General features: G+C 69.2%; 41 protein-coding genes and 3 pseudogenes. 18 read left to right on the top strand and 26 right to left on the bottom strand.

Features of this window, described 5'->3' with window-relative positions:
• Positions 1 to 326 precede the first annotated feature (326 nt).
• Positions 327 to 758, bottom strand: a complete 432-nt coding sequence (locus ACFY7E_RS30750; protein ID WP_389490601.1) for a MarR family winged helix-turn-helix transcriptional regulator — start codon at positions 756 to 758, stop codon at positions 327 to 329.
• Positions 759 to 899: 141 nt separating this feature from the next.
• Between ACFY7E_RS30750 and ACFY7E_RS30745 the strand changes: the two genes are divergently transcribed.
• Positions 900 to 1,310, top strand: a complete 411-nt coding sequence (locus ACFY7E_RS30745; RefSeq protein WP_389490599.1) for an HGxxPAAW family protein — start codon at positions 900 to 902, stop codon at positions 1,308 to 1,310.
• 102 nt (positions 1,311 to 1,412) lie between these two features.
• On the opposite strand, the gene ACFY7E_RS30740 is transcribed toward ACFY7E_RS30745, so the two are convergent.
• Positions 1,413 to 2,228, bottom strand: coding sequence for a S1 family peptidase (locus tag ACFY7E_RS30740; RefSeq protein ID WP_389490597.1), 816 nt, complete (start codon positions 2,226 to 2,228; stop codon positions 1,413 to 1,415).
• Positions 2,229 to 2,716: 488 nt separating this feature from the next.
• On the opposite strand from ACFY7E_RS30740, the gene ACFY7E_RS30735 reads away from it, so the two are divergent.
• From ACFY7E_RS30735 to ACFY7E_RS30725, 3 genes and pseudogenes are all read left to right on the top strand, one after another.
• Entirely contained in the window at positions 2,717 to 3,874 is a 1,158-nt protein-coding gene (locus tag ACFY7E_RS30735; protein WP_389490604.1) for an erythromycin esterase family protein, read from the top strand.
• Between the two features lie 493 nt (positions 3,875 to 4,367).
• On the top strand, positions 4,368 to 7,832 hold the full coding sequence (locus ACFY7E_RS30730) for a M28 family peptidase (protein ID WP_389490595.1): 3,465 nt from the start codon (positions 4,368 to 4,370) through the stop codon (positions 7,830 to 7,832).
• 436 nt (positions 7,833 to 8,268) lie between these two features.
• Positions 8,269 to 8,448: pseudogene (locus tag ACFY7E_RS30725) on the top strand (transposase); the annotation flags it as partial.
• On the opposite strand, the pseudogene ACFY7E_RS30720 reads toward ACFY7E_RS30725, so the two are convergent.
• Positions 8,449 to 8,550: pseudogene (locus ACFY7E_RS30720) on the bottom strand (IS5/IS1182 family transposase); the annotation flags it as partial.
• Positions 8,551 to 8,832: 282 nt separating this feature from the next.
• Positions 8,833 to 9,885 (bottom strand): pentapeptide repeat-containing protein, encoded by a 1,053-nt coding sequence (locus ACFY7E_RS30715; protein ID WP_389490592.1) that lies wholly within the window; start codon positions 9,883 to 9,885, stop codon positions 8,833 to 8,835.
• A gap of 356 nt (positions 9,886 to 10,241) precedes the next feature.
• Here ACFY7E_RS30715 and ACFY7E_RS30710 point away from each other — a divergent pair, with 356 nt between their 5' ends.
• Genes ACFY7E_RS30710 through ACFY7E_RS30700 form a run of 3 tightly spaced genes read left to right on the top strand, consistent with a single transcriptional unit; the run spans position 10,242 to position 12,156 of the window.
• Entirely contained in the window at positions 10,242 to 10,742 is a 501-nt protein-coding gene (locus ACFY7E_RS30710; protein WP_389490590.1) for an IS630 family transposase, read from the top strand.
• Positions 10,715 to 11,314 carry a transposase gene (locus ACFY7E_RS30705; protein WP_389490588.1) on the top strand — a complete coding sequence of 200 codons (600 nt, stop codon included), beginning with the start codon at positions 10,715 to 10,717 and terminating at the stop codon, positions 11,312 to 11,314. Before ACFY7E_RS30710 ends, ACFY7E_RS30705 begins: the two co-directional genes overlap by 28 nt.
• A 26-nt stretch (positions 11,315 to 11,340) precedes the next feature.
• Positions 11,341 to 12,156 carry a LuxR C-terminal-related transcriptional regulator gene (locus ACFY7E_RS30700; RefSeq protein WP_389490586.1) on the top strand — a complete coding sequence of 272 codons (816 nt, stop codon included), beginning with the start codon at positions 11,341 to 11,343 and terminating at the stop codon, positions 12,154 to 12,156.
• On the opposite strand, the gene ACFY7E_RS30695 is transcribed toward ACFY7E_RS30700, so the two are convergent.
• Both ACFY7E_RS30695 and ACFY7E_RS30690 read right to left on the bottom strand, forming a co-directional pair.
• Positions 12,110 to 12,625: a carboxymuconolactone decarboxylase family protein gene (locus tag ACFY7E_RS30695; protein WP_389490583.1), complete on the bottom strand. Its 516-nt coding sequence runs from the start codon at positions 12,623 to 12,625 to the stop codon at positions 12,110 to 12,112. The two genes, ACFY7E_RS30700 and ACFY7E_RS30695, sit on opposite strands and share 47 nt — an antisense overlap.
• A gap of 67 nt (positions 12,626 to 12,692) precedes the next feature.
• Positions 12,693 to 14,015 carry a pyridoxal phosphate-dependent aminotransferase gene (locus ACFY7E_RS30690; protein ID WP_389490581.1) on the bottom strand — a complete coding sequence of 441 codons (1,323 nt, stop codon included), beginning with the start codon at positions 14,013 to 14,015 and terminating at the stop codon, positions 12,693 to 12,695.
• A 489-nt stretch (positions 14,016 to 14,504) separates the two neighbouring features.
• Here ACFY7E_RS30690 and trpD point away from each other — a divergent pair, with 489 nt between their 5' ends.
• The 5 genes from trpD (at position 14,505) to ACFY7E_RS30665 (ending at position 20,868) form a co-directional block, all read left to right on the top strand.
• Complete coding sequence (gene trpD, locus ACFY7E_RS30685; RefSeq protein ID WP_389490578.1) at positions 14,505 to 15,512, top strand: anthranilate phosphoribosyltransferase; 1,008 nt, start codon at positions 14,505 to 14,507, stop codon at positions 15,510 to 15,512.
• Positions 15,513 to 15,804: 292 nt separating this feature from the next.
• Positions 15,805 to 17,217: a tryptophan 2,3-dioxygenase family protein gene (locus ACFY7E_RS30680; RefSeq protein WP_389490576.1), complete on the top strand. Its 1,413-nt coding sequence runs from the start codon at positions 15,805 to 15,807 to the stop codon at positions 17,215 to 17,217.
• A gap of 113 nt (positions 17,218 to 17,330) precedes the next feature.
• Positions 17,331 to 18,629 (top strand): aspartate aminotransferase family protein, encoded by a 1,299-nt coding sequence (locus tag ACFY7E_RS30675; protein ID WP_389490574.1) that lies wholly within the window; start codon positions 17,331 to 17,333, stop codon positions 18,627 to 18,629.
• Entirely contained in the window at positions 18,626 to 20,002 is a 1,377-nt protein-coding gene (locus ACFY7E_RS30670; protein WP_389490572.1) for an amidase family protein, read from the top strand. The genes ACFY7E_RS30675 and ACFY7E_RS30670 overlap by 4 nt, the downstream gene beginning before the upstream one ends.
• A complete protein-coding gene (locus ACFY7E_RS30665; protein WP_389490569.1) occupies positions 19,999 to 20,868 on the top strand; it encodes an arylamine N-acetyltransferase in 870 nt (289 codons plus the stop codon). Before ACFY7E_RS30670 ends, ACFY7E_RS30665 begins: the two co-directional genes overlap by 4 nt.
• Positions 20,869 to 20,898: 30 nt before the next feature.
• On the opposite strand, the gene ACFY7E_RS30660 is transcribed toward ACFY7E_RS30665, so the two are convergent.
• From ACFY7E_RS30660 to ACFY7E_RS30645, 4 genes are read right to left on the bottom strand one after another with little or no spacing between them, the layout of a single operon-like run.
• Positions 20,899 to 21,903 carry a zinc-dependent alcohol dehydrogenase family protein gene (locus ACFY7E_RS30660; RefSeq protein WP_389490567.1) on the bottom strand — a complete coding sequence of 335 codons (1,005 nt, stop codon included), beginning with the start codon at positions 21,901 to 21,903 and terminating at the stop codon, positions 20,899 to 20,901.
• Between the two features lie 10 nt (positions 21,904 to 21,913).
• Entirely contained in the window at positions 21,914 to 22,714 is an 801-nt protein-coding gene (locus ACFY7E_RS30655) for a HisA/HisF-related TIM barrel protein (protein WP_389490564.1), read from the bottom strand.
• 10 nt (positions 22,715 to 22,724) lie between these two features.
• Positions 22,725 to 23,966 carry an FAD-dependent oxidoreductase gene (locus ACFY7E_RS30650; protein WP_389490561.1) on the bottom strand — a complete coding sequence of 414 codons (1,242 nt, stop codon included), beginning with the start codon at positions 23,964 to 23,966 and terminating at the stop codon, positions 22,725 to 22,727.
• Between the two features lie 35 nt (positions 23,967 to 24,001).
• Complete coding sequence (locus tag ACFY7E_RS30645) at positions 24,002 to 24,667, bottom strand: hypothetical protein (RefSeq protein WP_389490559.1); 666 nt, start codon at positions 24,665 to 24,667, stop codon at positions 24,002 to 24,004.
• A 563-nt stretch (positions 24,668 to 25,230) separates the two neighbouring features.
• Between ACFY7E_RS30645 and ACFY7E_RS30640 the strand changes: the two genes are divergently transcribed.
• On the top strand, positions 25,231 to 28,383 hold the full coding sequence (locus ACFY7E_RS30640) for an amino acid adenylation domain-containing protein (protein ID WP_389490557.1): 3,153 nt from the start codon (positions 25,231 to 25,233) through the stop codon (positions 28,381 to 28,383).
• A 79-nt stretch (positions 28,384 to 28,462) separates the two neighbouring features.
• Here the strand turns inward: ACFY7E_RS30640 and ACFY7E_RS30635 are convergent, their stop codons facing one another.
• From ACFY7E_RS30635 to ACFY7E_RS30605, 7 genes are all read right to left on the bottom strand, one after another.
• Entirely contained in the window at positions 28,463 to 29,575 is a 1,113-nt protein-coding gene (locus tag ACFY7E_RS30635; protein ID WP_389490555.1) for a threonine aldolase family protein, read from the bottom strand.
• A 39-nt stretch (positions 29,576 to 29,614) separates the two neighbouring features.
• Complete coding sequence (locus ACFY7E_RS30630; RefSeq protein ID WP_389490553.1) at positions 29,615 to 30,292, bottom strand: hypothetical protein; 678 nt, start codon at positions 30,290 to 30,292, stop codon at positions 29,615 to 29,617.
• 38 nt (positions 30,293 to 30,330) lie between these two features.
• Positions 30,331 to 31,548, bottom strand: coding sequence for an amidohydrolase family protein (locus ACFY7E_RS30625; RefSeq protein WP_389490551.1), 1,218 nt, complete (start codon positions 31,546 to 31,548; stop codon positions 30,331 to 30,333).
• A gap of 59 nt (positions 31,549 to 31,607) precedes the next feature.
• Positions 31,608 to 33,347, bottom strand: coding sequence for a flavin monoamine oxidase family protein (locus tag ACFY7E_RS30620; protein WP_389490549.1), 1,740 nt, complete (start codon positions 33,345 to 33,347; stop codon positions 31,608 to 31,610).
• Complete coding sequence (locus ACFY7E_RS30615) at positions 33,344 to 34,834, bottom strand: glutamate--cysteine ligase (RefSeq protein ID WP_389490547.1); 1,491 nt, start codon at positions 34,832 to 34,834, stop codon at positions 33,344 to 33,346. Before ACFY7E_RS30615 ends, ACFY7E_RS30620 begins: the two co-directional genes overlap by 4 nt.
• Before the next feature lie 81 nt (positions 34,835 to 34,915).
• On the bottom strand, positions 34,916 to 35,569 hold the full coding sequence (locus ACFY7E_RS30610; RefSeq protein WP_389490545.1) for a hypothetical protein: 654 nt from the start codon (positions 35,567 to 35,569) through the stop codon (positions 34,916 to 34,918).
• 1,423 nt (positions 35,570 to 36,992) lie between these two features.
• The gene (locus tag ACFY7E_RS30605) at positions 36,993 to 38,135 is read right to left on the bottom strand and encodes an FAD-dependent monooxygenase (RefSeq protein ID WP_389490542.1); all 1,143 of its coding nucleotides are present in this window, start codon (positions 38,133 to 38,135) and stop codon (positions 36,993 to 36,995) included.
• A 172-nt stretch (positions 38,136 to 38,307) separates the two neighbouring features.
• Between ACFY7E_RS30605 and ACFY7E_RS30600 the strand changes: the two genes are divergently transcribed.
• Entirely contained in the window at positions 38,308 to 38,643 is a 336-nt protein-coding gene (locus ACFY7E_RS30600) for an ArsR/SmtB family transcription factor (protein ID WP_389490540.1), read from the top strand.
• A 298-nt stretch (positions 38,644 to 38,941) separates the two neighbouring features.
• Positions 38,942 to 39,706 carry a transposase family protein gene (locus ACFY7E_RS30595; RefSeq protein WP_389490538.1) on the top strand — a complete coding sequence of 255 codons (765 nt, stop codon included), beginning with the start codon at positions 38,942 to 38,944 and terminating at the stop codon, positions 39,704 to 39,706.
• A gap of 11 nt (positions 39,707 to 39,717) precedes the next feature.
• Here ACFY7E_RS30595 and ACFY7E_RS30590 read toward each other — a convergent pair.
• Positions 39,718 to 40,230: pseudogene (locus tag ACFY7E_RS30590) on the bottom strand (IS5 family transposase); the annotation flags it as partial.
• 128 nt (positions 40,231 to 40,358) lie between these two features.
• Positions 40,359 to 40,871, bottom strand: a complete 513-nt coding sequence (locus ACFY7E_RS30585; RefSeq protein ID WP_389490536.1) for a MarR family winged helix-turn-helix transcriptional regulator — start codon at positions 40,869 to 40,871, stop codon at positions 40,359 to 40,361.
• A 123-nt stretch (positions 40,872 to 40,994) separates the two neighbouring features.
• Here ACFY7E_RS30585 and ACFY7E_RS30580 point away from each other — a divergent pair, with 123 nt between their 5' ends.
• From ACFY7E_RS30580 to ACFY7E_RS30570, 3 genes are all read left to right on the top strand, one after another.
• Positions 40,995 to 42,497 carry an MFS transporter gene (locus ACFY7E_RS30580; RefSeq protein ID WP_389490533.1) on the top strand — a complete coding sequence of 501 codons (1,503 nt, stop codon included), beginning with the start codon at positions 40,995 to 40,997 and terminating at the stop codon, positions 42,495 to 42,497.
• Positions 42,498 to 42,604: 107 nt separating this feature from the next.
• Positions 42,605 to 43,795 carry an FAD-dependent monooxygenase gene (locus ACFY7E_RS30575; protein WP_389490531.1) on the top strand — a complete coding sequence of 397 codons (1,191 nt, stop codon included), beginning with the start codon at positions 42,605 to 42,607 and terminating at the stop codon, positions 43,793 to 43,795.
• Positions 43,796 to 44,051: 256 nt separating this feature from the next.
• Positions 44,052 to 46,043 (top strand): hypothetical protein, encoded by a 1,992-nt coding sequence (locus tag ACFY7E_RS30570; protein WP_389490528.1) that lies wholly within the window; start codon positions 44,052 to 44,054, stop codon positions 46,041 to 46,043.
• 416 nt (positions 46,044 to 46,459) lie between these two features.
• Here ACFY7E_RS30570 and ACFY7E_RS30565 read toward each other — a convergent pair whose 3' ends face one another.
• The 7 genes from ACFY7E_RS30565 to ACFY7E_RS30535 all read right to left on the bottom strand — a co-directional run bounded on the left by ACFY7E_RS30565 (position 46,460) and on the right by ACFY7E_RS30535 (position 52,741).
• On the bottom strand, positions 46,460 to 47,302 hold the full coding sequence (locus ACFY7E_RS30565; protein ID WP_389490526.1) for an urease accessory protein UreD: 843 nt from the start codon (positions 47,300 to 47,302) through the stop codon (positions 46,460 to 46,462).
• A gap of 59 nt (positions 47,303 to 47,361) precedes the next feature.
• Positions 47,362 to 48,057 carry an urease accessory protein UreG gene (ureG, locus tag ACFY7E_RS30560; RefSeq protein WP_389490524.1) on the bottom strand — a complete coding sequence of 232 codons (696 nt, stop codon included), beginning with the start codon at positions 48,055 to 48,057 and terminating at the stop codon, positions 47,362 to 47,364.
• Positions 48,058 to 48,081: 24 nt separating this feature from the next.
• Positions 48,082 to 48,756, bottom strand: coding sequence for an urease accessory protein UreF (locus ACFY7E_RS30555; protein ID WP_389490522.1), 675 nt, complete (start codon positions 48,754 to 48,756; stop codon positions 48,082 to 48,084).
• Positions 48,757 to 48,857: 101 nt separating this feature from the next.
• Positions 48,858 to 50,849 carry an urease subunit alpha gene (gene ureC / locus ACFY7E_RS30550; protein WP_389490520.1) on the bottom strand — a complete coding sequence of 664 codons (1,992 nt, stop codon included), beginning with the start codon at positions 50,847 to 50,849 and terminating at the stop codon, positions 48,858 to 48,860.
• Positions 50,849 to 51,631 carry an urease subunit gamma gene (locus tag ACFY7E_RS30545; protein ID WP_389490518.1) on the bottom strand — a complete coding sequence of 261 codons (783 nt, stop codon included), beginning with the start codon at positions 51,629 to 51,631 and terminating at the stop codon, positions 50,849 to 50,851. Before ACFY7E_RS30545 ends, ureC begins: the two co-directional genes overlap by 1 nt.
• Positions 51,632 to 52,018: 387 nt before the next feature.
• Entirely contained in the window at positions 52,019 to 52,576 is a 558-nt protein-coding gene (tpg, locus tag ACFY7E_RS30540) for a telomere-protecting terminal protein Tpg (protein WP_389490516.1), read from the bottom strand.
• Positions 52,577 to 52,588: 12 nt separating this feature from the next.
• Positions 52,589 to 52,741, bottom strand: a complete 153-nt coding sequence (locus ACFY7E_RS30535; protein ID WP_389490515.1) for a hypothetical protein — start codon at positions 52,739 to 52,741, stop codon at positions 52,589 to 52,591.
• Positions 52,742 to 52,786: the final 45 nt, after the last annotated feature.

Here is a 52,786-nt window from a genome sequence, read left to right as displayed (position 1 = left end):
CGCCACCCGCTACGACAAAACCCGAGAGTCCTACCAGACGGCCGTCCATCGCCTCCCTCCTCCTCTGGCTCCGACCCATTTGAAGACACTGCCTAAGGCCAGACCCGACTGTGAACAGGCATACACATGGCAGACGGTGCCCCACGGCCAGAGCTGCTAGCGGGTCCACACCCCGCAGGAGCGGAGAACAGTTCTAAACGGTGCCGGTAGCCGGATCGAACAGGAGGCCATCCCCGCGAACATATGGAGAGCGGGACGCCGGTTTCTCGCCCAGGGAGATCGCGAAGGGGCCATCCCCGTGATCGCCCGGGGCTTCACCACCGCCTTCAGTCGGCTTCGCGTGCCTCGTTCAGCGAGACCCCCAGGGCCGCGGTGGCGCGGGTGAGCCAGTCGGAGAGCACTGCGATCTCCGAGGGAGAGTAGTCGGCGAAGAGGTCGGCCATGCGACGGTAGTTGCCTCCGTACGCTTCGAAGAGGCGGGCGGAGGCTGAGGCGTCGGAGACGACGTACACCCGTCTGCGGTCGTTCGGATCGTTCTCGCGCCGGGCGTATCCGGCGCGTTCCAGCCGGTTAATGACACCGGTGATCGCCCCGGTGGTCAGGTTCGCCCGCTGCGCCAGGTTGCCCGCGCTGACGGATTCCCCGGCTCCCTCGGCCTCCAGGACGAAGCCGAGGCAGGTGAGGTCGGTGACGTTCAGGCCCAGGCGTTGCGCCATGTGGTGCTGCGCCACGATGCCCAGCGCGATGAACCGGTCCATCTGAGCGTGTGCCTGCTCCCGGGTGGCAGGAGGGCGCGCCTTGTCAGCCAATGCACGTTTCCCTTACAGTCTAAGTAACTTAGCTCGTGAGATAAAGCTTCTCTTGAGTCAGCCTATCCCTGCCGTCAGGAAGGACCTTTCATGAGCGCGCACGGTGATGTGGACCTCGGTCACACACTGGCCGGCTGGACGGGTACGGCGCTCGCGGTCGCCGGCCTGAGCGTCCTCGGCGCCTCGGTCGTCGCCGTCTCCCTGCCGCTGCTCTTGTCGGGCGTCGGTCTCGGCCTCCTGGCCGGTCTCACGACCTGGGTGCTGCACCTCGCCGGATGGGGCAAGCCGAGCGGCCCCCGCCCCCGGGAGCAGTGGCCCTGGCGGGCGCGGGACCTCGGGGCACGCCGGGGCCACCCCGACTGCCTGGGGTGCCGCATGGTCGGCCGACGACCCGCGACCGTCATGGCCGGCCGGGTGGCGGCAGCGGTCCAGACGTCGTCCACGGTTCCGGGCCCCAGCCAGCAGGACCGAGGAAACTCACCCGTTCCGGAGTGGAACTGACCGCGCCCCGAGACAGGAGCAGCGGATATCGAGTGACCATCATCTTCCCAGGGTCGCCGAGACTGCTCAGACGCCGAAAGCGGTCTCCCGGGCCGTTGTGGCTCAGGCTCGGCGCCTGATGGTTTTGCGGATCCAGTCGGCGTAGGCAGGCGCGCTGGTGTAGAGGCCCGGCCCGGCCGAACACGCGACGCCCGGAACTCCGGGACCGGAGGTGACCCCTACGAGCTCCCACCGGCCCGGTCTGCCCTTCCGGAGCTGCGGTCCACCGGAGTCCCCGAAACACGCCATGGCCCCGGGCACACGGCTGATCGTGCACAGCCGGGTCCTCGACGCGTAACCGGGAGCGCACTCGGCCGAGGCACCCCTGCGCGTCTCGAGCTCCTGCAACCGCTCCGCGAACTCCAGCCCGGTGTCGACGGTCGTTCCGAACCCCAGGATCCGGGTGGGAGCACCGGGGTGCCCGGCCCGCTCCGCGATCCGGACGGGCTCCTGCGCGACCGGGCGATCGAGGCGGACCAGCGCGATGTCGTTGCGGTTGGGAGCCGTTCCGTCCCCGTTCGCATAACCGGGGTGGACGACCGTGCGCTCGATGGCCCGGAGCGTCCCCCCGGATTTCCGGTTCTCACTGCCGATCCGGACGACACCCTCCAGTTCGAGGCCGTCCCCGCGTACGCAGTGGGCCGCCGTCAGCACCCACTGGGGATCGATCAGCGTCGCCCCGCAGTTGCCGTCGTGCACCCCCTGCTCCGGAGCCGATTCCGGGATCACCGCCATGAACGGGTAACGCTCCGTGGAGTCACCTCCGTTGACGATCGCTCCGGCGTTGCCGGTCATCATCGTGGCGCACACCGTGACGGCGAGAGCTCCGACGGCTGCGGCTCGTGCCCTGCGGTGGCCGACCGCTTTCGAATGGAACATGAAGAGCCTTCCGGCAGTGGATCCGAACATGTGCGTCCATCCTGCTGGCCGCGAGATCCACCGGACCATCCGGACAGCGGCCCGGCTCCTGTGGGGGTATCCCCCATCCCGTACCGAGGGGTGACTCCCGAGACGGGACGGTGGGTCGCCCCAGCGCGGTCCGCAGGTGCGGCGGGCGAAGATCGCTTCATCGGCCCAGAAAGCCTCGCGCACAAGGAGTGATCAGCATGTACGGGTGCAGGAAGACGACCGGTCGGCGAGCAGCGCTCGCACTTGCGGGAGGGGTCGCCGCAACGGTGCTGTTCACCACAGTCGTTCCTGCAGCGCCGGCCGCAGGAACGGTTCGGGACGCGTCCGCCGTTCCGGCAGCCGATTCTGTCGACAGGGGCGGGGAGGCGACCGTCCTGCGTTCCCTGGAACGGGCCGCACACCCGCTGCGCTCCACGGATCCTGGCGGACAGGCCTCGGACCTCCGGGCTTTGAGCCGTATGGTGGCGGGCGCGAAGGTGGTGGGCCTGGGTGAGGCCACGCACGGCTCGCACGAGTTCTTCGCCATGAAGGAGCGCGTCTTCCGGCACCTCGTCGAAGAGCGGGGCTTCACCACCTTCGCCCTGGAGATGAGCTGGTCGGCAGGGCTCAGGATCGACGAGTACCTCCAGGGCGGTCCCGGAGACCCGCGGCGGATCGTGAGGGAGGCGCTGACTGGATCCCCCTGGGAGCGCGAGGAGTTCGTCAGCCTGATCGGCTGGATGCGCGAGCACAACCGTCGCCATCCTGACCGCCGGGTGCACTTCATGGGAGACGACCTCGGCGCGCCCGGGCTCGGCGACCCCGTCTTCGAGCGCGTGCTGTCGTCCGTCGGGAAGGCCAGGCCGGAGGTGCTGCCCCGGCTCACCGAGCTGTACGCCGGACTGCGCCCCTTCGATGACATGTTCGCCTACCTGCGCAAGCCGGTCGCCGAACGCAAGGAGAACGCCACACGCGCCCTGCGGGCATTCGACCTGGGCGCAGAGGATCGAAACGGCGGCGACGACCACACATGGGCGGTGCAGCATGCCCGGAACATCGCGCAGACCTTCGCCTTCGCCACCGTGGACCTCACCGACCCCGTCTCGGTCACAGCGGCCGAACGCCTGCGTGACCGGGCCATGGCGGACAACGTGCTGTGGTGGCACCGCCAGACCGGCCACAAGATGCTGCTGTCGGCCCATAACGGCCACGTCGGATACCTCTCGACCCACCCGGACATGTACCCGGTGACTCAGGGCACCGTGCTGCGCGAGCGCCTGGGCCGCGACTACGCCGCGATCGGCTTCACCTTCGCCGCCGGCTCCTTCCTCACCAAGGACACCTCCCTCGACGGAGACTGGAAGCCGGTGACCGTGCCGGCAGCGGGTCCCGGGATGAACGAACACACCCTGGACCGGGTCGGGTACCAGGACTTCTACCTCGACCTGCGGACCGTCCCCGCCGCGGCCCGCGCCTGGCTCGACCGGGCCCGTCCCGTCTACGACGCCGGCTCGACCTTCACTCCGCACCCCCTGCCCCCACTGGCCCTGGGCAGGGCCTACGACGTCCTCATCCATCTCCACCGGATCCGGGCAGCCGACGAACTCGCGTCCCGGCCGCGCCGCCCGGCCGCCTGACGGGACCGGCCTCCTCATGCAGGATCCGGGCCGGGAGGCCGACAGGGCCGGAGCGATCCGACATGACCGGCCCCTGGATCGACGACCTGCCAAAGACTTCCGAGTGATCACGACATCACACAGGCCCTGGGGGGCGTCTTGTCGATCAGGCCGGGCTCGCGGCGTCCGGGACCGCTCCCTGATCCGGCCTGACAGGAAAGACCCCCGGTCCGGCGGCCGCCGCTCCCCGACGCGGCGGCCGCGGTGTCCGTGCACGCGGACCGGAGCCGGGCACCTTCCGGCAGCGTGGCATCGAGGCCATCTCGCTCTTCCCGTTCGTCCAGGGCCTCGGCATGCCCGAGGTGCCTCCGGCGGGTCATAACGCGGGTCTTATGCCCGCAGGGATGACTCCCGTTCGTCATGTCCACGCCCATACTCGGCGGCGATGACACCCGAACCCCCACGATCGGAGTGCACGTTGCAGCCCACCAGATGGACGGCGGCCGTGACAGCGATGGCGCTGTCCGCAAGCCTCGTCGGCACCCTCGCGGGAACGGCGTCGGCAGCGCGGCCGGCGCCGGCGCAGAAGGACAGTCCCGTGACCCGCGCGGTCGCGGCCGCGGACCTGGCAGTCGACAGCGGTCTCGACACGCTGATCAACTCGGCCCAGGAACAGTACGAGCGACGTCTCGTCACCCCTTGGGTGAAGGACCTCTACTCGGTGTCGTACGAGCGCAGCTACCGCGGCCTGCCGGTCGTCGGCGGTGACGCCGTGGTCCTCGCCGACGGTTCCGGCAGGATCCGCGCCCTCCAGTCCGCCTCCTCCGCGCGCATCGACGTGGCGACCCGGCCGTCGGTCACCGCGAAGAAGGCCGAGACCGCCTCGCGGAAGAGACTGGCCTCGGTCGACACGGTCGAGAGCAGTCGGCTGGTCGTCCGCCTCAAGAACGACAAGCCGGTGCTGGCCTGGGAGACCGTGCTGCGCGGCCGCACCAAGAGCGCACCCAGCAAGCTGCACGTCTTCGTCGACGCCCGTAGCGGTTCCGTCGTCGACAGCTACGACGACGTGGTGGCGGGCACCGGCAACAGCAAGTGGAACGGGCCCGGTCCGGTCACCATCAACACCACCGCCTCGGGCTCCACCTACTCCCTCCGCGATCCGAGCCGGACCGGCCTGAGCTGCGCCGACTACAGCACCAACGCGGTCCTCTCGAAGTCCTCCGACTCCTGGGGCACCGGCAACCCCACGAGCAAGGAGACCGGCTGCGTCGACCTGATGTTCGCCGCACAGAAGCAGTGGGACATGCTCAGCCAGTGGCTGGGCCGCAATGGCGTCGACGGCAACGGCCGCAGCTTCCCCGGCAAGGTCGGGCTCAGCGACCTCAACGCCTACTGGGACGGCAGCTCGGTGACCATCGGGCGCAACAGCGCCAACGAGTGGATCGCCGGCGTAGACGTGGTGGCCCACGAGTACGGGCACGCCATCGACTCCAACACCCCCGGCGGCACGAGCGGACAGGAGGCCGGGCTCGGCGAGGGCACCGGTGACATCTTCGGCGCGCTGACCGAGGCGTACATCAACCAGCCCGCCCCCTACGACGTCCCCGACTACCTGGTCGGCGAGGTCATCAACCTCCAGGGGCGGGGCCCGATCCGCAACATGTACAACCCGCCCGCCGTCAACAACGACCCGGCCTGCTACAGCTCGGCGATCCCCGGCACCGAGGTGCACGCCGCCGCAGGCCCGCTGAACCACTGGTTCTACCTGCTGGCCGAGGGCACCAGCCCCGGCGGCGGCAAGCCCAGCAGCAGCACCTGTAACCAGAGCACCCTGACGGGCGTGGGGATACAGACCGCCGGCAAGATCTTCTACGGTGGCATGCTGCTCAAGACCAGCAGCATGAGCTACAAGAAGTACCGGACGGCGACGCTCAGTTCCGCGAAGTCGCTCGACGCGACCTGCGGCCTCTTCGACAAGACGAAGGCGGCGTGGGACGCGATCACCGTGCCCGCCCAGTCGGCGGACCCGACGTGCACCCCGAGCGGTCAGAACAACGACTTCTCGATGTCGCTCAACCCCTCGTCCGGCACGGTCCAGCAGGGCGGCTCGGTGGCGACCACCGTCGGCACCGCCACCACGACCGGCACGGCGCAGTCGGTGACGCTGACCGCCACCGGCCTGCCCGCCGGGGTGACCGCCTCCTTCAACCCCGCGACGGTGCAGTCCGGCCAGTCCTCGGTGCTGACCCTGACCGCCACCTCCAACGCGGCACCCGGCACGTCCACGGTCGTCGTCAAGGGCCAGGGCTCCACCCTGTCGCACACCACCGACTACACGCTCAACGTCGGCGGAACCCAGCCCGGTAACGACCCGCCGGACATCGACGTCGCCAACGTGCAGGCGTACCTGAGCCAGTTCAGCGCCATCGCAAGCCAGAACGGCGGCAACCGCCGTGCGGGCAGCGCCGGCTACGCCCAGTCGCTGGCCTACGTGAAGGGCAAGCTGCAGGCCGCCGGATACACGGTGACCGAGCAGAACTGCACCTCCTGCACCTACCCGTCGAACAACCTGATCGCCGACTGGCCGGGCGGCCCCGCCGACCAGGTCGTCATGTTCGGTGCGCACCTGGACGGCGTCTCGGCGGGCCCCGGCATCAACGACAACGGCTCGGGCTCCGCGACCCTGCTGGAGAACGCCCTCGCCCTCGCCCAGAAGAACCCGACGATGACCAAGCACGTGCGCTTCGCCTGGTGGACCGACGAGGAACAGGGCCTCAACGGCTCCGCGTTCTACGTCAACCGCCTCACCGCCGCACAGCGGGCGACCATCAAGGCCTACTACAACTTCGACATGGTCGGCTCCACCAACGGCGGCTACTTCATCAACAACCTCAACTCCACCGCCGCCGCACCCCTCAAGGCGTACTGGACCTCCCTGAACCTGGCGCCCGAGGAGAACACCGAAGGCCAGGGCCGCAGCGACGACTACTCCTTCCAGCAGGGCGGCATCCCGACCTCCGGATACGCGGCCGGCGCGAGCGCCCGCAAGACCTCGGCGCAGGCGCAGAAGTGGGGCGGCTCCGCCAACACCGCCTACGACTCCTGCTACCACAGCGCCTGTGACACCACGAGCAACATCAACGCGACGGTCCTGAACCGCAGCGCCGACGGGGTCGCCTACGCCCTCTGGAAGCAGGCCGTCGGCGGCACCGCACCGGCGCAGGACTTCTCCGTCGGCGTGAGCCCGTCCGCAGGCAGCGCGGCCCCCGGCGGGTCCGTCTCGGCGACGGTGAACACCACCACCGTGAGCGGCGCCGCCCAGACCGTGGGGCTCTCCGTCTCCGGCGCACCGACCGGCGTGACCGCCACGCTCAGCCCGACGTCCGTCCAGTCCGGCAGCTCCTCGGCCCTGTCCGTCCAGGTCGGCGCGAGCACCACGCCCGGCACCTACACCCTGACGATCACCGGCTCGGGCACCGTCAGCCACACCACCACCTACACGCTGACCGTCACGGGCGGCGGCTCCTGCACGCCGCGCCAGCTCGTGGTCAACGGCGGCTTCGAGAACGGCAGCAGCCCGTGGAGCGCGAGCACGGGCGTGATCACCAACGACGCGCGGCAGGCCGCGCACGGAGGCAGCTACAAGGCGTGGCTGGGCGGCAGGGGTACCAGCTACACCGAGCGCGCCGCGCAGTCCGTGTCCATCCCCTCGGGCTGCACCTCCTACCGGCTCTCGTTCTTCGTCCACATCGACACGGACGAAACCGAGAACGTCGCCTACGACGTGGCCACGGTCAAGGCGGGCGGCACGCAGCTGGCGTCCTACTCCAACCTGGACGCGACCGCGGGTTACGTCGAGAAGTCGTACGACCTCTCGTCCTTCGCGGGTCAGACCGTCACCCTCGATTTCACGTCGGTGGAGGACCAGTCCCTGCAGACCTCGTTCGTCCTGGACGACGTCTCGATCCAGCTGAGCTGAGACCCGGCGCCCATCCGCACCGGTGAACCAGGCCCGGCATCCGGGAGCCGGGCGGCTTCGCCCGGCCCCTCCCGCACGACAGGGCCGGCCCCGATCCTTCGATCGGGACCGGCCTCGGTGCGTGAACCGGCGACGCCGGCCAAATCGCCGGGCGCGTTGACCCCACCCTGGTTGTCGAGGATCACGCCGAACCGGTTGGTCGCGTTGATCATGGCCACCGCCGATCACCCGGGCGAGAGGGTAGGGCCCGGGCAAGCGGGTCCGTCCGGTGCGCTGCGGTTGTGGGCAAGCCCATGCCGAGGTACCCCCGCGGCAGTTGCACCGGAGGGGGGTGGAGGGTTGCTTGCAGGGATGTACCAGGGCCTGTCTTCAAAAGGATCTTACCCAGAGCAGCAATGACGCCAGGTTGATCGCTACCTCGTAGGAGGGCGGTTTTCTGGCTCGGCGGAAGCCCTGGAACGTGAAGGACAAGTTATGGGGGGTGGTCGAGCCGCTGCTGCCCAGGATTGAGCGTCGGTTCCGGTATCCGGGGCGGAAGCGGCATCCGGACCGGCAAATGTTTCAGGGCATCTTGTTCGTGCTGGATACCGGGATCGCATGGGAGCACCTTCCGCAGGTGCGCGCTCGCGGCCAGGACGGTGACGGCGATGACCAGGCCGAGCACGTCCACGGCCAGGCCCCGCTTGCGGCCCGACGCCTTCTTCGCCGGGTCCCCGCCTCCACTTACGCCCGTAGGCAGCGCTTTTGTCCCGGCCCGGAACGAGCGGCACTCAGCGTTTCGCCAGTTGGCACCGAGCTGCCGTCCGAAGCCGTCCATGCCCGACGCGGGCGACGCCTCCTGCACCACGCGGGAAGCGCTGTTCTTCGTCATCGACAGAGCCAGTCCGGCGTACCGGCTCTGCGGGCAGGTACCTGTTACAAGAGGCTCGTCCGTCTCAGCATGTAAGACATGGTCTGAAGATGCAGATGGCTCAGCAGGGTCTTGACCGGCGTGTCCCGGTCAGGGAATGGACCGCAGCGGTGGTGCCTGCCACGTCATCCCGGGTGGTTGGAGCAGGGGCGAAGGCTCGGGGCCGGGGTCGTCAGTGACGACGACTCCGGCGGCCGTGGGATCGAAGCCGGCGGGCCAGCGGGTGTGCTCACTGGCCAGAGCACCGGTCAGGCGTACTTCGGCAAGGCTGGCGCCGCTCAGGTCGGTACCGCGCAGGTCGGCCATACGGAGGTCGGCACGGTGAAAAACCGCGCCGTGGGCATCGGCTTTACGCAGGTTCGCCTCGCGCAGGTCGGTCTCGGTGAAGTCGGCGTCTCGCAAGTCGGTTTCGACGAGCTTAGCGGCCCGCAGGTCGGCCAGGACGCAGCGAGTCCGGCGGAGGATCGCCGTCGTGAGGTCGGCGTGCCGCAGATTGACCGAGACCAGGGACGCCTGGGTCAGGTTGGCGCGATAGAGGCCTGCGGCCTCCATGCAAGCACGGTCGAAGTTGACCTCGGGGAACCACAGTCCGTCGCAGTCGGCCCGGCGCAGGTCGGTGATGCTGAGGTTGACCCAGGACTGCTCTCGCTGCCGACACAGCACGCCGAGCGCCGTCAGCGCCACCTGGGCATCTGCGGCACGGGTCTCCAGGGGGGCGATGTCGTTGATGGGTACGTCTGCCGCCGGTGATTGCGGACCGGTCGGTGGCCAGGGCAGGTGTGTGCGCAGATATGCGGCCTGGATGGAGATGATGGCCTCCCGGTCGCGGACGGATTGCTCCGCGATCCGCCACAGCGCGTGCAGCCCACCGATGCGCACGTCCAGCTTGTCGCTGCCGAGCTGGTCGACGGCCCGGCTGAACCGGTCCGTGACGTAGCCCTCCTGGGTGGCACGCAGACCTTCCTGGTTCACCCGCAGTTGCCGCCAAGTGGCATACGCGCCGAAGAGCAGAATCAGGCCGCCGACCACTTGCAGCAGTGTCGTGCGGACATCGTTCACCGCCTTCAGCCGGTCCTGCGCCGTGATGTCCGCCCCGGCGAGATCGTGCTCGACCACCGCCTCCGGCAATGCGACGAACACCATGCCCAGAACGACCAGCCCCGCCCCGGCCAGCAGACCTGCGGCTACGCGACGCCTGACCGGCCCATCACGCCATCCCCGCCGCCCGTGACCCGACTCCCCCGTCTCCATGGACATGGGAGCCTAGGTGCCGCTCAGAAGACGATCAAGAGTGTTGCATGACCGGCCCGCAAACGAATGCCCTGGAATTCCCGAGCCGGCCCCCACCAGAACCTGACCGATCGCTTCAGAATGAGGTTCGGAGGCGGCGGAGGCACGTAGGGCCACCAGCCCGGCTGAGGCCACCGTCCTTGTCTCACCCACTGATCTTTTCTTTAGTTCCGTGGGTGCGATGACGTCGTTGGTGGGAGTCTGATGGCGTGTCTTTCAAGTCTTCGTCTGTGGTTCCTCCTTTGACGCGGCCGCAGTTGGCCGAGGCCCGGCGTGTGCGGGCGGCCGAGTTGTTCGAGCAGGGACGTTCGGGTGCCGAGATCGCGCGGATGCTGGGCGTCAGCGAGGAGAGCGTGCGGCGGTGGAGACGCGTCTGGGAGGAAGGCGGCGCTGACGGGTTGCGTCGGCGTCCGGCCAGTGGTCGTCCGCCCAAGCTGGACGATGCCCAGGTCGAGCGGGTACGGACTGCGCTGGAGCAGGGCGCCCAGGCCCATGGCTTCGAGGCGGATCTGTGGACGCTGGAGCGGGTCGGACTGGTCGTCGAGCGGGTGACAGGAGTGACCTTGTCGCGGGCGTCGGTGTGGCGGCTGCTGACCGGTCGGCTCGGCTGGAGTCTGCAGCGTCCCGAACGGCGTGCGGTGGAGCGCGACGAGTCCGAGATCGCCCGCTGGATCGCTCACGAGTGGCCGCGGATCAAAAAGGGGCGGTGAGCACACGTGCCTGGATCGTCTTCCTCGATGAATCAGGTGTCTCCTTACTGCCGCAGGTCCGCCGCACCTACGCTCCCCGCAGTCGCACACCTCTTCTGCGGCACCGGCTGAACTGGAAACGCGCCTCTATGGCCGGTGCCCTCGGCCACCACGCCACCGACCCCGAACGTGGTCCTCGGCTGTGCTTCCACCTCAGGCCCGGCAGCTGCGACACCGCCGCACTCATCGAGGTCCTGGAGCAGCTCAAGGTGTTCTACAACGGAGAGCAGGTCGTCCTGGTCTGGGACGGGCTGTCCGCGCACTGGAGCCGGGCGATGCGGGCCTGGGTGGCCGAGCAGGACTGGCTGACCCTGGAGCGATTACCCGTCTGTGCACCCGAGCTGAACCCGGTGGAACTGCTGTGGTCCTCGCTGAAGAAACGCGAGCTCGCCAACCTCGCCGGCGACCACCTCGCCGATGTCGCCGACGCCACCGAACAAGGCATCCGCCGGATCAACACCAACCCGCAACTGCCCTGGTCCTTCCTCACCCACACCGGCCTCACCCTCCACCCACCAACCCCACCCAACTAAAGAAAAGATCAGTATGACCCGTCTCGGTGAGCACCCACAACCGGTGTCCCGACTTCAGGCGCCTCTCCACCCGGACCATGCCCGTCTCCTTCAACGCGTTCAAGGTGTTCCTGGTGCACCGGTCGTGCCGGTCTCCGGGTCGCAGCATCCGCCACAGGTGTTCAGCAGTAGCCTTCTGGACGATTCCCAGAGCCCTCAGCACTTCCTGTGGCCGGCCGACGCGCCCGTCGGAAGCGCTTGCCGCCCTGACAATCGATTTCGCGAGGTTCGGGCTCCGGACGAATCCAGTGCCCGCTTTGACGGCGGACCAGCCGACTGGATTCAAGGTGAGCGGCGGGGGAATGAGAAAAACAGGTCCCTCGACTGTGCCCGGCTTTCCACTTGGGTGCTTTTCAGACGGCGGTGGACGATCAGTGGTGCACACTTCTCCCAGACCTGGCGCACACGACGGGGACGGCGCCCGTGAGGGCGAGATCCTTGCCCTCCTGCTACACGTCATCGATGCTCTGGCGGCTCTGGAACGGAGTCAGGAACGGCTCGTACGTGAGCTGAGGTGTCTGCACCCGACCGCGGAGGGGGACGACGACGCGGTGGACGAACGGGTGGGTGCCGGCTTCACCGACTGGTGCAGAGCGTCCGGTCTGACGGAACGGGAGAGCCAGACACTGGCAGCGCTGCTCACCGGGGCGACCAACCGGAAGATGGGACGCGGTCTCGGTGTCACCGAGCGGACGGTGAAGAACACCCTGCACTCGGTGTACGTGAAGCTCGGGGTGTCGGGACGGTCGGAGGCGATCAGTAAGACCATGGCGCACTTGGTGGGGCGCCGGGGCTGCCCGTAGCGTCTGGGCCCGGGCAGTCGCGGTGGTCCGGACGCCTCTTCGGTGGCGCATCCTCCGGCTCCGCACGGCGCGTGGGGGAATCAGTGCGGCCCGACGGCGGTTCCACCAGTTCCCGGAGGATTTCCAGCGCGGTGATCGCGTGGGGAAAGCCCGCGTAGGGCAGCGTCTGCAGAATGGCCTCGGAGACCTCCTCCCGGCACAGCCCCGCCCGGAGGGCCGAGTCGATGTTGGCGCGTGTCGCGGTCGCCGGAGCGCCCAGGGCCGTGAGGGCTCCGAGCCGGACGAGAGCTCGCTCCCGCAGAGGCAGGACGGCCCGCGCCCACACGTCCGCGAAGGCGAAGCCCAGCAACAACTCCTCGAAGTCCGGGGCCACTTCGCGCAGACCGTCGGTCATATCACCGCCCAGTCGGGGGGAGAGCAGGTGCATCATGGCGCGGCCGCGTGCGATCCGGTCCGCGGGATCGTTCATCGTCACTCCTCAGGTTCATGGCGCCGGCATCACCGGGCCGTTCCTTCGTACGGGTCCGGGCGGGGCGTCAGCGGCTGGCCGCCGGACCGCCTTGCCACGTCAGCCCGGCGGCCGCCATGCGCTGCACGGCCCGGGTCAGGGTTCGCGTAGCCGGTCCCAGGAAGAGGCGGACCTGGTCCTGTCCGGTCACGGGGAGCGCCCCTGGAGTGGTCATGTGCCCCTCCCCCAGGAGAACGCCGCTGCGGCGCAGGCAGAAGGAGCGGTAGGGCTCGCCCGTCCGGGCGTCGTACCAGGGGGGTGTGCGCATCAGCAGGTAGGGACCGCACGGGCCGATGAAGAAAGCGTCCCGCGGGTAACCGAGTTCCCCGGTGAGGTGCCGGGCCATGTGAGCTCGTTTGAGGGCGTACTCCTCGCGTTGCCGGGCCAGGTAGTCGTCGCTCTCCCGGTTCCCGAGCCAGGACGCCATGGCTGCCTGGAGAGGAACGGAGGAGACGAAGCCGTATTCGGGAAGGAGCCGTCCCAGCAGGTCTTCCAGCACGGCCGGAGGTCCCGTCAGTGCTCCGATTCCCCAGCCGTTGCAGTGGAACTGCTTGCTCAGGGAACGCACCGCCAGCCACGGCGGACGCCGTGCCGCAGGAAGCGTGCCGAACTCCTCCAAGAGGATCCGCAGGGCGGAGACGGGGGCCACCCCCGGGTCGTGCAGAGCGTAGTACGCGTCGTCGACGAGGACGCCGCTCCCCACTTCCAGTGCCGCGCGGACCATCGCGCGTATGGTGTTCTCGGCCCAGTTTGCGCCGGTCGGGTTGTGCTGGGCGTTGACGACGAGGAGGAGCGGGCCCGAGGTTTCCGCCCGGGCCTTCCTGAGTACGCGCGCGACGTCGCCGGGGTCGGGCCGGTATTCCGTCCCGGGATCGAGAGGGAACCGGTGAACGTCGTAGCCGAGCGCTCCAAAGACCCCCGGGTAGTCCCACCCGGGTGAGGAACACACCACGGCCGGACGGGCTTCCGGCTTACGGGACCGATCGGCCGTGAGCCGTCCGAAGTGGAACATGGCGTTGCGGGTCCCGCCGTGGGAAACGGCCACGTCGTACTCCTCTCCCAGTCGCGCCGACGGGGGTAGCCGATGCTCGGCGGGGATGCGGGAGCGCAGCATCTGCCTCAGTGCGGGGAGGCCGTACGGGCTGAGGACGTAACCGTGACCGTGCGGCGGAACATCCCTGCCGAGGGCGGTGACCAGTCCCGGAGCGGCTCCGTTCCAGGTTTCCCCCAGGCTGAGGTAGATGATGTCGGCTATCTCCCTACCGGCCGCGGTCGCTTCGCGAAGCAGTTCCGTGTCCTCGTACGGGTTGTAGAGGTCGCCGTCCTTGACCATGGTCTCCGGCACGCTCATGTCGTGTCTCCTTCCGTTGGGTCCGTGGCGTTCCCGCCCCGTGGGGAGACGGGAACGGCCGAGTTGAGAGGTCGGCACGCGAAGGTCCGGCCGGGGGAGGGGGTCGTGCGGCGCCTGTCGTCCCACCGGTGTCGCGCTGTTCCATCGGCCGCAATTCCCGGTTGACCGGGTTCTCGCCTTCCATGTGGGGACCCGGCCGGTACCTTCGGCCGGGCCGGGCGGTACCCGTCGGCGCGTGGCACGGAGCCGTGATCCGGTGGCGCCTACCGGCCACACGTCCGGTGCGTGGGCGAGCCGGCGCGCGGGTAAACAGCCGGAAGACCCATGCGGTGAGTACCGGGGTGACCCGACCGTTCCTGCGACCGCCTGACGCGCCGACGGCGCGGGAGGACGCGCGGCCCGGAAAGGACCTTTCCGGGCCGGACCGGGCGCGTGACGCGGAAGCGACCGCCTCTGCCACAGACCCCGATGACCGGAAGGAAGTCGCTCATGTGGGAAGCCCTCGATCGACTGGCCCATCGCCGCGATCTGGAGGAGGCGGAAGCGAGACGCGCCATGTCATCGGTGATGCGGGGCGAGGCGTCGCCCCTGCAGGTGGCCGGCCTCGCCATGGGGATGGCGGGAAAAGGGGTCACCGCAGGTGAACTCGCGGCGTTCGCAAGGACGATGAGGGAGTTCTCGGAGCCCTTCCCCGGCCCTTCCGAGGTGCTCGACACCTGCGGCACGGGAGGCGACGGACACGGCACGTTCAATATTTCGTCCACGGCGGCCATCGTCGCTGCGGCCTGTGGCGTGCGCGTCGCCAAACACGGCAGTCGGAGCGTCTCCTCCCGGTGCGGCAGCGCCGACGTCCTCGAAGCGCTCGGGGTGAACGTCGACTTGCCCCCCGGGGCAGCGGCCCGCTGCCTGGAGGAGGCGGGCATCACCTTTCTCTCGGCCACGGTGTTCCACCCCGCCTTCAAGCACGCCATGGGGCCGATACGGGAACTGCGGGTCCGGACCGTGTTCAACCTGCTGGGTCCCCTCTGCAATCCCGCGCGGGCGGAGTACCAGATCATCGGGGTGCCCGACGAGGAGGCGTTCGAGTTGCTGGCCGGTGCCCTAGAACTCCTCGGGGCCGCCCATGTGATGGTCTTCTGTCCACGGGACGGCTTGGACGAGCTGAGCACTTCGACGTCCGCCCGGGTGGTGGAGATGAGGGAGGGCCGGACCCGGCGTTATGTGCTCGACCCGGCCGCGCTGGGACTCGCCGCAGCGGCGCCCGGTTCGCTCACGGGTGGAACACCGGAGCGGAACGCCGACCTGACGCGCAGGGTGCTGACCGGGGAGCGAGGACCGCGCCGCGACATCGTCCTGCTCAACACGGCGGCGGCGCTGCGGATCGCGGGCGGGTACGAGGACTGGGGCCGGGCGATGGCGCGTGCCGCCGAAGCCATCGACGACGGAACCGCGCACGACGTGCTCGACCGGTGGGCACGGGTGTCGCAGTCGCGGTAAAAGCTTCCGGAACGGAAAGCCCTGGTCCGGCGGCACCGGAAACCCGGACGGGACTTCCGTGGGTATGGGGCGCAGTTGTGTTCCGGTTTTCCATCAGAGGGACTCAGGAGGAGACAGAAAACCATTGGTGCGGAATTCCGCGCAAGTTGCCCGAAAAATAATCGAAATCGATTTACATATCCCCGCGCGAGGCGTAGGAAGGAAGCGGAATCCCTTCGGGCGATAATGTGTGGGGCACGTCATGCAAATGGTCGAACCAGCGTTTGAGGACCAGTGCGTTGCCGAGCGGTGGATGAGGGAGTACCTCGCCGAGGAGCACGGGGACCTGGGGCGCGGAGGAGCGGTGTGTCCTTTCGTCGAACCCGCTCGGGAGGCGGGGGCGATCCGGACGGAGAGCCTTCGCGCGGAACCCTCGGACGGCACGGAGGAACTGGTGGGCTTCCTGCGCGACCGCATGCAGCACTTCCGGGACCTTCCGGTTCCGGAGGGAAAGGAATCGCTCACCGCGCTGGTGGTCCTGATACAGGGCCTCCCCCGGCACCGCTGGCGTCTGCTCGACACGGCGCAGCGCCGTCTGAAACGGGAGGCCGTGCGGGAGGGCCTGATGGTGGGGCAGTTCCATCCCGACTGCCCGGAACCCGCCCACTGGAATCCCTCCTTCGCGGTGTCCAGGTCGCCGCTGCCGCTCGTGGCGGTTCGGCGCATGGCTTTCCACGACATCCTTTTCCTGCACACGGACCCGGTTCTGTTCGCCGAGTACCGGAGGAGGTTCGGAAGCCGGTACGAGGACGGCGGGAAAGTGCCGCAGGAGTTCCGGACACTGTACGAAGGAGCGCCCAGGCTTCCCGCCCCGACCGGCAACTCGTACATCGACTACCAGAGCGTCACCCTGCTCCACGCCCTGCACCAGCCCCGTACGGCGCACCAGGCGGAATCCTCCTTCTACCTCGCCGGACAGGCCAAGGAACTCCTGTTCTCGCTGGTCCTGGGAGAGGTGCGTGCCGCTCAGGAGGGGATCGCCGCCGATGACCTCGGCCGGTCCTCCTGGCACGTGCGGCGGGCCACCGCCGGACTCCGGCTCCTCGGTGAGTTCTGGGAGCTGTTGTCCACACTGTCACCGGCCGAGTTCCACTCCTTCCGGGACGCGCTCGGGGATGCCTCAGGCAGCGGTTCCTACAAGTACCGCGAGCTGGAGTTCGCGCTCGGCGTCGCGTCTCCTTCTACGGCCGCGGCGTACGAGGGGGTGCCCGGGGTCGAGACCGAGGTGTACCGGGCCCTGCACGACGCGAGCCTCTACGACGACGCTCTGGGCCTGCTGGTACGCCGGGGGCTGCTGGGCGCGGGTGCTTCGGGACCGGACCGCGACGCGCCGGCGATCCGTGACGCCTGGGCGAGGATCCACCGCGAGGAGACCGTCTCCGGCGAGCTGCTGCGCTGGGCGGAGACGCTGATGGACCTCGCCCAGGCCTTCGGCAGGTGGCGGTGGCTCCACCTGCTCACCGTGGAGCGGATCATCGGGTACAAACCGGGGACGGGCGGCACCACCGGCGTCGCATGGTTGCGCCACGTCGCTTCCCAGCACGCCTTTCCCGAGCTGTGGGAAGCACGTTCCTCCCTTGAGGGCGGCCCCGGCGGTTGTCCCGTCTCCCCCCGTTCCCCCTTCGACCCCGGCCCAGGCACGTCACAGGAGCAGGAGCGGAAATGAACCGTCAGGACGTGGCCCGGAGGATCCGGGAAACCTATGAAGGCGCGACCCCCGCCTCCGCCGCCGCTTCGCACCGCGCAGCCCGTTCGCTGCCCGGTGGCGACACCCGTTCGATGACGTGGTTCGCCCCCTATCCCCTGTTCCTGGTACGGGGAGAGGGCACACGGGTCCAGGACGCCGACGGGCACTGGTACGAGGACATGATCGCCAACTACGGGGCCTTGGCCCACGGTCACGACCATCCGGCACTGGTGGCGGCCGTCACCGGACAGATGGCCCGCGGCACCGCACCGGGCGGTCCGGTTCCGCTCCAGTACGAACACGCGGAACGACTGCGCGCCCTCAATCCCTCCCTGGAACGCGTCAGGTACTGCAACAGCGGCACGGAGGCGACCATGTGGGCGGTCCGTACCGCGCGCGCGTACACCGGCCGCGACCTGATCGTGAAGATCGACGGCGGCTACCACGGGACCCACGAGTGGGGACAGGTCAACGCCTTCTTCGCCCCGCACCGGACCGCTCCGGCGCGTCTCGCGGGGGCGTCCGAGGCGCGACTGGCGTCCGGTGTCGCCCTGTCGACCGCCGTCGACGTCGTGGCGATACCGTACAACGACCTCTCCGTCGCCGCGGCGGTCCTGCGCCGGCTGGGCGAGCAGGTCGCCGCCGTCGTCGTGGAACCGGTTCTCGGTGTCGGCGGTGGCATTCCCTCGGCGCCCGGTTACCTCGCCGGACTGCGGCGTCTCACCCGGGAGACGGGTGCCCTGCTCGTACTCGACGAGTGCGCCACTCTCCGGCTCGGCCCCTGGCAGGTCAAACACGGCGTCGTCCCCGACCTGACCACCCACAGCAAGATCGTCGGAGGCGGGCTGCCCCTGGGTGTCTTCGGCGGACGCGAGGACGTCATGGCCCTCTTCGACCCCTCCGGTTCTAAACCCGTCTACCACGCCAGCGCCTTCGGGGGGAACAGCCTCTCCCTGGCCGCCGGAGCAGCCGCCCTCGACCACTTCGGTGCGGACGAGATCGCCCACCTCGACCTCCTGGGCCACCGGCTGCGCGCGGGACTGGACGCGGCGGCCGCTTCGGTGGGGGTGGCGGGCCGGTCGGTGGGAGAGGGCGGCCTCAGCTACTTCCACTTCGGGAGCACGCCCCCACGCGACGCCGCCGACACCGCCCGCCTCCGCGAAGGCAGGGCGGAGCTGCGGTCGTTGCTGCACCTCCGTCTCCTGCACGCCGGTTTCCTCACCGCCCCGCACGGTCTGTTGTGCCAGCACGTGCCGACCTCGCCGGAAAGCGTGGACGCCCTCGTGGACGCCTACGGCAACGCCCTCGACGACCTGCGCCCCTACATCGCCGTCCATCATCCGGAACTACTGGAGAAGGACACCGTCCGCACTCGCCGGGACGCGCCGTGAGCCGCCCGTCCGAACCGGCGGACTGGACGCTCGCACAGGCCGTCGCGCACCTGCGGACGGGCCGCACCACCCCCGTCGCCTACCGTGAGGCCCTCGCCGCCCGTACCCATGAGCACGCGCACCTCAACGCGTACCTCCACGAGACGTTCCACGGCCTCGAAGCCGGACGCGACGGCTTCCTGTCCGGTGTGCTCCTCGCGGTGAAGGACAACATCGACGTGGCGGGTGTGCCCACCACGGCAGGCACTCCGGCCCTGCGGGAACACCTCCCCTCGCGCTCCAGCACGGCCTGGGAGCGCTGCGCGCGGGCCGGTGCCACCCTGGCGGGAAAGACCGCGCTGCACGAGCTGGCCTATGGCACGACCGGTCATCACGCCCTGGGGCCGCCCGCGCTCAATCCCTCCGCACCGGACCACCTGGCCGGCGGCAGCAGTTCGGGGACCGCCGCGGCCGTCGCCGCGCGCCTCGTGCCGGCGGGTCTGGGCACCGACACCGGGGGCTCCGTCCGCATCCCGGCGGCGCTCTGCGGCATCGTCGGGTACCGGCCCACCCAGGGCCGTTACCCGGCGGACGGGGTGGTGCGCGTCTCCACCAGCCGGGACACGGTCGGCGTGATGACCCGCGACGTCCATGACGCGCGCCTGCTCGACCGGGTTCTGGCCGGTCCCCGGGCCTGTACCGACACGCCGTCTTCCCGGGTTCCCAGGGCCGTGCTTCCCGCCCCTCTCTGGGAGGACCTCGACCCGCGGGTCGAGCAGGTCTGCCGGGCCGCCTGCGAACGGCTGAGTGCCGCAGGCTGGGAACTGGTCGAACGCACGCTGCCCGGTTTCTCCTGGCACGACGTGCTGCGGAGCGCGACCCTCGTCCCCGCGCGCGAGACCCGCCGCGCCCTCGCGGCCTATCTCGCCCGCCACCCCGGCGCGCCCGAGGCGGACGAGGTACTGCGCGCGGTGTCGGGCGAGGATGTCCGCGAACTCGTCCTGCCACTGCTCGGAGGCGGTGGGCCGGACCGGACCGCCTACGAGGAGGCCCTACACCGCGCCCGACTGCTGGCGAGTCGGCTGGACGCCCTGAGGAGACGGGAGAGAGCGCACGTGCTGCTGGCGCCGACGACTACGCTTCCGGCTCCCGGAAAGGACGTGCGCGCCACCCTGACCCTCCCCCCGGGCGAGGCGTCCACCTTCCTCACCTACATCCGTAACACGGCGGTGGCGGCCGTGACGGGGAGCCCGTCCATAACGGTCCCGGCCGGCCGCACCGCCACCGGTCTTCCGGTGGGCCTGCTCCTGGACGCCGCCCCGGGCGCGGACACGACGCTGCTCGCCGTCGCCGAACGGGCGGCCGACCTCCTTTCCGGACGGGAGGACGAGTGACTCCGGACGTGTACGACGACGGCCTGCCCTCCCCCTGGGACTGCGAGGAAGTGGACCTGAGCGTGTACGCGCGGCGGATCGGCCTGCGCGACCTGGGCCCCGGTGATCCCGCGGAGAGGCTGCGCGCCCTCCACCGAGCGCACGTGGGCGCCATCCCGTTCGACAACCTCGACCTCGTCGCCGACGTCCCGGTCGGACTCGGCTCCGCGGAGATCCTGCGCAAACTGAGCGGTTCACGAGGCGGCTGCTGCCACGAGCACAACCTGTTGTTCGGCTGCGTCCTGGAGCGCCTGGGCTATCGTGTGGACAGGATCGCCGCACGCGTGCGGCTGGGCGGCGAAGGACCGCGCCCCCGCACCCACATGGCACTGCGCGTTCGGCGAGGCCCTCACACATGGCTGTGCGACGTCGGGTTCGGTGTCCGGGGCTTCCTCGAACCGTTGCCCCTGTACGACGGCGCGACGTCCCACCAGCTCGGCCAGACCTTCCGTATCCGTACTCTGTCGTCCCCCTTCTGGACCGTCGAGGTGTACCAGGAGGACGACTGGACGGCGCTCTACCACTTCACCCTCGAACCCCAGCAGCCCGTGGACTTCGTCGTCGCCCACCACTTCCTGGCCACCCATCCGCGCTCGATGCTGCGCAAAACTCCGCTGCTCCAGCTGACCACTCCCGAAACGCGCCTGCACCTGCGGGGACTCGACCTCCTGGAGATACGGGCCGGTGTACAGCACACGCGCAGGCTGACTCGCATGTCGCTCGAAGCGGATCTGGCGTGCTTCGGCATCCGTCTGCCCCCGGATCGGCTGAGCGACCTCGCGCGGCGTCTCTTTCCCCTCCCGCTGGAGGGGAAAGAGACGCCGTGACGGCGACCGTACATCCGCTCCGCCGGAGCCTCAGCCGACCAGGATCGCCTTGGAGCGGTGTCCCGCCTTTCGACTGTGTCGCACGGCGGCCCGGACATCCGAGAGGTCGAACGTCTCAGCCTCGGGGACCTCGATCGTGCCGTCGGCCAGTTGGGCGGCGGCCCGCGCCATCACGTCACCGACCTCTCCGGGAGTGAGCCGGGACAGGCGTTCGGGAAGCCAGAAACCCGTCATGGTGATTCCGCGGAACAGGAGGTCCTCCGGGCGGACGGTGACGGGCAGGCCGGACAGGAGGCCGTAACTGACGAACCGGCCGTGCGGACGCAGGACCCGGAGCGACAGGTCGGCGACCGGGCCGCCGACGGCGTCCACCACGGCGCGGATGCCCCGGGTGGCGGCGATCTCCGAAAGCTGCCGTTCCAGGGTGGGTTCGTCCTCGCGCAGGACAGCGAAAGCACCGGTCTCCATGAGGGACCGCCGATGACGCCGGTCACGTACCAGGGCTATGCAGCGTACGCCTCTCAGGTGGGCGAGACGGATCATCATCCGTGCGACCGAGGAGGCGGCCGCGGTGAACAGGACGAGGTCTTCCGGCTCCACGGCGAGGCTTTCGAGCAGGAGGTTGGCGGTGACGGGGTTGACGGTCAGCCGGCAGGCCGCGTCGTCGCTCAGCTCCGGGGGCACGGGGTGGGCGTCCCGGTGGTCCGCGACGACGTACTCGGCCCAGGTGCCCGGGGCTGAGACGGCCACGCGCGTGCCCATCAGGTGACACGCGTCCGGTCCGGCCCGGTCGACCACGCCGACTCCCTCGAACCCGACGGGGGCCGCCGCGTGGACGCCGTCGGGGTGGACTCCCGGGACGAAGGAGGCGGGCCTCCCGTAACGGCCCTCCACCAGGAGGAGGTCCGAAGGGTTGACGGGCCGGGCGCGCATGCGCACGCGCACCTGGCGGGGGCCGGGTTCCGGAACCGGACGGTGGGCGAGGACCAGCACGTCGGCGGGATCGCCGTAGTGGGCGAAGACGATCTGTCGCACGGCCGGGCTCCTAGCCGAGACCGGTACGGAAGGAAGAATGGGCGAGGAGGTGGTCGCGGATTTCCCGGACGCTGTGGGTGCCCCGGTGGACCATGGCGTTGACCAGGACGTAGGTGGAGTCCCCCGCGCCGAGGGCCTCCTGGAGGTGGTCGAGACTGCCGCAGCCGCCCGACGCTATGACAGGGAGGCCCGAGGCGGTGGCGACGGCCCGGACCAGCTCCAGGTCGAAGCCGGCTCCGGTGCCCTCCCGGTCGATGTTGTTGGCGAGGATGGCGGCCACGTTCAGTTCGGCGAGCTGCCGGGCGACGTCCGCGGCGTCGCGTCCGGTGCTCCGTTCGCCGTCGTGGACGTAGACCTGCCACTGGCCTGGCCCGGCGGACCGGCAGTTGACGACGCCCATGAGGCGGTGGGCACCATACGCCTCGGCGACCTGGGTCACGGTGTCCGGCTTCTCGATCAGGGCGGTGCTGACGGAGAGGACGTCGGCTCCTGCCTCCAGGAGTCCGCCGGCGTGCACCGCGGACGGGATGTCACCGTGGCCCACGGAAACCAGCAGGCTCATCCCGGTCGTGCTGAGGTCGCGCAGCAGGCCGGGGAGATAGTCGACGGCGTCCCAGGGGTCGAACACGTCGAGGAAGAGCTTCTGCGCGCTGCCGGAGGCGTACGCCTCGGCGATGGCCAGGACGTCGCCGGGATCGGTCAGATGGGGAATGCCGCTCGGCTCTGTGGCACGGCCATGGGAGACGTCGATGCAGGGGATGACCAGATCGCCTATGTGGGAGTGCTGGTCATGGAAGACGGGCCGGGACATGGGAGACCTTTCACGTGTCGTCGAGGAGCTGGGCGAGTCGCCTGCTCCGGGGGGCCAACTGGCGGGCGACCGCGATGGCGCTGCCGAGGGCGTTTTCGAGGGTGTTGACGGGTGTGGTGACGTGACCGGCGAGGAAGATGCCGCCGTCCCCCTGGGAGCGCAGGAGTTCCCTCTGTGCTTTCAGCATGCCGGGAGTCGGTTGCACCGTCCGGAAGCCCGCCGAGGCGAGGGGGGTGCGGGGGCGGGGTTTCCTGTGGGTCACCTGGCTGACGAACAGGTCGCCGTTCTTCGTGGGGTACCAGTCCGTGGTCTCCGCCCAGGGGCCGTGGACGGTGACGGTCGAGGGCGCCCAGGTGTCGCGGTCCACGGGCATGTGGCAGGCGTCCCGGTGCACCTGGTAGAGGAGGGGGCGGTAGGCGTAGGACGCCAGCCGCGCTCGCAGGGGGCCGAAGTGTGGGGACAGGATTCGTGCGGCCTCGTCGGCGGGCACGGCGAGGACGAGGGCGTCCACCCGGTACCGGCGCCCATTCGTGTCGGTCAGCTCCGGTTTCCCTCCGTGCCGGTGGACCATCCGCAGGGCGGTGCCAAGAGCCAGTTGGACGCGGGACGACCGCGAGACCAAGTGCTGGGCGAGCGAATGCATGCCGCCGCGCAGCCGGCAGCTCACCGGGGCCGGCGCGGCGGGATCCTCGGCCCACAGCTCCCCCACGGCACGGGCCGACAACAGACCGGCCTGCTCCAGGGTGCAGCCGAAGGTCGCGGCCGGCAGGGAGTACACCGCCACCTCCTTCACCCGCCGGGGCAGGTCGAAGTCCTCGACCATCTCCCGCAGCGGTACCTCCCAGCCGAGTCGTTCGTTCTTCCAGTGGTGCGCCTGCTCCGCCAGGAGGGCTGCCGCCCGCACCGCCTCCTCGCGGCGCACCGGGGCGAACGGGGAAGCGGTACAGCGGGAGCCGTCCGCCTCCCCGCGGTCGCTCAGGAGGAGGCGTCCGGAAGGGAGGGGCAGCCATTGCCCGCGATCCAGGCCGAGCGCCCCGGAGAGCCGCGCGACCAGGGAGTGCGGGCCCGAGGGGACTGCCCGCACCCCTAATTCCACGGCTTCGGGCACGTGCACCGGATCAGGCGGGAAGAACGTGCGGAGATTTCCTCCCGGAGTTTTCCGCTCCTCCAGGAGGAGGACATCGTGCGACTCCTCCAGAAGCCACGCGGCAGCCAGTCCTGCCATGCCCGCCCCGGCTATAGCGACACGCATTTGTTCCCTCAGTTCGCAGGAGGAAGGGTTCCTTTTCAGGACTCGTTCGCGGCGGACTTCCAGAAGTCGCCGATCGATTCTTCCAGCAGGCGAGCGTGAAACAACGCCTCCTGTGGATCGTCGCCACGGTCCAGGCCGTCCTGGACGACATCGAGCGCCAGCTCGGTCAGCTCACCCGACGCGCCGCCCTCGTAATACTCGACGAACTCCGCGGGAGCGTTGATCCTCAGCTCCCGCACCTGTTGCACGAGGGATGCGCAACCGGAGAAGTACACCACCATGTCCGTGTAGGACGAGAGCGCGAAAGAGGCCTGGCTCCCCCTGCTCGCCACCCAACTGAGCGTTCCGTTGAAAGCGTAGGTTTCGCGGCCCTCGGGCCAGAACCTTTCGAAGGGGTCGGACATTCCGAGAGCTTCGGCGCACTTGCTCAGTTTCGGCTGGGCGTCGTAGACCAGACGGGAGAGGCCGATGAACAGATCGGCGGCCGGACGGAGCGGGAAGCGCGCCAGCATGGTCCCGTAGGCGGCCAGCTCGGCACGGTGGCACTGAGCCTCTGTGCCGACCAGGCGCCGGAACAGCTCCGGCGCCCGGTTGCGGTCACCGAGTGCGTCGAGAAGGGCGTTGCCCACAGGAGCGCGCTTGCGCTGCTCCTCGAGACATCGCGCGAGCTCCCTGGCGTCCGAAGGAATGATGTCGGGCATGCAACCTCGTCCTTTTTTGGCTCGTTTTAAATTTCCTCCGGGTCGACCGGAGGATGCCCGCAAGATTCGCGCGAGCACATGGAGATAAACGGCGCGCTACGGCTGAAAAAGGGCCGGATAAGTGGTTGACGATCTCCGCCAGCCCACGCCACGACCCGCCGGGGCCACCTTCATTACTACACGAACCAAAGGGATGGGCAAGGGGGTCATCAAGATTCTATTAACTCGTCGCAACGATTTTGGATCTTTCGGAGAGGAGGGCCGACCCCACCGGCCCGACCGCCCAGACAAGAGGGGTGAATCTCTTCCAGGACCCTGCTGAACGAATCGCGGGTTAACCACTGTTGCACATGTTTTCCATGCGCCGAGAGAGGCGAAAGGACCTGGGATTTTTTTCCGGCGGAGTGAATCGGATAGCGATACCCGGGTAGGCGGTGGGCCCCAACAGAATCGCCGTGCAAGCATCCGGCACCCATGGGATCGTGCATTTCCGTTTTGCTTCGTCCCAGGTCGGACACAGCCGCCGGCAACCGCCCCTCCACGTCCAGTCATCGAGGCGCCGTATGGTCCAGACCCCTGTCCAACTGCCGGACTCCGTCCGGCGGTGGAACGACACCACCACCGATTACCCCCGGGACGCGCTGATTCCCGGACTGTTCGAGGAGCAGGCTCAGCTCCGTCCTCGCTCTCCCGCGGTGCTGTGGGAGGGAGGAGTCTGGGACTACGGCGAGCTGCTGGATCGCGTGCGGCGCGGCGCGGCACGTCTGCGGGCACGCGGAGTGGGGGACGGAGACCGCGTCGCGCTCCTCCTGTCCCGCTCCCCGGAGGCCGTCGCGGCCGTGTTCGCCGTCCTTGAGGCCGGCGCGGTATACCTGCCGCTGGACCCCTCGCACCCCGCCGACCGTCTCTCCTCGATCCTGCGCGACGCGGGCGTCCGCACGGTCGTCACCGCCGACACGGAACCGCGCACCGGGCCGGCCGGGGAATTCGACCGGATGACCGTCACCGAACTCACGTCACGGGAAGGTCCCGGTCCGGCCGGGAACCGGACAGCGCGACGGCGCGCCACCGATGCGGCCTACGTCGTCTACACGTCCGGTTCGACCGGCAAGCCCAAAGGCGTCGTCTGTGCGCATCGGGGCCCCGTCCGCCTGGTGCGCGGAACCGAGGTCCTCCGGCTGACACCGGCCGACCGTCTGCTCGCCACTACCAATCTGACCTTCGACGTCTCCTGCTTCGAACTGTTCGCCCCGCTGCTGAACGGCGCCGCCCTGGTCCTGCCCGACCCCGAGACCCTCCTCGACCCGGCCGCCCTAGAACAGCTGCTCGGCGACCGCGGGATTACCGTGATGTGGCTCAGCGCCGGCCTCTTCCACCTGCACGCCGAACAGCGTCCCGGGATGTTCTCGAATCTGCGGTGCCTGATCGCGGGCGGTGACGTTCTCAACCCTTCAACCGTGAGAGCCGTACTGGAGCATGGGACCCCCGCCCTCTTCCTGAACGGCTACGGCCCCACCGAGAACTCCGTGTTCTCCACCACGCACGTCATCGACTCACTCGCCCCAGAAGCCCATGGCGTCCCTATCGGCCGGCCGGTGGCTGCCTCCACCGCCTATGTCGTACGGGACGACGGCACCCCTGCCGGGCCTGGGGAGGTCGGTGAACTGTGGGTCGGTGGTGATGGCGTGGCACTCGGATATCTCGGCGACCGCGCCAGGACGGCGGCGGCCTTCGTCCCCGACCGGTTCCGTCCCGGCCCGGGACGTCGTCTGTACCGCACGGGAGATCTGGCCGAATGGCGGACGGACGGGGTCATCGAGTTCCACGGGCGCCGGGACAGGCAGGTCAAGATCCGCGGCTTCCGGGTCGAACTCGACGAGGTCGAGACCACCCTCACCGACCACCCGCAGGTCAACGAGTCCGTCGTCGGCGTCCTGGGGGAGGGCGCCTCGCAGCACCTGGCCGCCGCCGTCGTGCCTACACCGGAGCAGGACGACGGCCTGGCCGGGGAACTCGGCGAGTACCTGCGCGAGCGGTTGCCGCCGCACATGCGGCCCGCGCGCGTCGTCCCCGTATCCGAACTCCCTCTCAACAGCAGCGGCAAGGTCGACCGGGGCCGACTGCGGGAACTCACGGACGACGCGGCCCGGGAACCGGTGGGAACCGCCGAAGGCCCCCGGGGAGAGGACGAGGAGGTTGTCGCCGAGGTCTGGCGCCGTTTCCTCCGCGTCGACGGCGTCGGGCGCCGGGACGACTTCCTCGCCCTGGGCGGTACCTCGCTCCAGGCGACCCGGATCGCCGCGGTCGTCCGTGAGCGTCTCGGCATCCGGTCGGCCTTCACCCGGACCCTCGTCCGGGTCCTCCTCGACAACCCCACTCTGGCAGCGTTCACGGAGCGGGCGTCCGAGCTGCGTCATTCGCCCGGCGAAGCCGCCCACGACGTCCCGGTCGACTTGGCCGCCGAGGCCGTTCCGGCCCCGGCCCTGCGGTTCGACGCGCCCGCCGCCGACGGCGTCCCGACGGAACGCCACGAGAAGAGGGTCCCTCGTTCCGTGCTGCTGACGGGAGCGACCGGCTTCCTTGGGGTCCACCTCCTCGACCGCCTCGCCGCGTCCGGCGTCCGGCGCGTCCACTGTCTCGTGCGCGCTCGTGACGGCGCCGAGGCCCTCGCCCGTCTGCGGGGCCGACTGCGGCACTACGGCCTCGACCCCGACCGCTGGGCGGACCGCGTCGCGGTGGTGCCCGGCGATCTGGGCCTGCCGCGTTTCGGGCTGGACGACGGGACCTGGGACGACCTCGCCCAGGAGGTGGAGGTCGTCCTCCACAACGGCGCCCAGGTCAACTTCGCCTACCCGTACGAGGCCCTGTCCGCCGCGAACGTCGGGGGGACCCGGACCGTCCTGGCCCTGGCGACGGAACGGCGGCTCAAGGCCGTGCACCACGTCTCCAGCATGAGCGTCATCGCCGGTTCCGGACTCGCCGGTGTACGGCGGGTGGACGAGGACACCCCTCTGGCCCATCCAGAACTGCTCTCCCAGGGCTACACCGAGACCAAATGGGTCGCAGAACGCCTCGTCTCCCTGGCGGCGCGGCGCGGACTTCCGGTCACCATTCACCGGCCCCACGAGATCACGGGTGCCACGGACAGCGGCACGTGGAACACCGACACCATGATGTGTGCGCTCTTCCGCACCGTGGCGGAAACCGGAACGGCCCCGGACGTCCCTCTGCTACTGGACTTCGTCCCGGTGGACTACACCGCGGCCGCCATCGTCCACATCCTCACCCACCAGCCCTGCGAGGGCCGTGTCCACCACCTCGCCAACCCCCGCCCCGCATTGCTGCACCTGCTGGTGGAACGCCTGCGTGCCATGGGTTACCGCGTCCGGGAGCAGCCCTACTCCACCTGGACCCGGCACATGGCCGAGCTGACGGCCCGCGATCCTGAGCACCCCCTGGCCCCGTACGTTCCGATGTTCACCGAACCGGCCCGTCGCTCCACCCTCTCGATCGCGGAGATGTACTTCGCCGGCACGTTTCCACGTTTCGGCCGGGACAATACCGAGGACGCGCTCACCGGAAGCGGTATCGTCTGCCCGCCCGTCGACGCGCGGCTGATCGACACCAACCTCCAGTTCCTGAGGGGGGCCGGTCTTCTTCCCGCCCTCACGACGCCGGACGAGGACGAGGGCCGCGGGAGGGAGCCGGCCGGGTGACGCCCGGCCCCCGCCGTCCGACGGACGCCTTTTGCGCCGGTTGCCGGGCGGATTCCCCGCCCGGCAGCCGTTCCCGGCCCTAAGGCCGGTGGGAACCCTTCTCACGCACATCAACCGCCCGCGCCGCCGCTGCGGCGAAGTCCCGGACGTCCTCTTCCGTGGTGTCGAACGAACACATCAGGCGCACTTCGTTCCGGTTGTTTTCGTCGGGGCGCAGGTCATACCGTCCGGAGAGTGCGGCCGGAACGGCTCCGGAGAAAATGACGAACACAGCGTTGGCCTCGACCGGCCGGACGACTGTCACTCCTTCCACCCGTGCGAGGAGAGAGCCCAGCAGTCTCGCCATGGCATTCGCGTGAGCCGCGTTGCGGTGCCACAGGTCTCCGCCGAGGAGCGCCTCGAACTGGACGGAGAGGAAGCGCATCTTGGAGGCGAGCTGCGTGGTGCGCTTGCGCAGGCGGGCCGTGCCCGAGACACGGGACGGGTCGAGGACTACCACGCACTCACCGAAGAGGAGACCGTTCTTGGTACCGCCGAAGGACAGGATGTCCACCCCCGCGTCCGTCGTGCAGGCCGACAGGGGGACGCCCAGGGACGCGGCCGCGTTCGCGAGGCGTGCCCCGTCCATGTGGACGGTGAGGCCGTGCGCGTGGGCGCGCGCGGCGAGATCGCGGACCTCCTCCGGGGTGTAGCAGGTTCCCAATTCCGTGGCCTGCGTCAGGGAAAGAACCTGCGGCCGAGCGCTGTGCTCGTCCGCCGACGCCTGCAGCACGGCTTCCACCGCCCGGGACCCGATCTTCCCGTCCGTGGAGGGGACCCCCAGCAACTTCAGTCCCGCGACGTGCTCCGGTCCCCCTCCCTCCTCCTGGTTCACGTGGGCCCGCTCGGCACAGACGACCGCGCCCCATCGGCTGGTGACGGCCTGCAGCGCGACGACGTTCGCTCCGGTGCCGTTGAAGACCGGAAAAACTTCGGCGACGGGTCCGAAATGACGACGGAAGGTGTCCTTCAGACGGGCGGTGTAGCCGTCCTTTCCGTAGGCCTTCTGGTGTCCCCCGTTCGCAAGGAGCAGTGCGGAGAAGACCTCCGGGTGGGCTCCCGAGCAGTTGTCACTCGTGAAGTCGCGCCGTCCGGGGTCGTGACGCAGGATCGCATCGGTGGGGAGCGACGAAGGTCGCAGGGATGACGTCACGCAGAGCGGTGAGGCCTGCCTGGTAAGGGCGGCTGCTCTTCAACCACCCGCGACGTAGCTCCAGTACGGGTCGAGGAGTGTTCCGAGCTGCCGGGCGGTGTGCAGGACGCGGGCGGGTTCCTCGCCTTGGGCCAGACCGTACTCGAGGACCTCCAGTGTTCCTTCGGCGACCTCCGGGGGCGGCCTGTCACCCCACGACTCCATGTACGTGAGCACGGGGACCGGGACGTCAGGCATTTCACGCGAGGCCTCGATGATGCGGGAGAAGAGCGTGCACCAGGTCGACAGGTCCGTGTGGAGGTAGAGGGCGGCTTCGGCGGGGCCGGCCTGGGTGCCCATCCAGGTCAGGTCGCGCACCACGCGGAAGAGCCCTTGGTCGACCGGGACCGACGGGATGTCGGGGCCGGGGATGTCGACGGACGGTGCTGCTTCGCGCAGGAGTCCGCGTGCGGTGGCGATGGTGTGCTGAATGAAGGAGAACATGGTGGCGGGTACCTCGTGGCGGTGCCGGGCCACCAGGAGCGCGTAGGTGGACAGCTCGGCCTCCTGACACTGGTACTCGGCCAGCAGGATCCTCCTGAAGTGCTCGGGACCGATCTGCCCGGAGCGTGCCAGTTCGACGATCCTATTGCCGCTGACGAACCGTTCGACATCCGGCTTCATCGCCTCGACAAGCTGCTCGGGCTTCATAGCGCTCTCCTTCTCATGGGCGGGCATGTAGAGATGAAAGGCTCGCTCCGGAGGGAAGCGGCCGATCACCGGCGTACCGGACGGCCCCGTTGGATCACGTGCCGTACGCGTCCGGTGGCGGTGATGTCCTGGAAGGGGTCGCCCTGGAGGGCGATGAGGTCGGCGGTGGCCCCGGGGGCGACGGTGCCCAGATCGGGTCGGCCGAGGAGGTCGGCCGCGGTGCTCGTGGCTGCCCGCAGGGCACGCAGAGCGGTGTAGCCGTGGTCCATCAGGGTGGGAAACTCCCGCCAGTTATCGGCGTGGGGGAACATGCCGGCGTCGGTCCCGAACGCCGTCTTCACATCGGTCCGGGCGGGCCGCAGGAGTCCTTCGCGCAGCGCCGCGGCGTGTTCGCGGTAGTTCTTGCGTGCGAAGACCATGGAACCGTCCCAGAAGGCGTCGTCGTCGAGCCGGTCGAGGAAGTAGGTCTGCACGTACTGGGTGGGCACCAGGAACGTGCCGGCTTCTTCCATGGCCCGGTAGGTGGGTGCGGTGGCGAAACAGCCGTGCTCCACGCTGCGCACTCCCGCGGTGACGGCGCGCATGACGGCGCGGTCGGTGAAGACGTGCGCCGCGCAGGGCAGGCCGAGGTCGTCGGCGGCGGCGACGATGGTGTGGACCTCGACGCGCGAGTAGGAGGTGCTGGTGGGGCTGTCCACCGGTGAGGAGAATCCGCCGCCGCCCGCGAACTTGATCCAGTCCGCTCCCGAGCGGGCCTGCTCGCGTACCGCGCGGCGCAGTCCCTCGACGCCTTCTGCGAGGGTGCCGATCTGGTGGCCGTACCGCTGGGCGAGGTCGGGCTTCTTGTCTCCGTGACCGCCTTGCGGGGACAGGATGTTGGGCGCTGCGAGGATGCGCGGTCCCTCGATCAGGCCGTCCTCGACCGCGTCGCGCAGCGACACGTTGAGGGGGAGGTGGGCACCGCCGAGGTCCCGGACGGTGGTGAACCCGTTGTGCAGCAACGTGCGAAGGACGGGCACGGCGGTGAGGGTCTGGTACGCGGCGGGTCCGGTCTCCGCTCCCTCGTCGAGGAGGTGGACGTGGCAGTCGATGAATCCGGGCAGCAGCGTGCAGCCGGGCATGTCGAGCACGTCCGCCTCCGGACCCGGGACGAGGTCGTGTGCGACGGACGCGACGCGACCGCCGCGCACGAGGACGGTCAGCCCGTCGACGGGGGCGTCCGCGACCCCGTCCCACACGCGGTCGGGTCGCAACAGGATCTCTCGGTGGTCGGGTGCGGGCACGGATGGCCTCCGGAACAACGAGCGCGGCAAGGGCGAGTGTGGAGGGGCTTCCGCGTCCTTCAGACGGCGGCGAGCGGGGTGTAGCGAGGGTTACTCCAGACGTCACCGGGGCCCGGGTTGCCGGTCTCGGGGCGGGCGCCGAACTGACGCAGCACCCCCCAGGCGGCATTGAGACCGGAGGCGAGGGCGTGGTCGAGCCAGCCGGGTGACCAGGAGGTGTCGTCGCCGGCCAGGTAGAGGGCGTTCGGCGGTTCGCCCGGTACGGCCGGGGAACCGGTGAAGTCCTTGAGGAAGTGGGCGAAGAGGTCCCGCTGGTAGGGGTAGTCACCCGGGCAGGACCAGCGGCACAGACCTCGGAAGTTCTTCTCGTTCTCCCACGACACCGTCACCGCCTCACCCGTGCGGACTTGGGCGCGCAGTTCGTCCGCCACCGAGGGATGGATGTCCGCGAGGTCGCGGACGAAGAGGGCGACCCTCTCCTCCAGGTCGGAGGGGGCGACCTTAAGGGCGTCCTGGGCCCAGCTGAAGCTGAGGTCGAGCACGCCCCGGCGGCCCCCGGGGCCGCGGGCGGGCCCGTAGTCCATGGTGTAGGCGGCGCGCGGCAACCGATCGGTGAGGGTGGCTCCGTCCATGGTCGTCGCCTCCCAGAACGGGTGCTCGACCACGAGTGCGGTCTTGGCGGACTGCCAGTAGGAGAGGCGGCGTATGGCCCTCCACAACCGGGGACCGAAGACGGGGACACGCGGATCTGTGGAGCGCACCTCGACCCCGGTCTCCAGGAGGCGCAGCTGTGGGGTGAACACCGCCGCCGCGAACCGTTCCTCCCGTCCGTCCGTGTCGTGCACGACCACACCACGCGCCGCGTCCGGTTCGACCTCCAGAAGGCGTACGGCGGGTCGCGGCGTCCCTTCGTTCACCGCCTCCAGACTGCGCGTCCGTCCGCGGGAGTCGACGACGGGACGGGTCCAGAAGCCTTCAGCGAGCCGGCTGATGCCGTCGGGCGCGTACAGGGTGTCGCTGCCCTCGGTGCACAGCAGCAGTCGCAGGATCTCGATCACACTGATCTCGAAGAAGGAGTCCCAGACGGCGGGCCCCACCCCTGCGGTACCCAGCAGCCGTGCCTGGTCGTGGGTCAGACCCGCACCGTCCGGTTCGCGCAGGAAGCGGTAGAAGGACCAGGACTCGAACTGGCCCAGCAGTTGGTTCCATCGGCGTCGCGCCGCGACCAGGTCACGCGCGGCCAGGTCCCGCAGGATCTGCGGGAGACCGATCCGGGCGAGGGCGCGCTGCCAGCGCGCGTGCGCCTCGCGGAAGCCGTCGTGCCGGTCGTACAGGTCCTGGATCTTCCCCACCGGGTACTGGACGCCGTCCACGTCCAGCACGGTCAGCGGCGTGACGGGGGCGGCGTAGTTGTCGCGGAACGGCTCCAGACGGACGTCGAAGGTCCGGGCATACTGGCGCAGCAGGGCGGCCGAGTCGGGAAAACGCATGCAGCCCAGTTCCACGACGGCGCTGTCCTCCTCACGGAGACGGCGGCTGTACATGCGTCCCCCCAGGCGCCGGCCGCCCGGCCCGTCCGTGCTCTGCTCGGCCTCGTACAGGACGGGGTGGCAGCCGGCCCGCAACAGTTCGTAGGCGGCGGCCAGCCCGCTGCCGCCGGCCCCGACGACGGCGACCCGCGCTCCGAGGTACTGCTCGGGGAGCCGTCCCATGCGTCGGCCGTTGCCGACGTGCGCGGCGTAGTCGAAGGGAAAGTCGATCTGGAGGTCGGTGGCGCGTGGGGGGGTATTCGGGGTCATCGCTGGCTCCGGGATGGGAGGGCGGGCAGTTGCCAGGTGTGTACGGGGGCGGCTCCCGCGGCGAGTTCCGCATAACGGACCGTCAGCTCTGCCAGTCCGCCAGGATCACGCCGTTCGGGCCGCCCGGCGTCCGGTGGTCTTGGCCGCCGCAATGCTTCGCGTGCCCGCTGCTGCCACCACGCCCCCGTACGGCCCGTCGCGACCCGGTGGTGCAGCAGGTCCAGCAAGGCATCGGTCTCGTCGGCGTCCACCGACAGCAGGGCCAGTCCCTCCCGGGCCCGTGGCAACAGTGCTTCGACCAGTGCGGCGGCTTCGTGCTCCCGTGGCGCGCCTTCGGGCGTGGGCCACCACAGAGAGGCGCGCAAGCCGTCACGCGCGGCACGGTAGAAATTCTCCTTCGCGTGGGCAAAAGGGAGTTCCTCCGCGATGTCGCGCCTGTCGGCCGTCAGGAAGACGGACAGACCGGTCAAGAAGGCGGCGTTCGCGGCCATGTCCAGCGGCGTCGGCCCGGAGGGCAGCGCCCGGAACTCGATCCGCAGGTGGCCGATCGGGTCGTACACCGGCCGGTTCCACCACCAGACCGTGCTCAGGTGCAGCCGGAGTTCCTCCAGCGCCGGCCACTTACCGGGCGCGTTGCGGCCCTCGGAGGAAACCTCGGGCAGTAGGACGTCGTAGCGGCGCACCGCTTCCTCGAACGCCGTGAGGGGACCGCCCCGCATCCATCCGTGGCCGAATCCGACCCGGGGGCCCCGGGTGCCGGCGCCGGGTGCAACGCGGTCTCCGAAGCCGTGCTCGTACAGCGGGATGCGGGCCTCCTGCCATCCGGACCGTCCCAGCGGCAGAGGCGAGTTCCCCGCGACCGCCAGAGCCGGTCCGGTGGCGAGCTGGGCGGCGTTGAAAGCGCGGTGGAAGAGGTCCGGAGCGACCGTCAGGTGTACCTGCCAGGAGCACGCCGCTCCCTGGGCCGCCACGGACTCCGCCCTGACCAGGTCCCTTTCGCCCACCGGTAGGACGAAGGGCACCGAGCGCCGGCAGGCCCAGGCCCGCTCCAGCGCGTGGTAGCGGGGCAGGTCGGTCAGGGCCCGTGCGGTCAGATCGGCTGGTGTGAGCGTCGGCAGGGTTCCGATCGGGATCGCGGCGACCGTGTGGTGGCGCGAGGCCGCAGCGGTGACGTTGGCCAGGACCTGCGACGCCTGCGCGGCCAGGTCGGTGAAGGGGCGCCCTCGCGCGGGGACCGGTGTCAGGTTCGCCTCCAGGTTGAAGCGAGCGACCTCCAGGGTGAGCCGGTCGTCCCTGGAATCCTCACGGACGGCCGCGTTCAGCGGAGCCGGACGGCCGTCCGGTTCGATGAGGGAGAACTCGAGCTCCGCTCCCAGCGTGGGCGCCACCGTCCCGAAATCGGGATCCGTGAGCACCTTCCCCAGCGTGGAAAGGCACTCCGTCAGGCGTGACCGGAAAAGCGCGTGGTCCCGCTCCGTGAACGCCACTCGACTGACTCCGCGTCCCATTCCACTCCTCTGCACGGCCTCATACCCGTTGTCCGAAACCCGCCGCGGTGCCGGTGGAGCTCAGCCGGCCGTGGCGACCGCACGCCACCAGTCGCGCAGTGCGGGCTCCATCCGCACCGCGCTGCGGGTGATCCAGGCGTCGGGTTCGTGGTGTTCCCTGCCGTACTGGATGACCTCCAGTACGCCGTCCGCGACTTCCGGCGGGTTGTCGCGGTAGGCGTCGACGTACGCCACCACGGCCTGCGGCACCTGTTCCGCCTCGGCGAGGACGTCGGCGAGCACCGCGCAGGAGTTGCACCACAGGGTGAAGTCGGTGCGCGCCAGGAGGGCTGCCTCACCCGCTCCCGCGTGCAGGGCGACCCACGAGATCAACTCGGTGAACCGCCTGACCGCCTCGGACCGGGGCTCCCGGCGCATCCGGTCGACCGGCATGCCGAGGGCAGGCGCGAGTTCGCTCACCATGCGCTGGCGCGCCCGCATCAGCTCGCGAGTGACGAAGGAGAAGAATCCGCCGGGCACCTCGTGCGGGAACCGAGAGGTCAGAAGGCCATAGGCGGTGAACTCCGCCTCCTGCGATTGGAACTCCGCCAGAGCGAAACTCCGCAGGTGTTCTTCCTCGATCATCCCTTCCCGGGCCAGAGACAGGAACTCGTTGGCACTGAGATGCTCGGGAATGTTCACACCGACTTTTTCGATGAATTCAGTGGAAGGCAAGAGAAATCCTTTTGAAGTGAGGGGGTGCCGAGAGATGGGAACGGCACACCGAAGCCCGCAGGCGGATCCGGCTGGCGGGGCCGCGTTCTCGACGCGACTTCGGATTAGCTCCATCCGCACGATCCAGAGTTTCCTCAAAAAGCCGATCTGGCAAGCGGATCAGTTTGGTCCACCATGGGCCGGATCCCCACCATGGCCGCCGGATCTCGTGACGATCGACCAGACAGTCCGTTTGAGCTGCACGAACCTCCCCCTTCAACCCTTCGGACTCCAGCGCGAGAGGCGATCAATGGATGTCCTGATAACCTTCTGCGTGAATTTCACACAAGCAACATCAGTACCGCATTTAACTCCTCCATCCCTTGTCATCGCCCCTGAGGGTGATTTGTGACGAATGACACGCCAGGAGCACCGCACATTCTTTGGGGACGATGCTTTCAGGACGATTTATGGAATCGAGTTTTCTCGCCTCCGTCTGCGGCCGTTCGCCTTCCCCACAGTGCCCGGGCAGGAATTCTCGACACCACCGGGCTTCGCGCCGCAGGCGGTGTGGTGCGCTCACGCCGCTTCACAGGCGCTCGGCAGTCCGCGGGAGAGACGGAGGTGTGGACCGCGAGGCCATGGCCGCAGGGGGCGGGAGCCGCACTGAAGGAATCGGCCGCGGGTTTCACCGCGGCATCCGCCGACCGCTCGCTCATACGCGGCGATCACCCGATGGTGCGCGGCCCCTACGTCAGCCGGCTCGTCGCAGCGCGTCCTACGCGGTCGGTACTCCGACGACGCCGCGGTTCACCAACCGAGACCGGCCCGGGCCAACCGATCCAGGACACCGTGGAGCAGGGGTCCCGGCTGCCCCAGGAAGAACCGGGCACACACCTCCTCCTGATCGTTCCGTCCGCCCGGAATGCTGACGGGGTTCGTCATATCTGCACGCGCCCGGCAGGACCCCCACTGAGCCTTTTCCAACCTCAGGTTGAGGCGTGACGAAGGGCGGGGAGGTCTTCACAGTGGCGCTGACTCGGTTGGTGCTGCGGCGGAGCTCCCGGGGGAGGCACCAGCCCTTCAGGGCGGCCATGGCTTGCTCGCCGAGGCAGCTGATCCTGGCGTGGGTGCTGTTATGCCGACATTGCTGCAGCTTGAGATGCAGGCTGCGGAAGGGCTCCGGGGTGATGCTGTCGCCGCTTTGACACGCCTTGTCCGCCCAGCACTTCACCTCCGCGTCGCGGGGGTGTAGTCGCCGGCAGTCTCCATGTCGTGGCGAGCGAGCGCTGGGAACGGTGGGTGAGGCCCACAGCAGCCGACCTGCCGCATCGGCGGTGACCTGCCACTGCGAGCCGGGCTCGTCGGACGTGGCGGCGCCGACCGGGCTGAGAGCTGTCGCGGAGCTGCGTATCGACCGGTGGCCGGTCGGTGCGGACCCGGTCTACCGGTTCGCGGCTTCGTGAGAGGTGATCAGGTTCGTGCGACCGACCGCGCGGCCCACCGCGTTGCGCATCGCGAGGCCCGGCCGGGTGCGGGGCACCATGAGCCTGGAGAGCAGACCGACGCGTCGCTGCCGCGGGCCTACCTCACGACGGAGCCGCGACTCGTAGGCGGCGAAGGCGCGGTCGTGATCACCGGGGTGGGCGGCGAGCTCTTCTGCGAGGGCGTACGCGCCCGCCATCGCCATGCTGGACCCGTCACCCAGCAGGGCCGTCGCTGCCGCCGCGTCCCCGAGCAGTACGACCCGTCCGCGGGACCACGAGGGCACTCTGACGGTGGTCAAGGGGTCGAAGAACGGAGCCGGGTGGTCGAGGAAGGCTGCCACGAGTTCCGGTGCCCGCCACCGCACGTCGGCGTAGGCGTCGGCCACGGTCTGCTTGTGAAGGGTGATGTTCTTGCGGTCGTGGGGCGTCGGCCGTGCGGCCCGGAAGGTGAAGATCGCGAGCGGTGTGGTCCGCGAGGGATGGACGACCAGCATCCGGTTCGGCACGGTCAGCATCGTCATCTCGGTCGGGTCCTCGACGGCGTCGGGTTCCAGCGGGACGGTCGCGCCGTACAGGCCCAGGTCGCTGGCGAACTGCCGCTCGGGCCCGAATACCAGGCGCCGTACGGTGGAGTGCATCCCGTCGGCACCGACGACCAAGTCGAAGCGCCGTGGCGCGGACCGCCGGAAGGTGACGTCCACCCCGCCTTCATCCTGGTCGAGAGCGGTGACCGTGTCGTCGAACAAGAACTCGGCCTCGGTCTGCGCCGACCGGTGGAGCACCTCGGACAGGTCGGCTCGGGTCACCTCGACCGTCGGCGTCTTGTCCGAGGTGAGCGGGAGTTGCAGGATTCGCCTGCCGTCGGGGTCGAGCAGGGTCAGCGACCGATTGCGGGTGGCGAGTTCGCGGAGCTGCGGGAGGATGCCCATGCGCTCGGCGACCGGGATCGCGGGCCCCTTCACGGCGATCGCGCTGCCACCGGAGCGCAGCTGCCGGGCGTGTTCGACGACCGTTGGCCGGTATCCATTCTGGGAGAGCCAGTACGCGAGTGCGGGCCCTGCGATTCCGGCACCGACTATCAGCACCTCGGGCTTCTTCATGGCGATGACCTCTCGGAGTGTCGATGACCAGGTCCCCGGCGAGTGCCGGGCCGGGTCTGGGGGGGCGCGGCGGCACGGGGCGGTGCAACCGGAACAAGGTACGAATAATTTCGTACCTCAGGGAAGCACGCCCTTCAGGTACGATGCAAGTCGTACCTGAAGGAGGTGCCGCATGGCCGGGAGGAACCTGGACGGCCCGGAGGCCGACGCCCTCGATCTGGGTGCGGTGTTCCGTGCCCTCGCCGACGAGCACCGTCGTTCGGTGATGACGGAGTTGGCCACCGACCGCAGCGACAGCGAGCGGGGCTGCAACTCGTTCGATCTTCCGATCTCGAAGCAGACCCAGACCCACCACTTCCGGGTCCTGCGCGAGGCAGGTCTCATTGACGAGATCGACTACGGCAACCGAAAGGGCGTCCGACTACGACGCGCGGACATCGAGAAGAGATTCCCCGGGCTCCTCGCGCTCCTGGGAGCAGGGCCCCCGGCCGATGCCGCTCCTCGCTGAACACAACTGAGGGGCGTCCGATTCGGCCCTGAGCCGCAAGTTCGACCGAGCCCAGCTCGTGCCCGGCTCGCAGGTAGCCGGGCACGAAGGGGATCGGTGTCGCTTCGATCGCCGTCCCGCGCTCGTGATCGGCACTGACACACTTCCGCACGCGTTCCCTCACGCCACCACCCACTGAGGTTTCCTCAACCTGCGTGCGGTTCGGGGCCACTGGGGGTGAGGGCGGGGTCCGGGCGTGGAGAAGCTCCTGGTAGACGGGTGCGTGTCGAATCCAAGCCATCCTGCCAGGAGCTTCCGCATGCTCGTCTACCCAGCCGGGGGCGATCTGTCCACCTCCGCTCTGCGCTTCCCCGCTCATGAGCTGACCGCACGTCGTCTTGCGCAGGGGACACGATGGCGCCGACTGGCCGCCGGACGGCAGGCGCTGCTCGTGCTGGCTCATCTACGATGTGGCCATACCTACGCCCAGCCCGCAGCCGGATTCGGCGTGCGCACCACCACCGCCTACCGTTACATCGCCGAGGCCGTCGACGTCCTGGCCGCTCTGGCTCCAGCCCTCACCGAGGCGGTGAGGGCAGCCTCCGGTAAGGCGTTCGTGATCCTGGACGGTATGTTGCTGCCGATCGACCGGATCGCCGCCGACCGACCCTTCTACTCCGGGAAACACAAGAAGCACGGCATGAACGTGCAGGTGATCACGGACCCGGCGGGACGGTTGCTGTGGGCCTCGCCTGCGCTGCCCGGATCTCTCCACGACATCAAGGCCGCGCGAACTCACGGCATCATCGGTGCCCTGGCGGGGGCCGGAGTGGAATGCTGGGCCGACAAGGGCTACCGGGGCGCCGGCGGCACCGTGCGAGTTCCCTACTGGAGGCGCCGGGAGGCTCTCTCCCCTGGTCAGCGGGCCGTCAACTGCTCACACGCGAAGATCCGTGCACTCGTCGAACAGGCCATGGCCACCCTCAAAACCTGGCGGCTCATGCGCAAACTCGGATGCTCTACCAGCCGTATCACCAGCCTCGTCCAGGCCGTCCTCACGCTGCACCTGACATGCTCAAACTGAGGTTGGAAAAGGCTCAGTGCCTGTTTGCCACCGGCGGAGTCGTGGACCGAGGCGGCGGTTACCAGGACGGTCAAAACCAGACCGAGGTGGTCGGCGATCAGGTGCCGCTTGCGTCCTTTGATCTTCTTGCCGGCGTCGATGCCCTGACTGACCTCGGCGACATTGCTCGAGGTCTTCATGCTCTGCGCGTCCACCATGGCCGCGGACGGCTCGACGGTCCGGGCGTTTGCCCGGCGGGTCCTGTCGCGCAGCAGATCGTGGATCTGCTCGGTGGTTCCGTTCGCCTCCCACTTAGCGTAGTAGTCGTAGACGGTCTTGAGCGGCGGGAAGTCGTGCGGCAGGTACTCCCACGGGATGCCGGTGCGGTTGACGTAGAGGATCGCGTTCACGATCTCTCTCAGGTCGTGCACACGCGCCGCCGTCCCGGGCCCCGAGCGGGTGGCCCGCCAGGCGACGAACACAGGCTCGATCAGAGCCCAGCGAGCGTCGGATACATCACTGCGATACGCACGTCGAGGTGTCACGTCCCGGACAACGAGCAGTACGACTTGCAGTCACAAGAACATCCCAAAACACCAACTACCTAGATCAGATGGCCTCTTATGGCAGGGCAGGGTAAGGAGAGCTGGCCGGGCGGGGCGCAGTAAGCCGATCAGGAAGTTCCTTCAGCAGGGCCTCGAAGGGAACGCGGTGTCACCGCATCCTGGTCCGCGAGGTGGCCGTCCATGGTGGTGTTCAGGTCGGCCATGAACGCTTCGACCTGTTCCAGGAACCGGGGCGGGTAGTGCGACATCGCGGCGTCGAGGCGGTGGGCGAGCGGGCCGAAGAACTCGTCCGCCCTCTCCTGGATGTGCCCGCCGCTGCGCAGTGTGACGATGCGTCGGTCGGAGTGCTCGCGGGCCCGCGTGATGTGCCCGGCCGCTTCGAGGCGGTTCAGCAGCGCGGTGGTGGCGCCGGTGGACAGGGAGATCCGCTCGCTCAGCCGTGCCGGTGACAGGGGGGTGCCGCGCTCCTCGGCGGCGGCGATCTCCAGGACCGCGGTCGCGTCCGTGGAGTGCAGGCCCAGCCAGGCGGCGAAGCGTCGACTGAGCTCGGCGTAGTGGCCGCCGTAGATCCTCAGCGCCTCCATCAGCCGCTCACGCTGCTCCGCGACACCGTCGCGCATTGCTTCCTCCACGCCCTCGCCCTTCTCTCCTGTCACGCGGTCCGCACGGCCACTCCGCTTTGACAACCTACCGCCACCACTTTACCTTCATGATGGAATTATTTCATCGTGGAGGTATCTGGAATGCGTGACCCGTCCCCCACCCCCGAGGCCACGACCGAGCCCTACCGGTGGCGGTGGCTGATCCTGACGGTGATGATCGCCGCGGAGGTCATGGACCTCCTGGACGCCTCGATCGTCAATGTCGCCGGACCGGACCTGGAGAGATCCCTCGGCGCCGGTTCGGTCGGACTGCAGTGGGTGATCGGCGGCTACGCCCTCACCCTGGGCGCCGGGCTGGTGCTCGGCGGCCGGCTCGGCGACCGCTATGGCCGGCGTCAAATGTTCCTGATCGGGCTCGTGGCCTTCACCGCGACCTCTCTGCTGTGCGCGGTCGCGCCGAACATCGAGTTGCTGATCGCCTTCCGTCTGCTGCAGGGCACAGCCGGAGCGATGCTGCTGCCCCAGGGCCTGGGCCTGCTGCGGGAGAACTTCTCCGGCCCCGAACTCACCAAGGTCTTTGCAATCTTCGGCCCCGTCCTCGGCCTGGGCGGTATCATCGGCCCGGTCCTGGGCGGCTTCCTCATCGAGGGCGACTTCTTCGGCCTGGGCTGGCGGTCGGTGTTCCTGATCAACCTGCCCATCGGCATCGCGGCACTGATCGTCGCCGCGAGGTTCATGCCCAAGAAGGCGGGCGACCGCACCGTACGGGTCGATATGACCGGTGCCGTCCTGGTCGTGGTGTCCTGCGCCCTGTTGGTGCTGCCGCTGAACCAGGGACAGGAGAACGGCTGGCCGCTGTGGACGTGGCTGTCCGTGGCCGCCTCGGCGATCGGTTTCGCCTCCTTCGCCCTCCAGCAGCGCCGCGCGGCCGCCGCGGGCCGCGAGCCGCTGGTGACCCCCGGTCTGCTGCGCAAGCCGGCCTTCACCGTCGGCCTCGGCGGCATCGCCCTGTTCTTCGGCGGGCTCGTCGGCACCCAGCTCGTGCTGACCCTGTTCCTCCAGATCGGCCAGCACTTCACCGCCGGCGACGCAGGGCTGGGCAACCTGCCCCTCGCGGTGGGAACCGCGATCGGCGGCGCCATCAGCGGCGCGTTCCTCGCCGACAAGATCGGCCGCAAGGTGCTCCAGATCGGACCGCTGGTCCAGCTGGCCGGCGCGGCCGTGTTGTGGTTCGAGCTCGACGGCCTCGACTCCGCCTCGTTCTCGATCTGGGACATCGTCCCCGGCGCGACGGCGGCGGGCATCGGCGCCGGCATGGTGATCGCCGCCCTGTTCAGCTTCATCCTGGCCGCGGTCGACGACGACGAGATCGGATCCGCCTCCGGTGTCCTGTCGGCGGTCCAGGCGGTCGGCGGCTCCATCGGCGTCGCGGTCTTCGGCTCGGTGTTCTTCACCCAGGCCAAGACAGGTGACTTCACCGGCGGCTTCCACCGCGCGCTGATCGTGCAGGCGTGCCTGCTGGTGGTCTTCTTCGCGATCACCTTCCTGCTTCCCAAGAAGGGCCGCCCCGAAGACGAACAGCACGGCATCACCCCCGAGACGACTGCCGACGACTCCGGCACCAAGCAGCACCTCACCATCTGAGCCCCGGCCGGGGCCGTGCACAACAAGCAGCCCCGGCCGCCCCGAACGGACCGCACCGGGGCCGCAGCCCGAGGCGGGAGAAGACGAGGAAGACAGAAGGGAGCGTCATGACACACCGGAACGTGCTGATCGCGGGAGCCGGCATCGCCGGTCCGGCCCTGGCCCACTGGCTCGGACGGCACGGAATGCAGGCCACCCTCGTCGAGCGGGCTCCCTCCCCATGGGAAGGCGGACAGACCGTGGACCTGCGCGGTGCCGGACGGGACGTCGCCCGCAAGATGGGCCTGGAACGCACCCTCCGGGCCCACGCCACCCGCGAAGAAGGCATCCGCTTCGTCGACGCGGCGAACCGCGCCAAAGCCGCCTTCGCCAGCGGCGCCTTCGGCGGTCAGGGCCCGATCGCCGACCTGGAGATCCTGCGCGCCGACCTGTCACGCATCCTCTACGAGGCCACCCACCCGCACGCCGAGTACCTGTTCGGGGACGAGATCACACAGCTGTCCGACACGGGGAAGAAGGTCGACGTCACCTTCCGCAACGGGCCGGACCGTACATTCGACCTCGTCGTCGCCGCCGACGGTGCACGCTCCCACACCCGCGACCTGATCTTCGGCGACACCACCGACATCCGCCCCGTGGGCCTGACGACCGCGTACTTCACCATCCCCCGCCAGCCCTCGGACGACACCTGGGCCCGCTGGCACAACGCCACCCAAGGACGCACGGCGACCCTGCGCCCCGACAACCGAGGCACCACCCGCGCCTCCCTTTCCTACCTCTCCGCGCTCCGCGGAGACGAACGCCTGGCACCGGACGCCCAGAAGAAGCTCCTGCGCCGCCTGTTCACCGGCGCGGGCTGGGAGATCCCGCGCATCCTCACCGCCATGGACACCGCCGACGACTTCTTCCTCGACTCCGTCACCCAGGTCCGCATGCCCTTGTGGTCCCGGGGACGCGTCGCCGTCATCGGCGACGCCGCGTACTGCGCCTCACCCCTCAGCGGGATGGGCACCAGCCTCGCCCTCACCGGCGCCTACGTCCTGGCGGGCGAACTCGCCCACCACGCGCATCACAGGAACGCGTTCGCCCGCCACGAGCACATCCTCCGCCCCTACGTCACCCGCGCCCAGCACCTCCCACCCGGCGTGCCCCGCATCGCCTCACCCCGCACCCGGGCCGGCATCCACGCCCTCAACACCCTCCTGCGCGCCGCCTCCCGGCCCCGCATCGCCAAAACCCTCAACCGCCTCCTCGTACCGCCTGCCGCCACGTTCACGCTGCCTCCATACGGCCTCTAGCGATCACGGCACTCTCCTGGGGCCAGCGCAAACGGCCGCTCTCAGCACTCAGGTCGCCACATCCGCACCGCATTGTCGCGTCCAACCGCACCGTCCGGTTCTCATAAACGGTCGTCGTTCGTGAGAAAGGCATGATCCGTCATCCATTGCCGAATAACTGTCCGTAAACGTCCTGTCGCCCAAGGTGACGGGGCCGGAATGATCGTTGAGCGCGGCTGGCAGTTGTTCCTGGCCGTGTTCGTCGAACCCTTGGGGGTTGTTCGTGCAGTCGATCGAGTTCGGGACCACGCAGGCGGAGCGGCTGGAGCGGCTGCGCGAGCAGTTGCGCGGGCAGCCGGTGGGAGCGCGGGCCGCGCGGCGTACACAGGCGCCGCAGGGGGCGGGCCTGTTGTACGGGGTGATGTTGCACGCGGCCTCACGGCTGGAGGCGGGGCTGGAGCTAACGGACCTGGAGGAGACGCTGGTGCGGCCGCTGCGGCTGCTGCTGGACGAGGAGGAGGTCCACGCGTTCGGGTGCCTGTACCGCCAGGAGAACGCCGCCGGCGTCACCACCTCGGTCCTGCCCGGCACGCTCACCGGGCGCGGTGTTGCCGAGGGGTACACGGCGGACGATCTCCTCAAGGACCTGCCCGCGCTGCGCGAGGAGGTCCTCGCGCAGCCGAACGTGAGCACCGTGGACCTGAACAGCCCCCTTCCGGGGGAGTGGGACACGTTTGACACCGAGGAGTTCAACGCCGGTCAGGCTGCCTACGGGTACGGCGCCACGGTGGTGACGTCCTCCGCGCCGCCGCCGGCGGATCCGGGCGCCTTGGCCTCGTTCCTCGCCCGGGTGGACCTGTACTCCTTCCACTGCGACCGCGAGTCCAACGACGGCGGCTTCTCCGACGAGATCTACTGGGGCCTGTCCTCCGCCGGCGCCTTCGGCGAAAAGCAGGAGCGCCTGTCCAAGGTGTTCACCAACGTCGACAAGAACGAGTGGCACGACTTCGGCGTGCTGCTTCCCACCACGCTGTACAACGGCCGCGTCGACACCGCCCTGGTGTGCAACATCTCCTGCTGGGAGCAGGACGACGGCGGCGACGGGTGGAGGGAAGAGCTCCGGGAGAAGCTGGTCGCCGTCAGCCAGGAGCTGATGGCCTTCGTCGACCTCATGACCAACATCGGCATCGTGATCCCCCAGTACGGCGACATGCTGGACTACACGACGCTGGTGGCCGGCATCGCCTACCTCATCGCCAAGTTCATCGAATGGTTCAAGAACCAGGACGACCTGGTGCAGGAACGCACCCTCGTCTTCGACCAGGCCGCCCTGCGGCACCTGGTGACCGACGGCGGAGCGGGCTCGACGGGCTGGATCTTCGACGGCGGGATCGAGGGCCGCTACCGTCTTCAGCTCAAGTGGATCGGCAACCCGCCACCCGGCGACGCCCCCGGCGACATCAAGGTCCTCTCCCCCGCGAGCGGCCAGTGGGGGGCGACGACCCGCCTCACCGGCGCCACCGACTCCGAACCCGCTCTCGCCGTCGCCGGCGGCGCCCCGTACGTAGCCGTCCGCGGCATGAGCGATGAAACCTGGGTCAGCAAGCGCACCGGGACAACCTGGGGCGGCTACACGAAGGTCCCCAACCACGTTTCCCTCACCGCCCCGGCCCTGGCCGAACACCAGGGCAAGCTCCATATCGCCACCTGCGGCTCAGAAGGCAAGATCTACGTCGCCCCCCTCAACGGCACCTCCTGGGGCAGCACCTGGCACCTACCGGGTACCACCTCCGCCGCCCCGGCCCTCGCCGTCCGGGGCGGGGTCCTGCACTGCGCGGTCCGCGGCCGGGACACCGATACCCAGGTGTACATGTCGTGGCTCACCGGCAGCACCTGGGGCGCCTTCCAGGCCGTCCCCGGCTTCAAGACCGCCAAGGCCCCGGCCCTGGCCGAACACCAGGGCAAGCTCTACCTCGCCGCGGCCGGCATGGACGGCCAGATCTACGTCACCGTCCACGACGGCACCAGTTGGGCCGCCTCCCCCATGAAACTCGGCGGACCCAGCGACAGCGCTCCCGCCCTGACCGTCCGGGACGGGGTCCTGTACTGCGCGGTACGCGGGCTGGACTCGGCGATCTGGCTCAACTCCTTCGACGGCAGCGCCTGGACCGGCTTCCACCAGAGCGTCCCGAACTCGGCCACCATGTCCGGACCCGCCCTGGCAGGCGGCAGCGGTGACACCCTCCACATCGCCTACCGCACCACTTGAACCAGCCCCGGACGCGGACATCAGGGCCCCGACCGCGAGAGCGGTCGGGGCCCTGATCATGCCCTCCACCCCATTCCCGGATCGGGGCGGGTCACCCGCTCGCGCGCGTGGGGACAGGCACGCGAAACACGCCGCCACCACCCGGACGTATCGGCCCGGTACCCGGCCCCGGGGACCAACGGAACAGTCCGACATGTCGAGCGGGTTCCTGAGCCAGACGAGCCGATACGACGGCCGCAACGAGGGAACCAGGAGACGCGCGCCCGCGAAAGACACCGGCTCCTGCCAACCACATTGGTCCCCGCAGTCGAACCTGCCGTTGAGGCTGCACAGGTCACTGTCACCGGGCTTGATGGATTCGACGCCGACAGTTGTGCCAGCAGCCAGGCTCCATCCGAAGGTGCCCCCTTCAGCTTCTACATGTTCCGGATGTGTTCGAGGGCTGTGTCCAGGAGCTCGCCGACGTGGTAGAGGGTGTGGGCGGTGGCGGTGGCCAGGTAGGCGGGGTGCCGGGCGAGCGGGGTGAGAACGGCGTGTCCTTGCTCGGGATCATCGCCGATGAGGATCGGCGGGTGGTCGGTGGTGAGGCGGGGGTCCACGACGAGGAGTTGGCCGGTAGCACGATGTCCGCCCAGTACGGCGGGGCCGTCCCATGCCGGTGCCGTTCCGCCGTAGTCGGTCTGCTGGTCGATGAGGGGGCGGCCGCCCCGATTCACGGTCAGCCGGGTGCTGAGGCGGCCGGAAGGCTCGGGGACGCGCCCGAGAAGGAGCTCTTCGCGCAGGATGGCGGCGGCTGTGGGAGCGAGGTCGACGGTGCAGGTCTGGTGAAGCGTGCTGCCCCTGGCGCTGATGAGGGGTTTCGGGAGCCACGTCAGCATGGCGTGGTCGGCGACGGTGAAACGGACGTCGTAGGTGGCGAGGGCGCCGGTGGCGCCGGGCAGCGCGATCGTGGCGGCTGCCGTGGACACCTCCAGCTTGGCGTGTTCCTCGGCAGTGACGTCGAGGGCGAGTCGGTCTCCGCCGAGCGGGGCGCACATGGAGCTGATCATGCTGACCCGGGCCCACTGCCCGTGGGACTGCGTCTGGTGCAGGTGGAAGGGTCCGCTGCTGCGCAGGCGCGGGACGGTGGTGATGGAGCCGTTGTGGGCGGCCCTGATGAAGGCGGTGGCGCGGACCCCTGAGAGTGCGGGGTCCGTTGTGTGCACCCACTCGACGCCGGGTGCCTCTCGCCCGCTGTCCGTCTCCCTTCCTTCGGCCACCGGCGCCGGCGTGGGGTGTTCTGCCGTGGAGGACGGGCGCGCATGTGGTGCGGTGGCTGTCATACGGCGATCTCGGCACGCCACGCGGACAGGCATCCGTTGACCCACTCGGCGACCGGCTGGATGCCGTCGTCCGAGGCCAGGCTGGTGAAGACGACGGGAAGGTCGCCGCGCTGCTTGTTGGCGTCGGCGGCCATGGTGTCCAGGTCCGCGCCGACGTACGGGGCGAGGTCGGTCTTATTGACGATGAGGAGGTCGGCGGTGGTGATGCCGGGGCCGCCCTTGCGGGGGATGTCGTCACCGCTGGAGACGTCGATGACGAACACCTGGTGGTCGACGAGGCCTTTGGAGAAGGTGGCGGTGAGGTTGTCGCCGCCGGACTCGATGAGGATCAGATCCAGCGGGGGCAGTGTCTCCTCCAGCTGTTCGACGGCTTCGAGATTGGCGGAGATGTCGTCGCGGATCGCGGTGTGCGGGCAGGCTCCGGTCTCGACGGCGCTGATGCGCTCGGGCGGCAGTACGGCTTCGCGGAGCAGGAACTCGGCGTCCTCGCGGGTGTAGATGTCGTTGGTGACGACCGCGATGGACAGCCGGTCGCGCAGGGCGCGGCACAGCGCGGCGACGGTGGCGGTCTTGCCGGATCCGACGGGCCCGCCCAGGCCGATGCGCAGGGCGCGGCGGCCGCCGTCAGGGCGCAGTGCCTCGGCGCTGGGGGTGTGGTGGTGCGGCAGGGCCGTGTCGTGGTCGAGATGCATGGCGTTCTCCGAATGGTGTGGGGGTCAGGAGGCGAAGAGCCGCTGGGGCCAGGCGGCGTGCTGTTCGCCGGTGATGTCAAGGAGCGGCGAGGACGCAGCGGGCAGGACCCCGATGCCTTCTGCACCGATCCGCGCTGCCGCGTCGGCGGCGGAGGCGGCGACGTCGTCGAGTTCGCCGGCGAGCCGGGCGAGCAGGGCGGTCGCGTCGAACGGGTCGAGGCTCAGCAGCCGCACCGCCGCCGTTGCCGGGCCGCCGATGCTCTCGTACGCCGTGCACTGGGCGGCATCGAGCGGGGTCAGGCCGGCGGCGCGGGCGGCGGCGCCCAGGACCACGGGCTGGTGAGCGCCTTGGGGCAGGCGGTGGGCGATCTGGTCGAGTTCGGGGCAGGGCCAGGCAGCACGGGCGGCACGCAGCATCTGCCGGCCGAGCTTGCGGGCGACCTGCCGCAGCGCGGGTACGGGGGTGCGGGCGTCGGCGGCCTCGTCCAGCGCCATCGGGTCGTATCCGGTGGCGGCCGCGGCGGCGAGGCCGGCCGCGGTCAGCCCGGCGGTGTGCAGGCGGCCCCGGCAGAACGCCTCCAGGCTTGAGGCGTCGTGGACACCGTGCGAGGCGACCGCGGCCTCCACACCGCCGGAGTGGGCGTGCCCGCCGGCGGGGAAACGGCCGTCGGCCAGGACGAGCAGGGCGGCGTGGCTCATGGGAACGGTGGCCTGCCTTTCGCAGGTACGGAATTCCAGAGGTGGGGCTTCCTTGGGGCGTCGGGCCCGGCGGCGATGTGCCGTCGGGCCCGACGCCGGGCTCAGAAGATGAAATACCTCTGTGCCATCGGCAGTTCGGTCTCGTAGAGGGCCGGATCCGGAACCGAGTTTTTCTCGAACATCTGCTTGTCCGCCGGGTTCGCCGGGTCCTCCGGGTAGTCCTTCAGCACGGTGATGGCATCCGTGGTCGTGCCCCTGCCCGCGCCGGGAGGCGGGCCCGGAGGTACGCCCGGGGGCGAGCCGATGGTGACGTCGAAGGCATCGGGGCCGATCTTGATGTCCGGCGACTGGGAGTTGAGCTTCATGTGGCTCTTGGACGTGCTGCGGGTGGAGGTGATCTTCTTCACCCCCTTGGTCAGCCCGTACTCCGTCTTGATGTCGACGGCATGGGGATGGTCCACCACGAAGTTGAAGGAGTTGCCGCCCGGGGCCCGGCCGCATGCCCCCCACACCGGGCGGGGCAGGTACGGCTGCGGTGTCGGGATCGACGCGTTGGCGTCACCGAGCTGGGCGTAGGCGATCTGCCCGCCCTTGATGATCATGTGCGGCTTGACGCCGAAGAACTTCGGCTCCCACAGCACCAGGTCCGCCACCTTGCCGGGCTCGACGGAACCGACGTGCCCGTCGATGCCGTGGGCGAGGGCCGGGTTGATCGTGTACTTGGCGATGTAGCGCCGGATGCGGAAGTTGTCCGAGTCCTGGTCGTCCGCCGGTTCCTGGCAGCCGGGCTCCGGCTTGAGGGGCCCGCGGCGCTTCTTCATGACGTGTGCGGTCTGCCAGGTCCGCATGATCATCTCGCCGATACGTCCCATGGCCTGCGAGTCGGAGGACATCATCGAGATGGCTCCGGTGTCGTGCAGCCAGTCCTCGGCGGCCATGGTGGAGGGCCGGATGCGCGAGTCGGCGTATTGCCTGTCCGCTTTGACTTTGAGGTTGAGGTGGTGGCAGATGACCATCATGTACATGTGCTCGGCGACCGTGTTGACCGTCAGGGGCCGGGTCGGGTTGGTCGACGCGGGCAGCACACTTTCGTAGCCCTGGCCCGCCAGTTTCATGATGTCCGGTGCGTGGCCGCCGCCGGCGCCTTCGACGTGGAAGACGTGAATGCCCCGGGGCAATCCGGTGGTGCGGTCCTTGGTGGCGTTGAAGGTGTCTTCGACGAAGCCGGACTCGTTCATCGAGTCGGCGTGCAGAGCGACCTGGGCGCCTCCGTAGGTCGCGCAGACCGCCAGTGCCTTGTCGATGGCTGCGGGGGTGGCTCCCCAGTCCTCGTGAATCTTGAGGCCGATGGCGCCCGCGAGGATCTGGTCCTTCAGTGCGTCCTCGTTCACCGTGCCGCCCTTGCCGAACAGCCCGATGTTGACCGGATAGGCGTCCAGTGCCTCGAACGTCCGCCGGAGGTGCCATTCGCCGGGCGTCATGGTGGTGGCCCGGCTGCCTTCCGCGGGGCCGGTGCCGCCGCCGATGAGCGTGGTCACTCCCGAAGCGAGTGCCTCGTGGATCTGTCCGGGGCCGATGAAGTGCACATGGGTGTCGATGCCGCCGGCGGTCAGGATCCGTCCGTTGCCGGAGATCACCTCGGTCTCTGGCCCCACCACGAAGTTCGAGGCACGCGTGTTGGCCGGATCCTGGGCCGTCGGCGACATCGTTTCCGGGTTGTACGCCTGGCCGATCGCCGCGATCTCGCCATTGCGCAGGCCGACGTCGGCCTTCACCACGCCCCAGTAGTCGATGATCAACGCACCGGTGATCACCGTGTCCACCGGCTGGTGCGTGGGGTCGCGCCTGGGGAAGTGCGACATGCCCATCGACTCGCGAATGACCTTGCCGCCGCCGAAGAGCATCTCGTCGCCGCTGCGGCCGTCACCGCCGCACCAGTCCTGATCGATCTTGACGATGAGGTTGGTGTCGGCGAGCCTGAACCGGTCACCGGCCGTCGGACCGTAGTACGTGGCGTATTTGCTCCGCTGCAGTGATGCTGGAGAGGCGGGCGAAGCTGCGCTGCTCGGGGCCTGCCCGACGATGTTGCTCATCAGGACACATCCGGGTTAAGAGGGGAACCAGCCGGGGCACTTGGGGATTTGCCTGCTCGGAGGCCCTTGACCAACTTCGCTCCCTGGATGGGCACCACCCGTACCGGACGCGTGTCGCTCGGATCGAGCCGCTCGGACGTACCTGCTGGAATGTGCAGCCGCTTCCCCCTCACGTTCGCCTCTTGGGTGCACTTCTGATCGACAAAGAACTTGAGTTTCGCGTTGACGTCGGCCAGGTGGAAGTGGGAGCCGACCTGGATGGGACGGTCCGCGGTGTTCTTCACCCAAAGGTCTTCCACCGGCAGGGGGTTGCCTTGATCGTCCGTGTTGTACACCACCGCGTACTGATCGTCGTCCGGGAGAAGCTCCGGCTTGCCCGGGTAGTCCGTCATGGGGTCCTCAGCCGCCAGCGGATTCGGGATGGTCACCAGCTTCGTGCCGTCCTTGAACGTCGCCTCGACCTGCACATCGACGATCATCTCCCGGACACCCGGCATGATCTTGAGGGTCGGGTTGCCCGCCGAGGTCGGCAAGCGGACGGTGGTGCCGAGCTTGGTGAAGCGGTCTTGGAGCTGCTTCGCCACATCGCTCAGATTGGTGTCCATGAGCTCGGCGACCGTCTTCTTGCCGTGCCGGGCCGCCTCGAGGACATAGGCCGAGAACAAGGCCATGACTTCCGGGTAGTTCAATTCGAGCGTGGGATCCTCAATGAGGCGTCGCTCGACCAGATCCGCCGTGACACGGATCATGAGCCGTTCCTGCTCATGCAAGGTCAGATGCACGCGGTGTCTCCTTCCTCTGCTTCGACGTGTACACGCGGCGCAGACACGCGAGGAGAACCGCTGCGGACGCCGCGCCCTGACCAACGACCACGACAGGAATGGAAACGGAGCCGTTACCTCCGTTCATGCAATTGAGTGAACGGTGCTCAGGGGATTGATTCCGTGCCGAGTCTGTTGGTGACAAGGAGTGACCCTGGAGCCCCGACTCGGGGGCGTATGAACGCCGAAACAGCGGCCGGTGGCTACGTACCTGACGGGCCACCATGTCACCTACGGATGGCTCCGGCCGCCCCAGTGGGTCAACCCATAGACCGGTAGGAAAACCGGGCCTTGTACTGCGGTGATGGTTTCTTCCGGTATACAAAAGGAACCGTTCGCGGAGAAGCTTCAGCAGTCGAGGTTGAGGTAGTCGATGTCGGTGAGCTGGACGTCGGACAGGCCGATGGCGCGGGTGCCGCTGTCCTGGAAGTACACGTCCTTGAACCCGTCGGCGATGATGCCGCGCAGTTCCTGGTCGTCGGCGCCGGCGTTGTGGGCGTCGAAGAGGCGCTGGGCGTAGGCGGGTGGCAGGTGGACGGTGAGGCGGCGCAGGCGGTTGTCGTCGCTGGTGCCGATGGGTGCGGTGTAGCCGAAGCGGGCGCGGGTCTCCACGGTGATGCCGCCGGTGGTGGCGGCCTGTTGTTGGCGGCGGCGTCGTACCTGGGGCTGCCAGCGGGAGGTGACGGCGCTGTGGATGCGGGCGGCGACGTCGGGGCGGGCGTGTTTGCGGGCGTCGCGCCGGTAGCGGTTGACCGAGTCGGTGGTGACGCCGATCTCCGCCGCGACCGCCTTCGCGCTGCCGAGCCGGCGGATCAGGAAGCCGATCTGGCCCTTGAGCGTCTTGGGTGGTGCCTTCGTGAAGTGCTGGTGGCCGGCCCGGTCGAGGGCTTCTTCGATCTCTCCCACGGGGTCCTCCTGTCAGGCGAAGTGGCGGGCGGCGGCGGCCACGAACGCCTTGGTGGCGCCTATGGCGTCCTGGCGGAGTGCGGCGAGGGTGTCGGCGTCGGGGGCCTCGCGCAGGGTGGAGTGACCCCCGAAATTCCGACACCTGGACGCTGGATGTTTGGTCATCCAGAGGAAGTGATCCAAGGTGGCAAAGCGGAAGAACTACCCCGA

This window comes from Streptomyces sp. NPDC012825 (genome assembly GCF_042900925.1).
In the GTDB taxonomy this organism is placed as follows: Bacteria; Actinomycetota; Actinomycetes; order Streptomycetales; family Streptomycetaceae; genus Streptomyces.
The sequence above is the reverse complement of the archived record's forward strand: the minus strand, read 5'-3'. Positions and strand labels throughout refer to the sequence as shown.

Bases quoted from the DNA above. Each gene is read 5' to 3' on its own strand.
- ACFY7E_RS30750 (WP_389490601.1), bottom strand. From the start codon at position 758: ATGGACCGGTTCATCGCGCTGGGCATCGTGGCGCAGCACCACATGGCG.
- ACFY7E_RS30745 (WP_389490599.1), top strand. From the start codon at position 900: ATGAGCGCGCACGGTGATGTGGACCTCGGTCACACACTGGCCGGCTGG.
- ACFY7E_RS30740 (WP_389490597.1), bottom strand. From the start codon at position 2,228: ATGTTCCATTCGAAAGCGGTCGGCCACCGCAGGGCACGAGCCGCAGCC.
- ACFY7E_RS30735 (WP_389490604.1), top strand. From the start codon at position 2,717: ATGGTGGCGGGCGCGAAGGTGGTGGGCCTGGGTGAGGCCACGCACGGC.
- ACFY7E_RS30730 (WP_389490595.1), top strand. From the start codon at position 4,368: ATGGCGCTGTCCGCAAGCCTCGTCGGCACCCTCGCGGGAACGGCGTCG.
- ACFY7E_RS30715 (WP_389490592.1), bottom strand. From the start codon at position 9,885: ATGGTGTTCGTCGCATTGCCGGAGGCGGTGGTCGAGCACGATCTCGCC.
- ACFY7E_RS30695 (WP_389490583.1), bottom strand. From the start codon at position 12,625: ATGAACGATCCCGCGGACCGGATCGCACGCGGCCGCGCCATGATGCAC.
- ACFY7E_RS30690 (WP_389490581.1), bottom strand. From the start codon at position 14,015: ATGAGCGTGCCGGAGACCATGGTCAAGGACGGCGACCTCTACAACCCG.
- trpD (WP_389490578.1), top strand. From the start codon at position 14,505: ATGTGGGAAGCCCTCGATCGACTGGCCCATCGCCGCGATCTGGAGGAG.
- ACFY7E_RS30680 (WP_389490576.1), top strand. From the start codon at position 15,805: ATGAGGGAGTACCTCGCCGAGGAGCACGGGGACCTGGGGCGCGGAGGA.
- ACFY7E_RS30675 (WP_389490574.1), top strand. From the start codon at position 17,331: ATGACGTGGTTCGCCCCCTATCCCCTGTTCCTGGTACGGGGAGAGGGC.
- ACFY7E_RS30655 (WP_389490564.1), bottom strand. From the start codon at position 22,714: ATGTCCCGGCCCGTCTTCCATGACCAGCACTCCCACATAGGCGATCTG.
- ACFY7E_RS30650 (WP_389490561.1), bottom strand. From the start codon at position 23,966: ATGCGTGTCGCTATAGCCGGGGCGGGCATGGCAGGACTGGCTGCCGCG.
- ACFY7E_RS30645 (WP_389490559.1), bottom strand. From the start codon at position 24,667: ATGCCCGACATCATTCCTTCGGACGCCAGGGAGCTCGCGCGATGTCTC.
- ACFY7E_RS30640 (WP_389490557.1), top strand. From the start codon at position 25,231: ATGGTCCAGACCCCTGTCCAACTGCCGGACTCCGTCCGGCGGTGGAAC.
- ACFY7E_RS30630 (WP_389490553.1), bottom strand. From the start codon at position 30,292: ATGCCCGCCCATGAGAAGGAGAGCGCTATGAAGCCCGAGCAGCTTGTC.
- ACFY7E_RS30620 (WP_389490549.1), bottom strand. From the start codon at position 33,347: ATGACCCCGAATACCCCCCCACGCGCCACCGACCTCCAGATCGACTTT.
- ACFY7E_RS30605 (WP_389490542.1), bottom strand. From the start codon at position 38,135: ATGAAGAAGCCCGAGGTGCTGATAGTCGGTGCCGGAATCGCAGGGCCC.
- ACFY7E_RS30600 (WP_389490540.1), top strand. From the start codon at position 38,308: ATGGCCGGGAGGAACCTGGACGGCCCGGAGGCCGACGCCCTCGATCTG.
- ACFY7E_RS30595 (WP_389490538.1), top strand. From the start codon at position 38,942: ATGCTCGTCTACCCAGCCGGGGGCGATCTGTCCACCTCCGCTCTGCGC.
- ACFY7E_RS30585 (WP_389490536.1), bottom strand. From the start codon at position 40,871: ATGCGCGACGGTGTCGCGGAGCAGCGTGAGCGGCTGATGGAGGCGCTG.
- ACFY7E_RS30580 (WP_389490533.1), top strand. From the start codon at position 40,995: ATGCGTGACCCGTCCCCCACCCCCGAGGCCACGACCGAGCCCTACCGG.
- ACFY7E_RS30575 (WP_389490531.1), top strand. From the start codon at position 42,605: ATGACACACCGGAACGTGCTGATCGCGGGAGCCGGCATCGCCGGTCCG.
- ureG (WP_389490524.1), bottom strand. From the start codon at position 48,057: ATGCATCTCGACCACGACACGGCCCTGCCGCACCACCACACCCCCAGC.
- ACFY7E_RS30555 (WP_389490522.1), bottom strand. From the start codon at position 48,756: ATGAGCCACGCCGCCCTGCTCGTCCTGGCCGACGGCCGTTTCCCCGCC.
- ureC (WP_389490520.1), bottom strand. From the start codon at position 50,849: ATGAGCAACATCGTCGGGCAGGCCCCGAGCAGCGCAGCTTCGCCCGCC.
- ACFY7E_RS30535 (WP_389490515.1), bottom strand. From the start codon at position 52,741: ATGACCAAACATCCAGCGTCCAGGTGTCGGAATTTCGGGGGTCACTCC.